At 68.7% G+C, this 55,157-nt stretch carries 56 protein-coding genes (1 of these 56 running past the window's edge); 34 read left to right on the top strand and 22 right to left on the bottom strand.

Annotated features, from left to right (window positions below):
* On the bottom strand, positions 1-382 hold a 382-nt coding region (locus KIT86_RS07095; protein ID WP_297396630.1), incomplete at its 3' end, for a gamma-glutamyl-gamma-aminobutyrate hydrolase family protein.
* Between the two features lie 215 nt (positions 383-597).
* Here KIT86_RS07095 and KIT86_RS07100 point away from each other — a divergent pair.
* Both KIT86_RS07100 and KIT86_RS07105 read left to right on the top strand, forming a co-directional pair.
* On the top strand, positions 598-2,103 hold the full coding sequence (locus KIT86_RS07100; RefSeq protein ID WP_297396633.1) for a PLP-dependent aminotransferase family protein: 1,506 nt from the start codon (positions 598-600) through the stop codon (positions 2,101-2,103).
* Positions 2,100-2,597 carry a thioesterase family protein gene (locus KIT86_RS07105; RefSeq protein WP_297396636.1) on the top strand — a complete coding sequence of 166 codons (498 nt, stop codon included), beginning with the start codon at positions 2,100-2,102 and terminating at the stop codon, positions 2,595-2,597. The genes KIT86_RS07100 and KIT86_RS07105 overlap by 4 nt, the downstream gene beginning before the upstream one ends.
* A 1-nt stretch (position 2,598) precedes the next feature.
* Here KIT86_RS07105 and KIT86_RS07110 read toward each other — a convergent pair whose 3' ends face one another.
* Positions 2,599-3,900 (bottom strand): FAD-binding oxidoreductase, encoded by a 1,302-nt coding sequence (locus KIT86_RS07110; protein WP_297396639.1) that lies wholly within the window; start codon positions 3,898-3,900, stop codon positions 2,599-2,601.
* 127 nt (positions 3,901-4,027) lie between these two features.
* Positions 4,028-4,948, bottom strand: coding sequence for an agmatinase (speB, locus tag KIT86_RS07115; RefSeq protein ID WP_297396642.1), 921 nt, complete (start codon positions 4,946-4,948; stop codon positions 4,028-4,030).
* A 169-nt stretch (positions 4,949-5,117) separates the two neighbouring features.
* Here speB and gstA point away from each other — a divergent pair, with 169 nt between their 5' ends.
* Positions 5,118-5,723: a glutathione transferase GstA gene (gene gstA, locus KIT86_RS07120; protein WP_297396644.1), complete on the top strand. Its 606-nt coding sequence runs from the start codon at positions 5,118-5,120 to the stop codon at positions 5,721-5,723.
* A gap of 7 nt (positions 5,724-5,730) precedes the next feature.
* Here the strand turns inward: gstA and KIT86_RS07125 are convergent, their stop codons facing one another.
* Entirely contained in the window at positions 5,731-6,951 is a 1,221-nt protein-coding gene (locus KIT86_RS07125; RefSeq protein WP_297396647.1) for a YbfB/YjiJ family MFS transporter, read from the bottom strand.
* Positions 6,952-7,068: 117 nt separating this feature from the next.
* On the opposite strand from KIT86_RS07125, the gene KIT86_RS07130 reads away from it, so the two are divergent.
* Positions 7,069-8,421, top strand: a complete 1,353-nt coding sequence (locus tag KIT86_RS07130) for a transaminase (protein WP_297396650.1) — start codon at positions 7,069-7,071, stop codon at positions 8,419-8,421.
* 3 nt (positions 8,422-8,424) lie between these two features.
* Here KIT86_RS07130 and KIT86_RS07135 read toward each other — a convergent pair whose 3' ends face one another.
* Both KIT86_RS07135 and KIT86_RS07140 read right to left on the bottom strand, forming a co-directional pair.
* The gene (locus KIT86_RS07135) at positions 8,425-9,033 is read right to left on the bottom strand and encodes a hemerythrin domain-containing protein (RefSeq protein ID WP_297396652.1); all 609 of its coding nucleotides are present in this window, start codon (positions 9,031-9,033) and stop codon (positions 8,425-8,427) included.
* Positions 9,034-9,105: 72 nt separating this feature from the next.
* Positions 9,106-11,448: a cation-translocating P-type ATPase gene (locus KIT86_RS07140; RefSeq protein ID WP_297396655.1), complete on the bottom strand. Its 2,343-nt coding sequence runs from the start codon at positions 11,446-11,448 to the stop codon at positions 9,106-9,108.
* 140 nt (positions 11,449-11,588) lie between these two features.
* On the opposite strand from KIT86_RS07140, the gene KIT86_RS07145 reads away from it, so the two are divergent.
* The 6 genes from KIT86_RS07145 (at position 11,589) to minE (ending at position 15,299) form a co-directional block, all read left to right on the top strand.
* Positions 11,589-11,786 carry a cation transporter gene (locus KIT86_RS07145; protein ID WP_297396657.1) on the top strand — a complete coding sequence of 66 codons (198 nt, stop codon included), beginning with the start codon at positions 11,589-11,591 and terminating at the stop codon, positions 11,784-11,786.
* 70 nt (positions 11,787-11,856) lie between these two features.
* Entirely contained in the window at positions 11,857-12,345 is a 489-nt protein-coding gene (gene cueR / locus KIT86_RS07150; protein ID WP_297396814.1) for a Cu(I)-responsive transcriptional regulator, read from the top strand.
* A 64-nt stretch (positions 12,346-12,409) separates the two neighbouring features.
* Complete coding sequence (locus KIT86_RS07155; protein WP_297396660.1) at positions 12,410-13,006, top strand: Spy/CpxP family protein refolding chaperone; 597 nt, start codon at positions 12,410-12,412, stop codon at positions 13,004-13,006.
* Between the two features lie 410 nt (positions 13,007-13,416).
* Positions 13,417-14,184: a septum site-determining protein MinC gene (gene minC, locus KIT86_RS07160; RefSeq protein ID WP_297396663.1), complete on the top strand. Its 768-nt coding sequence runs from the start codon at positions 13,417-13,419 to the stop codon at positions 14,182-14,184.
* Between the two features lie 35 nt (positions 14,185-14,219).
* Positions 14,220-15,035, top strand: a complete 816-nt coding sequence (gene minD / locus KIT86_RS07165; RefSeq protein ID WP_297396666.1) for a septum site-determining protein MinD — start codon at positions 14,220-14,222, stop codon at positions 15,033-15,035.
* Positions 15,036-15,038: 3 nt separating this feature from the next.
* On the top strand, positions 15,039-15,299 hold the full coding sequence (minE, locus tag KIT86_RS07170; RefSeq protein WP_297396670.1) for a cell division topological specificity factor MinE: 261 nt from the start codon (positions 15,039-15,041) through the stop codon (positions 15,297-15,299).
* Positions 15,300-15,689: 390 nt separating this feature from the next.
* Here minE and KIT86_RS07175 read toward each other — a convergent pair whose 3' ends face one another.
* The 5 genes from KIT86_RS07175 to KIT86_RS07195 form a co-directional block, all read right to left on the bottom strand.
* Positions 15,690-16,316: a hypothetical protein gene (locus KIT86_RS07175; protein WP_297396673.1), complete on the bottom strand. Its 627-nt coding sequence runs from the start codon at positions 16,314-16,316 to the stop codon at positions 15,690-15,692.
* A gap of 124 nt (positions 16,317-16,440) precedes the next feature.
* Entirely contained in the window at positions 16,441-16,749 is a 309-nt protein-coding gene (locus KIT86_RS07180; RefSeq protein WP_297396675.1) for a hypothetical protein, read from the bottom strand.
* 108 nt (positions 16,750-16,857) lie between these two features.
* The gene (locus KIT86_RS07185; protein WP_297396677.1) at positions 16,858-18,585 is read right to left on the bottom strand and encodes a hybrid sensor histidine kinase/response regulator; all 1,728 of its coding nucleotides are present in this window, start codon (positions 18,583-18,585) and stop codon (positions 16,858-16,860) included.
* Positions 18,586-18,657: 72 nt separating this feature from the next.
* On the bottom strand, positions 18,658-19,290 hold the full coding sequence (locus tag KIT86_RS07190; protein ID WP_297396681.1) for a response regulator transcription factor: 633 nt from the start codon (positions 19,288-19,290) through the stop codon (positions 18,658-18,660).
* 181 nt (positions 19,291-19,471) lie between these two features.
* Positions 19,472-19,864: a hypothetical protein gene (locus KIT86_RS07195; RefSeq protein ID WP_297396683.1), complete on the bottom strand. Its 393-nt coding sequence runs from the start codon at positions 19,862-19,864 to the stop codon at positions 19,472-19,474.
* 84 nt (positions 19,865-19,948) lie between these two features.
* Between KIT86_RS07195 and KIT86_RS07200 the strand changes: the two genes are divergently transcribed.
* The 3 genes from KIT86_RS07200 to infA all read left to right on the top strand — a co-directional run bounded on the left by KIT86_RS07200 (position 19,949) and on the right by infA (position 22,020).
* The gene (locus KIT86_RS07200) at positions 19,949-21,115 is read left to right on the top strand and encodes a hybrid sensor histidine kinase/response regulator (protein WP_297396686.1); all 1,167 of its coding nucleotides are present in this window, start codon (positions 19,949-19,951) and stop codon (positions 21,113-21,115) included.
* 403 nt (positions 21,116-21,518) lie between these two features.
* On the top strand, positions 21,519-21,737 hold the full coding sequence (locus KIT86_RS07205; protein ID WP_297396688.1) for a hypothetical protein: 219 nt from the start codon (positions 21,519-21,521) through the stop codon (positions 21,735-21,737).
* A gap of 28 nt (positions 21,738-21,765) precedes the next feature.
* The gene (infA, locus tag KIT86_RS07210; RefSeq protein ID WP_056265133.1) at positions 21,766-22,020 is read left to right on the top strand and encodes a translation initiation factor IF-1; all 255 of its coding nucleotides are present in this window, start codon (positions 21,766-21,768) and stop codon (positions 22,018-22,020) included.
* Positions 22,021-22,033: 13 nt separating this feature from the next.
* Here infA and KIT86_RS07215 read toward each other — a convergent pair whose 3' ends face one another.
* Both KIT86_RS07215 and KIT86_RS07220 read right to left on the bottom strand, forming a co-directional pair.
* Positions 22,034-23,062 carry a patatin-like phospholipase family protein gene (locus KIT86_RS07215; RefSeq protein ID WP_297396697.1) on the bottom strand — a complete coding sequence of 343 codons (1,029 nt, stop codon included), beginning with the start codon at positions 23,060-23,062 and terminating at the stop codon, positions 22,034-22,036.
* Positions 23,063-23,066: 4 nt separating this feature from the next.
* Positions 23,067-24,164 (bottom strand): 3-deoxy-7-phosphoheptulonate synthase, encoded by a 1,098-nt coding sequence (locus tag KIT86_RS07220; protein WP_297396700.1) that lies wholly within the window; start codon positions 24,162-24,164, stop codon positions 23,067-23,069.
* Between the two features lie 204 nt (positions 24,165-24,368).
* Between KIT86_RS07220 and KIT86_RS07225 the strand changes: the two genes are divergently transcribed.
* Positions 24,369-24,842 (top strand): hypothetical protein, encoded by a 474-nt coding sequence (locus tag KIT86_RS07225; protein ID WP_297396704.1) that lies wholly within the window; start codon positions 24,369-24,371, stop codon positions 24,840-24,842.
* On the opposite strand, the gene KIT86_RS07230 is transcribed toward KIT86_RS07225, so the two are convergent.
* The 6 genes from KIT86_RS07230 to KIT86_RS07255 form a co-directional block, all read right to left on the bottom strand.
* Entirely contained in the window at positions 24,823-25,467 is a 645-nt protein-coding gene (locus tag KIT86_RS07230) for a PolC-type DNA polymerase III (protein WP_297396707.1), read from the bottom strand. The genes KIT86_RS07225 and KIT86_RS07230 overlap by 20 nt on opposite strands.
* 85 nt (positions 25,468-25,552) lie before the next feature.
* Positions 25,553-25,918 carry a DUF4148 domain-containing protein gene (locus KIT86_RS07235; RefSeq protein WP_297396709.1) on the bottom strand — a complete coding sequence of 122 codons (366 nt, stop codon included), beginning with the start codon at positions 25,916-25,918 and terminating at the stop codon, positions 25,553-25,555.
* 120 nt (positions 25,919-26,038) lie between these two features.
* On the bottom strand, positions 26,039-26,458 hold the full coding sequence (locus KIT86_RS07240; RefSeq protein WP_297396711.1) for a PaaI family thioesterase: 420 nt from the start codon (positions 26,456-26,458) through the stop codon (positions 26,039-26,041).
* Positions 26,459-26,484: 26 nt separating this feature from the next.
* Complete coding sequence (locus tag KIT86_RS07245) at positions 26,485-27,870, bottom strand: MATE family efflux transporter (protein WP_297396714.1); 1,386 nt, start codon at positions 27,868-27,870, stop codon at positions 26,485-26,487.
* A gap of 13 nt (positions 27,871-27,883) precedes the next feature.
* Positions 27,884-28,591, bottom strand: a complete 708-nt coding sequence (locus KIT86_RS07250) for an SDR family oxidoreductase (RefSeq protein ID WP_297396717.1) — start codon at positions 28,589-28,591, stop codon at positions 27,884-27,886.
* A 104-nt stretch (positions 28,592-28,695) separates the two neighbouring features.
* Positions 28,696-29,292: a TetR/AcrR family transcriptional regulator gene (locus tag KIT86_RS07255; RefSeq protein WP_297396720.1), complete on the bottom strand. Its 597-nt coding sequence runs from the start codon at positions 29,290-29,292 to the stop codon at positions 28,696-28,698.
* 136 nt (positions 29,293-29,428) lie between these two features.
* Here KIT86_RS07255 and KIT86_RS07260 point away from each other — a divergent pair, with 136 nt between their 5' ends.
* The 4 genes from KIT86_RS07260 (at position 29,429) to KIT86_RS07275 (ending at position 34,068) form a co-directional block, all read left to right on the top strand.
* Positions 29,429-30,388: a LysR substrate-binding domain-containing protein gene (locus KIT86_RS07260; protein WP_297396722.1), complete on the top strand. Its 960-nt coding sequence runs from the start codon at positions 29,429-29,431 to the stop codon at positions 30,386-30,388.
* Positions 30,389-30,484: 96 nt separating this feature from the next.
* Entirely contained in the window at positions 30,485-31,903 is a 1,419-nt protein-coding gene (gene tcuA, locus KIT86_RS07265) for an FAD-dependent tricarballylate dehydrogenase TcuA (protein ID WP_297396725.1), read from the top strand.
* Positions 31,890-33,062 carry a tricarballylate utilization 4Fe-4S protein TcuB gene (gene tcuB, locus KIT86_RS07270; RefSeq protein WP_297396729.1) on the top strand — a complete coding sequence of 391 codons (1,173 nt, stop codon included), beginning with the start codon at positions 31,890-31,892 and terminating at the stop codon, positions 33,060-33,062. The genes tcuA and tcuB overlap by 14 nt, the downstream gene beginning before the upstream one ends.
* Before the next feature lie 31 nt (positions 33,063-33,093).
* Positions 33,094-34,068 carry a tripartite tricarboxylate transporter substrate binding protein gene (locus KIT86_RS07275; protein WP_297396731.1) on the top strand — a complete coding sequence of 325 codons (975 nt, stop codon included), beginning with the start codon at positions 33,094-33,096 and terminating at the stop codon, positions 34,066-34,068.
* Positions 34,069-34,086: 18 nt separating this feature from the next.
* Here KIT86_RS07275 and KIT86_RS07280 read toward each other — a convergent pair whose 3' ends face one another.
* A complete protein-coding gene (locus KIT86_RS07280; RefSeq protein WP_297396734.1) occupies positions 34,087-35,022 on the bottom strand; it encodes a LysR substrate-binding domain-containing protein in 936 nt (311 codons plus the stop codon).
* A 153-nt stretch (positions 35,023-35,175) separates the two neighbouring features.
* Here KIT86_RS07280 and KIT86_RS07285 point away from each other — a divergent pair, with 153 nt between their 5' ends.
* The 11 genes from KIT86_RS07285 (at position 35,176) to KIT86_RS07335 (ending at position 48,773) form a co-directional block, all read left to right on the top strand.
* Positions 35,176-36,438: an ABC transporter substrate-binding protein gene (locus KIT86_RS07285; RefSeq protein WP_297396737.1), complete on the top strand. Its 1,263-nt coding sequence runs from the start codon at positions 35,176-35,178 to the stop codon at positions 36,436-36,438.
* 69 nt (positions 36,439-36,507) lie between these two features.
* Positions 36,508-37,383, top strand: coding sequence for a branched-chain amino acid ABC transporter permease (locus tag KIT86_RS07290; protein WP_297396741.1), 876 nt, complete (start codon positions 36,508-36,510; stop codon positions 37,381-37,383).
* An 11-nt stretch (positions 37,384-37,394) separates the two neighbouring features.
* On the top strand, positions 37,395-39,929 hold the full coding sequence (locus KIT86_RS07295) for a branched-chain amino acid ABC transporter ATP-binding protein/permease (RefSeq protein ID WP_297396744.1): 2,535 nt from the start codon (positions 37,395-37,397) through the stop codon (positions 39,927-39,929).
* Positions 39,930-39,951: 22 nt separating this feature from the next.
* Positions 39,952-40,341 carry a cupin domain-containing protein gene (locus KIT86_RS07300; RefSeq protein ID WP_297396747.1) on the top strand — a complete coding sequence of 130 codons (390 nt, stop codon included), beginning with the start codon at positions 39,952-39,954 and terminating at the stop codon, positions 40,339-40,341.
* Positions 40,341-41,801 (top strand): aldehyde dehydrogenase family protein, encoded by a 1,461-nt coding sequence (locus tag KIT86_RS07305; RefSeq protein ID WP_297396750.1) that lies wholly within the window; start codon positions 40,341-40,343, stop codon positions 41,799-41,801. Before KIT86_RS07300 ends, KIT86_RS07305 begins: the two co-directional genes overlap by 1 nt.
* 28 nt (positions 41,802-41,829) lie before the next feature.
* Positions 41,830-43,608 carry a thiamine pyrophosphate-binding protein gene (locus tag KIT86_RS07310; RefSeq protein ID WP_297396752.1) on the top strand — a complete coding sequence of 593 codons (1,779 nt, stop codon included), beginning with the start codon at positions 41,830-41,832 and terminating at the stop codon, positions 43,606-43,608.
* Positions 43,609-43,696: 88 nt separating this feature from the next.
* Complete coding sequence (locus KIT86_RS07315) at positions 43,697-44,419, top strand: SDR family oxidoreductase (protein WP_297396755.1); 723 nt, start codon at positions 43,697-43,699, stop codon at positions 44,417-44,419.
* Positions 44,420-44,435: 16 nt separating this feature from the next.
* The gene (locus KIT86_RS07320; RefSeq protein WP_297396757.1) at positions 44,436-45,338 is read left to right on the top strand and encodes a sugar ABC transporter substrate-binding protein; all 903 of its coding nucleotides are present in this window, start codon (positions 44,436-44,438) and stop codon (positions 45,336-45,338) included.
* Positions 45,335-46,309 (top strand): tripartite tricarboxylate transporter substrate binding protein, encoded by a 975-nt coding sequence (locus KIT86_RS07325; RefSeq protein ID WP_297396760.1) that lies wholly within the window; start codon positions 45,335-45,337, stop codon positions 46,307-46,309. The genes KIT86_RS07320 and KIT86_RS07325 overlap by 4 nt, the downstream gene beginning before the upstream one ends.
* Before the next feature lie 32 nt (positions 46,310-46,341).
* A complete protein-coding gene (locus KIT86_RS07330; RefSeq protein WP_297396763.1) occupies positions 46,342-47,316 on the top strand; it encodes a tripartite tricarboxylate transporter substrate binding protein in 975 nt (324 codons plus the stop codon).
* A 2-nt stretch (positions 47,317-47,318) separates the two neighbouring features.
* The gene (locus KIT86_RS07335; protein ID WP_297396766.1) at positions 47,319-48,773 is read left to right on the top strand and encodes an FAD-dependent oxidoreductase; all 1,455 of its coding nucleotides are present in this window, start codon (positions 47,319-47,321) and stop codon (positions 48,771-48,773) included.
* On the opposite strand, the gene KIT86_RS07340 is transcribed toward KIT86_RS07335, so the two are convergent.
* Positions 48,774-49,679, bottom strand: coding sequence for a LysR family transcriptional regulator (locus KIT86_RS07340; RefSeq protein ID WP_297396768.1), 906 nt, complete (start codon positions 49,677-49,679; stop codon positions 48,774-48,776).
* 104 nt (positions 49,680-49,783) lie between these two features.
* On the opposite strand from KIT86_RS07340, the gene KIT86_RS07345 reads away from it, so the two are divergent.
* On the top strand, positions 49,784-50,902 hold the full coding sequence (locus tag KIT86_RS07345) for an alkene reductase (RefSeq protein WP_297396771.1): 1,119 nt from the start codon (positions 49,784-49,786) through the stop codon (positions 50,900-50,902).
* A gap of 10 nt (positions 50,903-50,912) precedes the next feature.
* Positions 50,913-51,932 carry a zinc-binding alcohol dehydrogenase family protein gene (locus KIT86_RS07350; protein ID WP_297396773.1) on the top strand — a complete coding sequence of 340 codons (1,020 nt, stop codon included), beginning with the start codon at positions 50,913-50,915 and terminating at the stop codon, positions 51,930-51,932.
* Positions 51,933-51,939: 7 nt separating this feature from the next.
* Here KIT86_RS07350 and KIT86_RS07355 read toward each other — a convergent pair whose 3' ends face one another.
* A complete protein-coding gene (locus KIT86_RS07355; protein ID WP_297396776.1) occupies positions 51,940-52,848 on the bottom strand; it encodes a LysR substrate-binding domain-containing protein in 909 nt (302 codons plus the stop codon).
* A gap of 227 nt (positions 52,849-53,075) precedes the next feature.
* Between KIT86_RS07355 and phnD the strand changes: the two genes are divergently transcribed.
* The 3 genes in view from phnD to phnE are tightly spaced (each overlapping or abutting the next) and all read left to right on the top strand, a layout consistent with a single transcriptional unit that may run on beyond the window.
* Positions 53,076-53,945, top strand: coding sequence for a phosphonate ABC transporter substrate-binding protein (phnD, locus tag KIT86_RS07360; RefSeq protein WP_297396779.1), 870 nt, complete (start codon positions 53,076-53,078; stop codon positions 53,943-53,945).
* The gene (gene phnC / locus KIT86_RS07365) at positions 53,942-54,772 is read left to right on the top strand and encodes a phosphonate ABC transporter ATP-binding protein (RefSeq protein ID WP_297396781.1); all 831 of its coding nucleotides are present in this window, start codon (positions 53,942-53,944) and stop codon (positions 54,770-54,772) included. Before phnD ends, phnC begins: the two co-directional genes overlap by 4 nt.
* Positions 54,769-55,157 carry the beginning of a phosphonate ABC transporter, permease protein PhnE gene (gene phnE, locus KIT86_RS07370; protein ID WP_297396784.1) on the top strand. It continues 430 nt past the right edge of the window, so the window shows 389 of its 819 coding nt (coding positions 1-389); its start codon is at positions 54,769-54,771; the stop codon falls past the right edge of the window. The genes phnC and phnE overlap by 4 nt, the downstream gene beginning before the upstream one ends.

The raw sequence follows: 55,157 nt of genomic DNA on the forward strand, positions 1-55,157 counted from the left end.
CCAGGGCGACGTTGATCTCCTGGAAACCCCGGCAGATGCCCAGCAGCGGCACGCCCTCATGCACGCAGGCCTTCACCAGCGCCAGGGTGAGCAGGTCGCGGTCGGCGTCCAGCGGCAGGCTCGGGTCGGCCACGTCCTCGTCGAAATGGGAGGGGTGCACGTTGGAGGGAGAGCCGGTCAGCATCACCCCGTCCACCAGGCCCAGCAGTTCGCTGATCTGGCCGGTGTCGGCCAGGGGGAACATCACGGGCTGGGCGTCCGCCCCGACCTTGACGGCCCGGGCGTATTTGTCACCCAGCAACAGAAAGGGCATCTGATGCCCGTGATCGCCCATCAGGCGGTGGTCGGCAGGCAGCCAGACCATGCAAGGTGGCTTGTTCATGAAGACTCCAGACAATGGCATTCATTGTGAGGGGCCAATTGGATCAGAATAAGGGCCATTTGGCGCCACCTGGTGGTGCCAAATGGTGCCCCCCCTGCGCCGCTGACGCGGCTTCCCCCCGTTGGGGGGACCGCACCTGTGGCCCGGCGAAGCCGGTTCCACGGTGCGTCTGGATGGGGCCATTTCGCGCCGGATTGCGCCCTGGAAAGAAGCACATGCTGTCTGAATTTCTTCTCGCCGAGATGAGCCGCCTGGGCTCGCAGGACGCGCTGCCCCTGCACCGGCAGCTCTACGAGGCGCTGCGCCGCGCCATGCTCGACGGCAAGCTCGGTGCGGGCGAGCGCCTGCCTTCCAGCCGCGACCTGGCCCAGGACCTGCGCCTCTCGCGCAACACGGTGGTGGCCGCGATCAACCAGCTCAGCGTGGAGGGCTACCTTGCCAGCCGGGTGGGCAGTGGCACCTTCGTCAACGACAACGTGCCCCGCGCCACGCCGGGCCGCTCGGCGCGAGCGGGCGCGGGCCGGGCCGCCACCAACGGCACGCAGGCGGCCCGCCTGTCCACGCGCGGCCAGGCGCTGGCCAGCACCTTCTGCGCCACCGAGCTGGAGGTGCAGCCGTTCACGCCGGGCATCGCCGATTTCAGCGCCTTTCCGCTCACCCTCTGGCAACGGTTGCAGAACAAGCACTGGCGCATGACCTACCCGGACATGCTGGACTACAACGACTCGGGCGGCTACGCGCCGCTGCGCCGCGCGGTGGCCGATTACCTGCGCGTGTTCCGCAGCGTGCACCTGGAGGCCGACCAGGTCGTCATCACCAGCGGCACCCAGCAGTCGCTCGAGCTGTGTGCGCGGCTGCTGGCCGACCACGGCGACACCGTGTGGGTGGAGGACCCGGCCTACTGGGGTGCGGTCAAGGCCTTCATGGCCACCGGCCTGAGCCTGCACCCGGTGGCGGTGGACGAGCAAGGGATCAACCCCGGCATCGGCGACAACGCCCGCCCACCGCGCCTCATTTACGTCACACCCTCGCACCAGTACCCCACCGGCGCGGTGATGTCGCTTCCCCGGCGCCACCAGTTGCTGGCCACCGCGCGCGCGCACGACGCCTGGGTGCTGGAAGACGACTACGACAGCGAGTACCGCTTCAGCGGCCCGCCCATCTCCAGCCTGGAAGGCCTGGACACCGATGGCCGCGTGTTCTACATGGGCACGTTTTCCAAGGTGCTCTATCCGGGCCTGAAGATCGGCTACCTGGTGGTGCCCAAGCCGCTGGTGGCGGCTTTCAAGCAGGCCCACTACGACCTCAACCGCCCGGGCCAGATGCCGGTGCAGGCCGCGCTGGCCGAGTTCATCGAGATGGGCCATTTCGCCAGCGCGCTGCGCCGCGCGCGCCAGAACTACGGCGAGCGCCGCCAATGCCTGCTCGAAGCCCTCAGGCCGGTGCTGCGCGACGAACGGCCCGAGGGCCCCAGCATCAGCGGCGCCGAACAGGGCCTGCACCTGTGCCTGCGCCTGCCCCTTGAGGTGGACGACCGGGCGCTGGCACAGCGCATCGCACAGCACGGCCTCACGGTGCGGCCGCTCTCGGCCTATTGCCTGCAGCGCACGGACCTGCGCGGCCTGGTGATCGGCTACGGCTACGCGCCGCTGGCCGAGATCGCGCGCTGCGGGCCGCTGCTGGCCACGGCGGTGCGGCAGGTCCTGGGCGCCACGCCATGATCGGCCTCGCCCGCAACCTCGGCACGCTGGTGCGCGCCGCGTTCACCCGGGGCGAGTGCACGCCGCAGTCGCGCCTGAGCTGCCGTTTCCGCGTGACGCCTTTCGACGTCGGCCTGCGCGTGCTCAAGAGCGACCGCTACCTGCAGCTGGCCGAGGCCGCGCAGCTCGATTTCATGGTGCGCACGCGCCTGGCCGTGCCGCTGGTGCGCGCGGGCATCGGCTTCGTCAACGCCTCGCAGCTCATCCGCTTCGCGCGCCCCATCGGCCTGTTCCAGCGCGTGGACGTGCAGACCGCCATCGTGTTCGCCGACGACAGGTGCGCCTACTTCGCCCACACCCTGCTGGTGCGCGGCGTGCTGCACGCCGAGGTGCTGGTCAAGATGAAGTTCAAGCAGGGCCGCCTGACGGTGCCACCCCGCGACGTGCTCGGCGACTGTCCTGCCGAGAAGCCCGCGCACCTCGTGGCCTGGGACCAGTCGCTGGCGGGCCGCTGAGTCAGATCACGTCGCGCAGGCGATGCCACAGCATGCCCAGCGCCAGGCTGGGCGTGCGCAGCAGCGCGCCGCCGGGGAAACGACGGTGCCTGAGCCGCGCGTAGACGTCGAAGCGCGCCGCCTGACCGGCCACGGCCTCGGCCACCAGCCGGCCGGCCAGACCGGTGAGCGCCACGCCATGGCCGCTGAAGCCCTGCAGGTAATACAGGTTGTCGCCCAGGCGGCCAAAGTCGGGGGCGCGGTTCATGCTGATGTCCACGAAGCCGCCCCACACATGCTCGACCGGCACCTCGCGCAGCGCCGGAAACACCTCGCCCATGCGCTGGCGCATCAGGGCTTGCAGGTTCACCGGTGTGCGGGTGGTGTAGCTCACGCGCCCGCCGAACAGCATGCGGTGGTCGGCACTGAAGCGGAAATAGTCGAGCACGAAGTTGTTGTCGCACACCGCCGCGTTGCGCGGAATCAGGCGCGCGCACAGCTCGGGGTCGAGCGGCGCCGTGCCCACGATGTAGGTGCCCACGGGCATGATGCGCGGCGCGATCTCGGGCGCCACGCGCGGGCCGTACTCGGGCAGCATGCAGTTGCCCGCGAGCACGCCGAAACGCGCCTTCACCTGGCCGCGCGCGGTGCTGGCCACCAGGGTGGCGCCGCGCTGCAGGCCGGTCACGGGCGAGTGCTCGAAGATGCGGGCGCCGGCGGCCTGCGCAGCGCGCGCCAGGCCGAGCGCGTACTTCAGCGGGTGCAGGTGGCCCGAGCGCTGCTCGCGAGCGGCCGCCACGTAGCGCGGGCTGTTGATCAGGCGCGGCAGGTCGGCGCCTTCGGCCCAGTCCACCGCGAGACCGCGCCGCTTGAGGCCTTCCATCTCCTCGTGCAGCTCCTGCGCCTTGCGCGCCGAATCGGCGACGTACACGTAGCCGTTCACGCGGTCGCACGCGATGCCGTGCTCGGCGATGCGCGCGTCGATCAGGTCCAGCGCCTCCAGCGACATGTCCCAGGCGCGTTGCGCGTCCTCGGCGCCGAGCTGCTGCTCGAAGGGGCCCTGCCCGCTCGCGTAGCCCACGATGGCCTGGCCACCGTTGCGCCCGCTCGCGCCGCTGCCGATGCGGTCGGCCTCCAGCACCACCACCGAAAACCCCCGCTGCGCCAGTTCCAGCGCCGCGCTCAGGCCGGAGAATCCGGCACCGACCACCACCACGTCGGCCTCGATGGCTTCTTGCAGCGGCGGCAGCGCCTCGGGCCGCTGCACGCTGGCCTCGTAGTAGCTCTTTTGGTTGAGCTGGGTGTCCGAACCGATGAGCGACATCAGATACCCCCCTGCCGCGCTGCGCGCGATCGCCCCTGAGGGGGGACGGCACCCCAGGCCCGGCAAAGCCGGTTCCTCGGTGCCCCTGGAACAAGACACTTCATGCCAACAGCGCGGTGCAAAAGGTTCATCGCTTGGCCACCTGGCCGCTGAGGTAGGTCCACACAAACGTGGCCGCCGCATTGGTCGTGAGCTCGGCGTGGTCGTAGGCCGGGGCCACTTCCACGCAGTCCATGCCGATCCAGTTGAGGTCGGCCAGCGATTCCAGGAAAGTGAGCACCTGCGAGCTCGTCATGCCGCCCGGCTCGGGCGTGCCGGTGCCGGGCGCGAAGGCCGGGTCCAGGCAGTCGATGTCGAGCGTGAGGTAACAGGGGCGCTGGCCGATGCGCGCGCGGATCGCGTCGATGGCCGGTTGCAGGCCCGCACCGTCCAGCCCGCGCAGCGCGCGCGCCGTGAAGATCTGGCCACCCTGGTCGGCCACGTACTCGCGCGCCGCTCGCTCGCCGCTGGAGCGGATGCCGATCTGCACCGTGTGCGCCGGGCTCGCCAGCCCCTCCTGCAGGGCCTCGTAAGTCCAGGTGCCGTGGCCGGACGGTTCACCGAAGTGGTCCCCCCAGGTGTCGCAGTGGGCATCGAAATGCACCAGTGCCAGCGGCTCGCCGCCGTGCCGGGCCTTGGCCGCGCGCAGCAGCGAAAGCGTCACGGAGTGGTCGCCGCCCAGGAACACGCAATGGTGTTTCGCCATCAGCGCGGCGGCCTGTGCCTCGATGTGGCGGCGCACTTCGGGCAAGGGCGAGGCGTTGGGCAGGCGCATGTCCAGCGCGTCGCCCAGGTGCGCCAGGGGCGACACGTCGAACACCGGGTGGATGCCGTCGCACAGCATCAGGCTGGCAGCGCGGATCGCCTGCGGGCCAAAGCGCGCGCCCGGCCGGTTGGTCACCACGCCGTCGAAGGGCACGCCCACGATGGCAAAGGGCTGCTCGCCCAGCGGTGCGCAGGCCAGGAAGCGGTTGGTGTTGTTGGCGTAGGCGAACTGACCCATGGCCATGAAAGCATCCTTGGTGAACAGGGTGCCAGAAGATACCCCCCGCCAGTACCGCCCATGAGTCCAATTGGCCGGCGGCGCCAGCGTCCACCTGGGGCAGGAGGCACCGGGCACCGGGTAGCATCTGGCCCGGTGCCGCCATCCGGTGGCTCCTTTCTGAGGACGATCACACATGAAGCTCTACTACTCACCGGGCGCTTGCTCGCTCTCCCCGCACATCGCCCTGCACGAGGCCGGTCTGGCCTTCGAGGCCATTCCCGCGCCGACCAAGACCCACCAGTTGCCCGACGGCACCGACTACTACACCATCAACCCGCTGGGCTACGTGCCCCTGCTCGAACTCGACAGCGGCGAGCGCCTGCGCGAAGGCCCGGCCATTGTTCAGTACATCGCCGACCAGGTGCCCCAGAAGAACCTGGCACCGGCCAACGGCACGATGGCGCGCTACCACCTGCAGGAATGGCTGAACTTCATCGGCACCGAGGTGCACAAGGGCTTCTCGCCGCTCTTCAACCCAGCCACGCCCGATGAGGTGAAGGCCACCACCAAGGAGCGGCTGGGCCAGCGCCTGAAGTGGGTGGACAGCCAGCTCGCCGGCAAACAGTACCTGCTCGGCAACGACTACAGCGTGGCCGACGGTTACCTCTTCACCGTGACCAACTGGGCCCCGCGCGTGGGCGTGGACATCACCGGCCTGGCCAACCTCGCGGCCTACCGCGCCCGCGTCGGCGCACGCCCGGCGGTGCAGGCGGCCATGAAGGCCGAAGGCCTGATCTAAGGCCGGCTCAGAGCGCGCGCTGGCGCCACGCCAGCGCCGCCCCCAGCCACAGCGCGACGGCCGAGAACACCAGGCCGCGCGCCAGCCCCCCGGGGCCGTCGGCGATGAAGCCCACCACCGTGGGGCCGACGATCTGTCCGGCGGCGAAGACGATCGTGAAGGCGCTGATGCCCGCGGCCCACTGCGCGGGTGGCAGGTTGTGCCGCACCAGTGCGGTGGTCGACGCCACCACCGACAGGAACACCCCTCCGAAGAGCAGCCCCGAAGCCAACACCAGTGGCCAGCTGCTGGTCAACGCCGGCACGATGGCCGCCACGCCCAGCAGCGCATTGAGCCGCGCCAGCGCCTGGCCGTCGCGGTGCCGGTCCAGCAAGCCGGCCCAGATGCGCGACGACGCCAGCACCGCCAGCCCGAGCAAGGCATAGAACGCGGTCACGGCGCCGGGTGAGGTGCCCTGCTCGCGCAGCAGCGCGATCACGAACGTCATGTAGCCGATGTAGCCCACGCCAAAGCCGGCGTAGCCCAGCAGCGAGAACACCCAGTCGCGCACGCGAAACACCGGCCCGCCGCCCGCCTGCGCGCTGCCCGCCGGCGCGGCGTGGGCGGCCAGTACCCGCGCCGGCCAGGCCATGAGCCCCGTGGCCAGCAGGCAGATCAGCGCCAAGCCCCACCAAGCCCACGCCCACGCGTGCGGCTGTGACGCCGCCGCCGCCAGCACCGGGGGCACGCCCAGCGCCGAGACCACGATGCCCATGCCCGTGCCGCCGTAGTACAAGCCCAGCAGGAACCCGCTGCGCTGGGGCTGGCGCGCACCCAGCCGCGCCGCCAGCAGACCGCCCGCGATGAACACCAGGGCGCTGGCCACGCCGGCGAGCAGGCGCTGCACGAGCAAGGGCGTGGCCGCCGTGAAGAAACCGCTCAGGCCCATGAACAGCGAGGCCAGCAGCGAGCCCACCAGCAGCAGGCCGGTGGGCGGGAAACGCCGCATCAGCCAGGGCGTGGCCAGCGCGCCGATGAGGTAGCCCAACGCGTTGAAGGTGTTCATCGCGCCGGCCAGCGTGTAGCTCCAGCCCAGGTCCTCCCGCATCGGCGGCAGCAGCAGCCCGTAGGCGAAGCGGGTGATGCCCAGCGAGACCGCCGCTCCCAGTGAGAGGGCCAGCGCCAGCCGCACATAGGGCGTCGTGTCGGGGCTTTCAGCCGGGGGAGTGGGATGCGTGCGTCGGTCCATGGCGGGCCATTGTGGTGGATGGAGGGCCCGGCCGCACCAGTGCCAATTCGGCGCGCAACGAAATGTCCACTGCGCGGCAGTGGCCGCGCGCGGCGCCACCGCGCTTAAGCTGGCGCCATGTCCGATCTCCAAGCCCTTGCCGCGCTCCAGCAGGCCGAGCGCGAACGCTTCATCGCCACGCACCCGCAATCGCTGGCCCTGGCCCGGGCCGCGCAGGCCCATTACCTCTTCGGCGTGCCGTTGCACTGGATGCGCGACTGGCCCAGCCCCGCCACCCTGTTCGTGCAGCAGGCCCAGGGGGTGTCGCTCACCTGCGTGGACGGCCTGCGGCACACCGACTTCTGTCTCGGCGACACCGGCGCCATGTTCGGGCACAGCCCGGCGCCGCTGGCCCAGGCCATCGCGCAACAGGCCGCGCAGGGCCTCACCTGCATGCTGCCTTCGGCCAACGCGGTGGCGGTGGGCGAAGGCCTGGCGCGGGTATTCGGCCTGCCGATGTGGCAACTCGCGCTGACCGCGAGCGACGCCAACCGCTTTGTCCTGCGCTGGGCGCGCGCCATCACCCAGAGGCCCCAGCTGCTCGTGTTCGACGGCTGCTACCACGGGGCGGTGGACGACACCCTCGTGGACCTCGACCCCGCCACCGGCCGCACCCTGCCGCGGCCCTCCGTGCTCGGCCAGGTGCACAACCACGCTGACTTCACCCGCGTCGTGCCCTTCAACGACCTGCCCGCGCTCGAGGCGGCGCTGGCCCGGGGCGACGTGGCCTGCCTGCTGGCCGAACCCGCGCTCACCAACTTCGGCCTGGTGCCACCCGCGCCGGGCTTCTGGGACGAGGCGCGCGCGCTGTGCCGCCGGCACGGCACCCTGTTCGTCTGCGACGAGACGCACACCATCTCCACCGCACTGGGCGGCTACGCGCGCGCTCACGCACTGCAACCGGACTTCCTGGTGGTCGGCAAGGCGGTGGCCGGTGGCCTGCCCTGCGCGGTGTACGGCTTCACCGACGACGTGGCCCAACGCATGGCCCGGGCCAAGGACGCCGCGCCCGAGGGCCACAGCGGTATCGGCACCACGCTCTCAGGCAATGCGCTCACACTCGCCGCGCTGCAGGCCGCGCTCACGCACCTGCACACCGACGCCAGCTACACCCCCATGCTGGCCCTGGCCGAGCGGCTCGAAGCCGGCCTGCGCGAGCGCATCGCCCGCGCCGCAAAGCCCTGGACGGTGACACGCCTGGGCGCGCGCATGGAACTCCAGTTCATGCCGCACACCCCCCGCCACGCGCAGGACGTGCGCGACCACGCACAGGCCGAGCTCGAGGCCCTCACCCACCTCTTCATGCTCAACCGGGGCGTTCTGCTCACGCCCTTTCACAGCATGATGCTGGTCTCTCCCGCCACGTCCGCGCAGGACGTGGACCAACTGCTGCAGGTCTTCGACGCCTTGCTGGCCGCCCTGGCGACCTAGCCTTCAGGCCTCGGCCTCGCCCAGTCCCAGCGGCGCGGGCGCGCGCAACACGATGCGGGTGAACAAGCGGTCGAACTGCGGGTCCCGCGGCTTGCGCGGGTTCAGCGGATCGGTGTGCCGGGTGAACGCCTCATCCAGCACAGCCCAGTCCGAATCGGCCAGCACCTCTTGCGCCACCGGCAGCAAAGCGGTTTCTTCCAGGCGCATGTGATCCAGGTAGAAGCTCACGTAGCGCTGCGCCTCGGACTCGAATGCGGGGCGATGCAGCTCGCCCATGTACTCCCAGGCCATGAGCAGGTGCATCAGCTCGCGCACCCGCATCTCGCCGCTCATGTGGTCGCGCTCGAGCTGTTCGATGGTCGCCATGAGTTGCGGTGCCGCCCGCGCCAGGCGCGGGAACAGCAGGTTCGATTCCTTCGGGTGGTGGTTCTTCTCCGGGAAGGCATCGATGTAGAACAGCATCGCGCGCAGCACGTCGAAATAGCGCTCAGGACTGCCCGCACCAGACGCATCGGGGCCCAGCCGCACCATCTGCGAAAACGTGGTCAGCATCGCGCTCAGGCTGGCGTGCTCGTCAAGAATCACGCGAACCGCGTCGTGTGTGGTCGTCATGGGATGTCTCCTCCTGCGGGAGTTCCGAGCATCGCGCAGCGGCCGTGCGCGCGCATTGACGTGCGTCAAAGCTCAGCGCTGCGGCGGCTTCCAGCGCTTGAGCAGCAGGGCGTTGCTCACCACACTCACCGAACTCAGGGCCATGGCCGCACCCGCCACCACCGGGCTGAGAAAGCCCAGCGCCGCCAGCGGGATGCCCGCCACGTTGTAGGCAAAGGCCCAGAACAGGTTCTGCCGGATCTTGCGCACCGTGCGGCGCGAGATGTCCAGTGCGGCCGCCACCAGCAGCGGGTCGCCGCGCATGAGCGTGATGCCAGCGGCGTGCATGGCCACGTCCGCACTGGCGCCCTGGCTGTGGCTCATGGCCATGCCCACATCGGCGGCCGCCAGTGCGGGCGCGTCGTTCACGCCATCGCCCACCATGGCCACGGTGTGCAGCCGGTCACCCACCACGGCCGCGCGCAGCTTGCGCACGATGGTGGCCTTGTCTCCCGGCAGCACCTCGGCGATCACCTCGTCGTGGTCGGCGCGCAGCCCCAGCCGCGTGGCCATCGCCAGCGCCGCGCCGCGGTTGTCGCCAGAGACCATGAACAGCCGCATGCCCTGCGCGCGCAGGCCGGCGATGGCCTCGGCCGCACCGGCCTTGGGCTCATCCCCAAACGCCAGCAGGGCCAGGGGCGACCAGGCAGCGGCCGAAGCGGCATCGCCCGGCGTCTGGCTGGCCAGCACCGACACCGTCGCGCCCTCGGCCTGCAAGGCCTTGGCACGCTCATCCAGCGGACCCAGCTTCGCGCCCAGCTCGCCCATCCAGCGCAGGCTGCCCAGGGCAAACAAGGCGCCATTCACGCGGCCCTGGCTGCCCCGGCCCGAGACCGCCTGCACGTCTTGCGCGGCGTTGGCTGCCACCTCGATGGCGCGCGAGGCCGCGGCCTCCAGCACCGCGCGCGCCAACGGATGCGCGCTCTGCGCCTGCAGCGCCGCGGCCACCTGCAGCACGGCGATCTCGTCCACACCCGGTGCCGCCTCGATCACCGTCAGGCGCGGATGGCCTTCGGTCAGCGTGCCTGTCTTGTCGAAGGCCACCGTGTCCACCTTGTGCGCGATCTCCAGCGCCTGCGCATCCTTGATCAGAATGCCGTGCTGCGCAGCCACGCCGGTGCCCGCCATGATGGCCGCCGGTGTGGCCAGTCCCAAGGCGCAAGGGCAGGCGATCACCAGCACGGCCACCGCATGCAGCAAGGCCTCCTCCAGCGGCGCGCCCGTCCCCAGCCAGCCCAGCAGCGTGACCAGCGCGATCGCCAACACCACCGGCACGAACACGGCCGCGACCTGGTCCACCATCCGCTGCACCGGCGCCTTGCCGGCCTGTGCGTCCTGCACCAGGCTGATGATCCGGGCCAGCACGCTTTGCGCACCCACTGCGCGCACCCGGACGTCGACCGCGCCGTCGCCGTTGAGCGAGCCGCCGGTCACGCCGTCGCCCACGTCCTTGGACACGGGAAGCGACTCGCCGGTGAGCATGGATTCATCGGCCTGCGTGTGGCCCTGCACCACGGTGCCATCGGCCGCGAAGCGCTCGCCAGGCAGCACGCGGATCACGTCGCCCGGCAGCAGTTCGTCCACGGCCACGTCGGTGGTTTCGGTCCGGCGGACGCCATCGGGCAACAAATGGGCCCGATCGGGCCGCAGCGCGTGCAAGGCACGGATCGCGGCGGTCGTCTGGCGCTTGGCCCGCGCTTCCAACCATTTGCCCAGCAACACCAGCGTGATCACCACCGCCGAGGCCTCGTAATACAGGTGGGGCATCTCGCCCGCCTCGGCACGCCACCACAGCCAGGTCGACAGCGCCCACCCAGCCGTGGTGCCGATCGCCACCAGCAATTCCATGTTGCCGGTGCGGGCCTTGAGCGCGTGCCAGCCGGCGCGGTAGAAGCGCGCGCCGAGCACGAACTGCACCGGCGTGGCCAACAGAAACTGGATCCAGGCGGGCAGCATCCAGTGCCGGCCGAACAGGTCACCCACCATGGGCACCACCAGCGGTGCCGAAAGCACGGCACCGATGAGCACCGGCAGCAGGTCGCGCGGCACGCCCATCACACGCTCGACAGCCACCTCGTCCATGGCCTCCAGCGTGCGAGGCTCGTAGCCCGCATCGCGCACCGCGCGCTTGATGCGCGCCAGCGACTCGGCCTCGTCCACCCCGCTCAGGGTCACGCGCGCCGACTCCGTCGCCAGGTTGACCGTGGCATCGCTGACCCCCGGTTGCTTGCGCAGCGCTTTCTCCACCCGCGTCACGCACGAAGCGCAGGTCATGCCGCCCACGCCCAGATCGATCTGGGTCAGCGGGTAGGTCGAGAAAGTGGCACCGGCGTCAGAGGGACCAGGGGCAGAGGCAGGAGCAGCAATCGTGTTCATGAGGTCAGCATAAGCTTTACCACCATGGGAAGGTCAAGTGCGCTTGTAGCGAACTGTGACGGCGCGGGTGGCACTTGACCTTGACACGATGTCAAGGATCACAATGGGTGCATGTTCCATCCATCCTCAAGGAAGACACCATGAAACAAGTCCTCGACGTCCAGGGCATGACCTGTGGTCACTGCGAAAAATCCGTCACCACCGCCATCAAGCTGCTCGATCCCCAGGCCGAAGTCCACATCGATCGCGGCCAGAACCGCGTCGAAGTGGACAGCACGCAAACCCGTGAGGCCCTGGTCGAAGCGATCCGCGAAGAGGGCTACCAGGTGGCCTCCTGACACCATGGCTGCCGACCGCCTTCTTCAAGCGCTGGAGCCCCAGGCAGAACACGACCCGGCCGACGCGCTGATCCGCTGGCCGGTCAGCATCGGCAAGGCGGCCCAGCTCAGTGGCATCTCGCCCAAGATGCTGCGCCACTACGAAAGCCTGGGCCTGCTCGCGGCGGTGCCGCGCACCGACAGCAACTACCGCCAGTACGGCCTGGCCGACGTGCACACGCTGCGTTTCATCCGCCGCGCGCGCGACATGGGCTTCGGGCTGGACGCCATCACCGAGCTCGTGAGCCTCTGGCACAACCGCCGGCGAAGCAGCGCCAGTGTCAAGCGCATCACGCAGAAGCACCTGGACGAACTGGCCCAGCGCATCGAAGCGCTGCAGGCCATGCGGCGCACCCTGGACCAGCTGCTCAACCTGTGCCCCGGCGACGATCGCCCGGACTGCCCCATCCTGGACGACCTGAGCCATCCCGCTTGCACAGTTGCTGCAAAAAGCAGCACAAAACTTTACAAACCCGCCACATCGGCGGCACGGGGTGGACACACGCGCGCCAGACACTGAAACCACTCCGCAGCCCGACACCTGTCCTGTGGAGATCCATCCTCAACAGTCACCAGGAGTCCTCATGAAATCGCTTCCGAAACGCGCGCTGATCGCCACCACCCTGGCCACCGCCCTGGTGGGCACCTTCGCCACCGCCCTGGTGCAGGCTTCTGCCTTGCACCCCACCGCCATGGCCGTGGCCCAGGCTGACACCGCCGCCAAGCCGGCGGTCAAGCCCGCCGCCCCCTCCGCCGAGCAGCGCGACCAGAAACGCGCCGAACACCAGGCCCAGATGCAAAAGCGCATGGCCGAACGCCAGGCGGCCCTCAAGGCTGAACTCAAGCTCACCCCCGAGCAGGAACCGGCCTGGAACGCGTTCATCGCCCGCACCCAGCCCCTGCCCGGCGCCATGCCACGCCCAGGCACCCGGGAAGACTGGTCCAAGCTGACCACCCCGCAACGCCTGGACAAGATGCAGGCCCTGAAGGCCGAGCGCGATGCCGCGATGGCCAAACGTGTCGACGCCATCAAGAGCTTCTACGCGGTATTGAACGCCGATCAACAAAAAATCTTTGATTCAAAGCACTTGGGCGGCTTCCAGCGCGCCGGCATGCACCACGGCCACCGGGGTGAACACCGCCACCACGGCGAGCAACCCGGCGTGAAAAAGCCGGCCTGATCGGCCGCCCAGGGGGCGTCGGGTTCCCGTCTCACTATTCTTCTAAATCTTTAAATACAAAATAGCAGTAGTAGTAGAGGGCGCTGTCCGATGTGGACAAGCGCCCTTTTTCTTGCTGGATCAAGGACTTGGCTCACGCAGAAGCCTGTGTGAAGCACACGGTTCCCTGACGCTCTAAACGGGGATAACCAGGCCTGCACCCACTTTTCTGTGGATAACTACTGCTTTGTTAAAAAGTTATACACAGGTTTGTGCAAAACCCGCTCGTCGGCGGCTGAAACATGCCCTGACACCTGCGCACGGTCCTGAGGCTTGACCGGCCAACCCGGCTGGTAAGATGCGCCGCTTCACAGCCAGACCTGCCGACCCGGCGTTCCTGCGGCTGGCCCGTTTTTGGATCTGTTTCGCCCATGTCTGTCGCCCTCGCAGGAAACGCGCCCGCCACCTTCGAAATCAAGAGCGCCCACCTGCCTCTGGTCGCTCTGATGCTCAAGTCGTCCAACCTGGAACTGCTGGCGCAGGAATTCGCCCAGCGTTTTGGCGACATGCCCGATTTTTTCGACCACGATCCGGTGGTCATCGACCTGCATCCGCTGAACGTGGCCGAAGCACACGCCCTGCCCGACTTCGGCGCCCTGCAGACCTTGCTGCGCCAGCACCGCCTCACGCCCCTGGCCGTGCGCGGCGGCACCATCGAACAGACCGCGCTGGCTGTGGCCGCGGGTCTGACCCCTGCGCCCGATGCCACTGTGCAACGGGCCGCGCCGTCGGCGGCACCGACCGAAATCGCCGCGCCCGAACCCGTGGCGGTCCCCCAGCCGATGCCCATGCCCGGTGCGCTGGTGATCGACAAGCCGCTGCGCTCGGGCCAGCAGGTCTATGCGCGCGGCCGCGACCTGGTGGTCATGGCCATGGTCAACCCGGGTGCCGAAGTGATCGCTGACGGCAACATCCACGTGTACGCGCCGCTGCGCGGCAAGGCCATTGCCGGGGCACGCGGCTATGGGGAGGCGCGCATCTTCGCGCTGTCCATGGCACCCGAACTCATTTCCATTGCCGGCATCTACCGCACCAGCGAAGTGGCCCTGCCCGAATCGGTCCAGGGCAAGACCGCGCAGGTGCGCCTGGTGCCCGGCCCCGACGGCGACAAACTCGTGATCGACGCCATTGGCGTCTGAGTGTCGCCCCCTATTTGAATCGAAGGACTTTCACCATGACCAAGATTGTTGTCGTCACCTCCGGCAAGGGCGGCGTGGGCAAGACCACCACCAGCGCCAGCTTCGCTTCGGGCCTGGCTCTGCGCGGGCACAAGACCGCCGTCATCGATTTCGACGTCGGTCTTCGCAACCTGGACCTGATCATGGGCTGCGAACGCCGTGTGGTGTACGACCTGATCAACGTCATCCAGGGCGAGGCCAACCTCAATCAGGCCCTCATCAAGGACAAGCAGTGCGAGAACCTGTTCGTGCTTGCCGCCAGCCAGACCCGCGACAAGGACGCCCTGAGCCAGGAAGGCGTGCACAAGGTGCTGACCGACCTGTCGGCCATGGGCTTCGAGTACATCATCTGCGACTCTCCCGCCGGCATCGAGACCGGTGCGCTCATGGCCATGCACTACGCCGATGAAGCCCTGGTCGTGACCAACCCCGAGGTTTCCAGCGTGCGCGACTCCGACCGCATCCTGGGCATGCTGGGCAGCAAGACGCAGCGTGCCATCGAGGGCAAGGAACCGATCAAGGAACACCTGCTCATCACGCGTTACAACCCGGGCCGGGTGGCCGATGGCCAGATGCTCTCGCTCGGAGACATCCAGGACATCCTGCGCATCAAGCTCATCGGTGTGATCCCGGAAAGCGAGAGCGTGCTCACCGCTTCCAACCAGGGCATGCCCGCCATTCACCTCAAGGGGACGGACGTGGCGGAGGCCTACAGCGACGTGATCGACCGCTTCCTGGGGGCCGACAAGCCGCTGCGCTTCATCGAGGCCGAAAAAGTGGGCTTCTTCAAGCGCTTGTTCGGGGGGAAGTAAGGCATGTCGATCCTGTCCTTCCTGCTGGGTGAAAAGAAGAAAACCGCCAGCGTCGCCAAGGAGCGCCTGCAGATCATCCTGGCGCACGAACGCAACGGGCGCAGCGCCTCCGAGCCCGACTACCTTCCCGCACTGCAGCGCGAACTGGTGGCCGTGATTGGCAAGTACATCAAGATCAACCCGGACGACATCAAGGTCCAGCTCGACCGCCAGGACAATCTGGACGTGCTCGAGGTCAAGATCGAGCTGCCCGACCGCAAGTGATGCGTGTGGATTCGGGCGCGATGCGGCGGCTCGCGTCCTCGATGGCTCATCCTGTGCCGCTTTTATCCCACTTCATGCTGCCAGTGCACGGAACATCCACCGGTTCCTAGACTCCAACCTCTCGGGGTGGCAGCAGCTTTGCCGGTTGCAGGCGGTGGAAAAACCGCACCCACCCCAGGTTTCGCGGCGCTGCTGGGTTTCTGCACGAATGGCGCAGGGACACGACTCCCCGTCTGTCTGGCTTTTCCTCTGGGCCGGTTGTGGGGCAAATCGGGGTCGAGCAACGCCGCCTTTTCTTTCGCCGGAGACGGCTTGCCATCGCGGCATGCACCATCGAGCAAAGCTGGAAGGTGGTGCCGATGATCCGAAGACCCGGCGCGGCCGGTGGCGCTAGGGGGTGGTGGCCGGTGCGGCCGGCACGGCAGGCGACGGGGTCACCGCTGGAGGGTCTACGGGGTCCAGCAGGCTCCTCGGCGGATTGCGCTTCATTTCGCCCGCGAGCGTCAGCTGCTCCGGACTCATGCACTCGTCGGCCAGGCGCTTGCCCAGCTGCTGGCTCATGAGCATGGACTTGTTGCCCAACTGCAACCACATGGCACCGCGCCTGGGGTCTTCCAGGCGAATGGCGCCGGTGCGGCTTTCCACCGGGTGCATGTAATAGCGCGCGTTGCGCACGTTCTTGACCTGCACGATGAAGAACCCTTGCCGCTTGGCGGGCGTGATCTCCACGGCCGAACCCAGCTCGCAAGGGATGCTGCCGAGGTAGACGCGTTGCGCCACCGCGAGATCGGCGTCGGTCAATGTGACGCTGACGTCTTCTTCGATCGGCGTCACCTCTTCCACCGCCTTGGCCGCAGAGCGGGCCAGCGGGGCGCGTTGGGTGGCGGCGGCGGGTTTGGCCGCCGGCTTCGCGGCGGGCTTGGCAGCGGGCTTCGCTGGCGTCTGCTGCTGGGCCATCACCGCGGCGGGTCCGAACGCCAGAGCGCTCAGGGCGAACACAAGAGGAGGAATTTTCATGGACCGTAGTCTGCACGCAAGGCCGCCGAAATGCTGTTCGCAGATGTTTCGGTCATCGCCACCAGGGAGAGGACAGAAGCGCTGCGCAGGCTGAGAAATCGCCGGCGGCCGGCGCTGGCGACCCTCAGCGGCACTGGTCGTCAAAGGTGCTTGTCATGGTGGAGACCACCTCGGGGCGCACGCCGAGCCATGTCTCGACCTTCATGCCCGTGGCCTTGGCTTCGCAATGGAGGCGCGCCGCTTCAGGGGCTTTGGCCGGCATCAGCTTGATCAAGCCGGACAGGGCATCGCAATACTGTTTGAAGTTCTTCGCACGCAATGCGTTGTCTCTCTGCGAGCGCAGCTTGTCGTATTCGCCGCATTGCGGGTCGGGTGCTGCGATGGATGCCGAAGCGAGAAGGGACAGGGTCAGGCCAAGAAGGAGGGTGCGCATGAGAAAGGGTCCCGGGCGGGCATGGTGGGGTCGGTGGATCGGCGTTCAACGGGCGATCGCGAGTATTCACCGAGGCCCCTGCGCTCGGGAAGTGACCCGGGTCACTTGTCAGCCCGCCAGTGCTTCCAGCAGTTGTTGCGCGCGCACGGGCTTGTGCAGGAAAGGGACCCCGCTGGCCCGGATGTCGGTGATGCGCTGCGCGGAGGTCTCGCCTGTCACCAGCAGGGTGCGCACTTGCGGTGAGCTCAGGCGCAGCGCCAGGAGGAAGTCCAGGCCGTTGTGTGTTCCCGGGAGCCGGAAATCGGCAACGACGGCCTCGATCGGGTGCTGTGCCAGCAGGAGATGCGCCCGCTCCAGGTCACCGGCGGCATGGACCCTGCAGCCGCAGGCCGAGAGCAGCGATCCCATGGCCTCGCGGCTGACCGGTTCGTCATCAACGACAAGCACATGGCGCGGCAGCGCCTTCTCAGCCGTCGGGGACGGCGCAACGCCGCTGTCCACCGGGGCCGCCAGTGGGCCCGCCTGCCCATCTGCCTCACCCACCCACACCCGGAATCGCGTGCCGCGCAGCGGCGTGGATGAAAGCGCGATCGGGTGCTCCAGCAAGTCCGACAGCCGCTTGACAATGGACAGGCCGATGCCCAGTCCGAAAGCGCGGTCGCGTTGCGGATTGGCCAACTGGTAGAACTCGTCGAAGACCCGCTGTTGGTGCTCGGTGGCGATGCCGATCCCCGTGTCGATGACCTCGAAACAGACAGAGCCGGCCCGCCCCGATGGCAGCCCCGATCTGGCCGCCACAAGCACCCCGCCGCTTTGCGTGTACTTGATGGCGTTGTCAATCAGGTTCCCCAGCAGGCGGGTGAGCAGTTGCTCGTCGCTCAACACAAGCCGTTCTCCTGGCGCCCGGAACCGCAGCTGCAGGCCTCTCTCCTGGGCGGGGCCAGAGAACGTGTGATGGAGCGAGAGGAACAGCTCATGCACCCGCAGCGGTTCCTTGCGCGCCGGCACGGCCCCGGCATCGAGCCGCGAGATGTCGAGCATCGTATCGAGCGACTGGTTGAGCATGCGCACCGATTGGCCCAATCGCGTGACGGTCTGGGTGCTGTCGGGGTCGAGCCGGGATCGCTCGAGCACCGATGTGAACAGCGAGATGGCGTGCAGCGGCTGGCGCAGATCGTGGCTGGCGGATGCGAGGAACCGGCTCTTCTCCCGGTTCGCGTTTTCGACCAGCTCCACCTGTTGTGCCAGACGGCGGGCGAGATCTTCCTTTTCATAGCGCACGGTCAACGATTGCGCCAGCAGATCCGCTTGCTGGAATGTCCACTTGAGCGTCATCACCAGGAAGAGCGTCATGCACACGCCCAGCACCAGACCGACTGCGCTGCCCTGCCAGAGGCACGCGGAGATCATGCCGACCGCAGCCGGGATGCTGAACGCCGCGATGGTCTGGCGGTGGGTGGACACGATGGCGGAACCGAGCGAGATCGCGCCCATGATGAACACGGAAATCAAAATCAGCGGCTCGGTGCCCTGGTGCGCGTTGAGCAGCCAGGGTGCGGCCCCCCACAGGGTGCCCAGCAGAAAGATGTCCCTGACCCGGCCCCGGAGAATGGCAGGCAGCTCATGGTCGTGCATCGGGCCATGGGCTTGCAGCTTTCTGCGCTGCACATAGCTGCTGAAGATGGCGATGTAGAACAGGCCAAGCCAGACCAGGGCAAGGAAGGAGGCGCCCTTCAGGTAGAAAAGGATCGCCAGGGGGGTTGCAAAGGGGATCGGCGAGAGGATGCGAAGCGGTCCGGTCTTCTCCAGCAAGAGCTCGAGCTGGGTGCGTTGCACGGCCAGGGGCGCATGGGTCTGGAATGCCAGCGCCTGTCGGATGTTCGCCAGCAGCGCAGAGACCACGGTGCCTCAGGCAAACAGCCGGATCAATTCGGCGCGGGATCGAACGTTGAAAACGAGAAAAATCGTCGACACGCAGTTCTTCACCGAGCCCAGCGCCAACCCGGTTTCGGCGGCGATCGCCTGGTTGTCGAGGCCGCTGAGCAAGAGTTCCAGAATTTGGACCTGGCGGCCGGTCAGGCCGATGCCGGAGCCTGGACCCTGGCCGCTGGCCGGCACAGCGCCATTCCCCGGGCCTTGGCCTGCCGCGCGGGCGCTTTCAATCGTTGCCAGTACGCCCTTCAGATCGCCGGCATCGCCCGTCTTGCAGAAGTAGCCCCATGCACCGTGAGCCAACGCTTCTTCGCGGACGCGAGGATCGTGGGTGCCCGACACGACGACGATCGGCAGGCTCGGATGGAGCTTGCGCAGGAGTTTGAGCCCGGTCAGGCCACGGGTGTCGCCCAGGTTCAGGTCGAGCAACAGCACCAACACATCTTCGGCGCGTTGCTGCATCCACCGCAGGGCCTGCTCCAGGTTGGGAGCCTCCGCCACGTGAAAACGGTCGGCGAAGTGCTGAACGATCACCTGGCGCAAGCCCAGCCTCACCAGTTCGTGGTCATCCACCACCAGAACCGTTCTGCGTCGCTGGTCTTCAGCCATCGCGAGATTCCGCTTGCTCGCGCTCAGACCACCGGTCGAGCGGCATGGGCGGCAGTCCATGCGCGCCGCGAACGGGCCAGGGCTTGGAGGGGGGCACGAAGGGGTCGGGCATCGACCGGTATTTTGGCTCCTCTCCCCCCGTTATCGGAAATGGAGGTTTTGAACGCGGGCCGGCGGCGGCTCAGTAGGTGATGAACACGGTGTGGGCCTGGGTGCCAGCGCAGGTCAACCCGGTGCAGGTGCCCGCCTGGCCGGCCTGCATGCTGCCGGTGAGCGTGACCGCCTGGCCCGTGTTGCCGTTGCCGCTGCCGGAGGCGGGCGAGGGTGTGATGGTGTAGCGAAGACCTTGAAGCACCGCGGGATTCGGGCTCACCGAGATGGTCCAAGGCAGGCCCGAACTGCAGCGCAGCATGAAGCTGGTGGTCGAGGTCTGCGTTGTGGCGCTGAACGCGGTGTAGTTGAACGAGAGATTGCCGGGGTAGGTGTTGAACACGCACTGGTTGCTCACACCCACGGTCAGCGCACCCGTGACACCCACTTCCGTCAGCGCGCCCAGTTCCTTCGACGGTCGCACACCGTGCGTCCGCGAGTGGCTCCAGCTCAGGTCGTAGTTGAAGAACGCGGCGGTCTGCGTGTGGGACAGGTCTTCGAAGTGGCCGTGTCCTTTAACGAAACGATGTGCGTGTGGGGTGCTCCGCAGGTCGAGCTTCGGCTCGGTTGGCTTGCGCGGGTGGCCCATTACAGAGGCCGCAGCGGCGGGGAAACCTTGCGCTTCACGTACGTCGTGACGGAGGACGATGTGCTGGAAGCCTCGCTGAGGGCGGCGGAGGTGGAGGTTGAAGCGGTGAACGAGGTGGTCAATTCACTTTCGAAGTCCCTCACCATGTTGATGGCGGTCACCCGGCTGAACTCCGGACAGGTCACCACGTTGTCGGAGGCCGTCTCGCTGGAGAAGATGTTCAGCTCCCTGGCCAACGAGTTTGAAGAGACTGCGACCACCAGCGGCCTGAGCATCGTTTTCGAAGCGCATGAACTGAACGTGCTGACCGATCCTCACCATCTGAGAACGATCCTGACGAACCTGCTGTCCAATGCGATCAAGTACTCTTCGCGGGGCCTGGTGCGGATCGCCGCGACCTCTCCAATGCCACAGTCGGTGGTGATCAGTGTGGCCGACGACGGGATCGGCATACCGATGGACGACCTGAACAAGATATTTGAACCCTTTGTCCGGCTGCCCTACCGAAAAGACACCGTTGATGGAATTGGACTGGGTCTGGCCATCGTCAAACAGACGGCCGATCTCATCAAGGCGCCCATCCAGGTGGAATCGGTGGTGGGACAGGGAACGACGTTCTTCCTGACCTTGCCGCGCAGCCGGGATCTGCAAGCGGTCGTCGCACCTGCCAAGGACTCCTACCTTCGTGGTGTGCGCATTGTCGTCGTGGACAACGATGAAATCGTGCTGGAAAGCATGGCCCGCACGTTGGAGGAGTGGGGCTGCCGCGTCATTGCCGCATGCGACTGGGTGGGCCTGGAGGCCAAGCTGGAGATGACGTCCAGCCCGATCGACCTGATTCTGACGGACTTCCATCTCGATGCTGGCCTGTCCGGCTATGAGCTGATCAAACGGGTCCGCAAGCGGGCCGGGGCGCAGATCCCGTCCATTCTGCTGACCGGCGATGTGGAGATCCGCCATGGCCCGGAAAGCACCGCGACGGCCGTCGTCATTGCCTACAAACCCCTGCCCTACGAAAAGCTGTCGAACATCATCCTGGAGACGTTGTCTTCGTTTGGGCACCAGGCACCGAGCAGCACTTATTGAGCACCGCTGGCGCGGCTGTGGCTTTTGTGTTACATTGCGCAGTCGCCTTGAGCGACCAGCCGCACCCGAGCTTCACAGCAAGGGTGCAACCGCCCCCGGCAGAGGGGCTGCTGGTCCAGCCCCTCCAAGGTGTTGCCACACCGCTTTCTCGCAGCGCCGTGGCCTCTTCCTCCCTGCTGTTGCCGATGCCTCTGCCGTGGCTCGTGCGCTGATTCTGGCTTGACGCATCTGCGCCTTGTCGGCATCGGATCAACCGGTGGGGCACCCCGGCGCTTGGGGCTGCCACCTGTCATTTGCTTCGGGCTTCCGCGACGCCATGGTACCCACCGCGCGTCCCTGCCCACCGATTTTTTTGATGATTCACACGAACACTACAACGATCACGAGACTGTCTCCTGTCACCATGGGCAAGTACCGCATCGCGGCTTTGCCCCGTCTTCTGCCGGATGGCTTTTTTGCGGCGCAGGTCTCCATTGCCAGCGGCCATGGCAGCGCGTCCACCGACCGGGTGATCCGGTTCGACAGCGCCTTCTCCACACACGATGCGGCGGCCGATTACGCCCTTGCGCAAGGCATTGACTGGGTGCACGACTCGGTCCGCCTTTCCGCCCGCCCCAACTGACCGATACACTTCAAGCAAAGGAAACACCATGGCCAAAGAAGAACTGATCGACATGATGGGCATCGTCAACGAGGTGCTGCCCGACACGCGCTTTCGCGTCACGCTGGACAACGGTCACCAACTGATCGCTTATTCGGCCGGCAAGATGAAAAAGAACCACATCCGCATCCTGGCGGGTGATCGGGTGTCGCTGGAACTCTCGCCCTACGATTTGACCAAGGGCCGAATCAACTTCCGCCACATCGAAGGCCGCGGCCCGATGGTGCCGCGCAAGCCGCGCTGATCGCGCCTTTTTCTCAGTAGAACAAGGCCTGCAGGTCCGCGCTGCTGCGCAGGCCCACGTCGGTGGCATGCGCCGCCAGCCAGGCGCTGCCGTGCTCGCGGCCGAGCGCGAAAAGCATTTCAAAAAAGCGCATGTTCGCCGCGGCCTTGCTCTCGGTGCTCAGTTCGCGCATGACTTCGCTGGCCTCGATCACATGGAAGTGGGTGCCGGCCAGGCGCCGGTCGAGTTCCCCTCGGCGCCACCAAGCGCTGTGGGCCGCGCGCTCGCGCAGGTGGGCAAACATGCGCATTTCGCGCAGGAAGGTGGCGTTGAACGCCAGTTCCATCATGCGGCTCTTGATGTCCGCCGCCGATTGCGGCGCGGCGCTGTGTTTGAGCGGCGCCAGCATCACCAGAAGGATGTCGCGCGAGCGGCACTCGTGGAACAGCGGGAACACCGCGGGGTTGGCGGCGTAGCCTCCATCCCAATACGGCTCGCCGTCGATCACCACGCTGCGGTGCATCGTGGGCAGGCAGGCCGAGGCCAGCACCGCATCGGCCGTCAGTTCTCCCGAGCGAAACAGCCGCAGCTTGCCGGTGTTGACGTTGGTGGCCGCCACGAACAGCTTGACCGGGCTGCGCGCGCGCAGGCTTTCGAAGTCCACCTGGCTTGACAGGATCTTGCGCAGGGGGTTGAGGTCGAACGGGTTGAGCTGCTCGGGCGAGAAGTAGTGCGTCCACTGCAGCATCAGCTGCATGGCCGGCGCCAGCCGCATGTCCTTGCCGTCGGCGGTGGGCCGGGCCACCTCGAACGGCAGGCTGGCGGCCACGGCGCTCCAGAACCCGCGCAGCGCGGCACGCGCGCCCTCGGGTCCGCCGACCATCAGGCCCTGCGCCAGCAGCACGGCGTTCATGGCGCCTGCGCTGGTGCCGCTCACACCGTCGAAACGCAGCCGCCCATCCTCCAGCAAGGCATCGAGCACGCCCCAGGTGAACGCACCGTGTGCGCCACCGCCTTGGAGGGCCAGGTTGACGGTCGGCGGGCCGCGCCAGCGAAAGGCCATGGGCCTACCCGCGCGCGCGCCGCGCCCGCACCGCGGCCGCCAGGCCGTCGAGCACCGGGACGGTCTGCTCGAACGAGATGCAGGCGTCGGTCACGCTCACGCCGTGCTGCAGGGGCTGGCCGGGCACGATGTCCTGTCGGCCCTCGAGCAGGTGGCTCTCGATCATCACACCCACGATGCGGCGTTCGCCCGCGCCGATCTGTGCGGCCACGTCGGCCGCCACATCGATCTGCCGGCGGTGCTGCTTGCTGCTGTTGGCGTGCGAGACGTCGACCATCACCTGTTCGCGCAGGCCGGCCTTCTGCAGCAGGCCGCAGGCGGCGGCGACGTCTGCGGCGCTGTAGTTGGGCTGCGCGCCGCCGCGCAGGATCACGTGGCAGTCGTCGTTGCCACGCGTCTCGAAGATCGCGGCCTGCCCCATCTTGGTCATGCCCATGAAGGCGTGCGAGGCGCGCGCGGCCTGGATCGCGTCGGAGGCGACCTTGACGCCGCCGTCCGTGCCGTTCTTGAAGCCCACCGGGCAACTCAGGCCGCTGGCCAACTGCCGGTGGCTCTGGCTCTCCGTGGTGCGCGCGCCGATCGCGCCCCAGCTCACCAGGTCGCTGATGAACTGCGGGCTGAGCAGGTCCAGGAATTCGGTGCCCACCGGCAGACCCAGTGCCAGCACTTCCAGCAACAGCGCGCGCGCCATCTCCAGCCCTTCGTTGATCGCGAAGCTGCCGTCGAGGTGCGGGTCGTTGATGTAGCCCTTCCAGCCCACGGTGGTGCGCGGCTTCTCGAAGTAGACGCGCATGACCACCAGCAGATCGGCCTGCAGTGCATCGGCCTGTGCCTTGAGACGCTTGGCGTATTCGATGGCCTGCGCATGGTCGTGGATGGAGCAGGGACCCACCACGACCACGAGCCGGTCGTCCTGACCATGCAGCACGCGCGAGATGGCCGCGCGGCTGCTCTCCACCAGGGCTTGCGCGGGATCGGGCGCGGGCAGCCATTCCTGCAGCAGGGCCGGAGTGATGAGCGGGCGCACCGCGCCGATGCGCAGGTCGTCGATGCGGGTGGTGTCGTGGGTGGACAGAACGGCGTGTGGGGTGTGGGTTTTCATGGCAGATCGAAATGTCGGGCTGATGACAAAAGGGCGGCCCGAGGTCCGCGGGCGCGCGAAAAAGTCACGTTCGGTGGATTCTGGGGCATGGGCGGTTTCAGAGGACGAAGCGCGCGGTCGACATAGACAGAGACAGGCCCACTGTTTGGGCGATGAAAGATGGGCAAGACGATGAAGACGATGCGGACTTTTTACCTTGGACTCGTGGCAGTGTGCCTGGGCAGCGGCCCGGCGCTGGCGCAGACGACAGCGCCCGATGCGCCAACCGCGATGGTGCTGGAGCCCTTTCAGCACGAGGTCTGGATCAACGTGGGCGGCTTCTCGCGCCACTTTTCCCGCCACAGCGGCTACAACGAGAACAACCTTGGCCTGGGCGCCGAGTACCGCACCAGCGCTGAGGTGTCGTTCATGGCCGGTGCCTACGACAACAGCGTGAACAAGACCACCTCGTACGTGGCGATGAACTGGCAGCCCTGGTCCCTGGGACCGATCAAGCTCGGGGGCACGCTGGGGGTCATGAACGGCTACCCCTCGCTCGCCAGGGGAGGCACCTTCTTTGCCGCCCTGCCCATGGCCACCTGGGAAGGCCGGCGTTACGGCGTCAACGTCGGCATCATTCCCTCGATGGGGAAGATCGACGGCGCGGTGATCGTCCAGTTCAAGCTGCGTGTGGTTTGAAGGCCTGCGTGTCCGGTCGCTGGGTGTGCGTCTGGATGAAGCGGGGCACGGCGGTGCGGGCGCAGCGTTGCAGGGCCATCAGGAAGCCGTGATCGGGTTCGCTCACCCCATGGCGCTCGCGCAGGTCGTGCTGGATGCGGCCCAGCAGCTCGGCCGCCATTTCGGCGTCGGCCAAGGCCCGGTGCGCCTGGCCCGTGCGCGGCAGCCGGAAAAAGTCCACCAGTGAACCCAGCTTGTGGCTCGGCGCCTGCGGGTAGAGCCGGCGCGAGAGCAGCACCGTGCACGCAAAAGGCTGCGCCGCCTGGGCACCCGCGCGCTCGAGTTCGGCCATCCAGAAGCGGCGGTCGAAGGCCGCGTTGTGCGCCACCATGGGCACATCGCCCACGAAGCGCGCGGCGTCGCGCATCACGCTGTCGGCCGGCGGAGCGGTCTCGATCATGGCGTTGGTGATGCCGGTCAGCTGCGTGATGAAAGACGGGATGCGCACCCCTGCGTTCATCAGGCTCTGGTAGCGGTCCACCACACGCCCCTGTTCGGTGATGACGATGGCCACCTCGGTGGCGCGGTCGCCCATCGTGGGCGAGATACCAGTGGTTTCGAAGTCGATGACGGCGATGCGGGACATGGGACGAACTGTATCGCGGCGCGAGCACCACGCACCGAAGCCCCGGCCGCCCAGAAGGACGCCGGGGCCTCGGTGCGTGGGCCGTTCAGCGCTGAACCACCACCAGCGTCTGCGGCGCGTAGCGATGCGGCGCCTGTTCGCGGTAGGTGAGGCCGGTCTGGCCGTCGGCCACCAGTTCACCGCGTGACCAGGCCGTGCGCAGTTCGGCCTGCACGTCGGCGCGGGTCTTCATCGACACCATGGGCATGGTGGCGTAGCGGCCCGGGTTCAGATCGCGGTAGGTGGCGCCGGTCTGGCCATCGGCGATCAGGGTGCCGTCGCGCTGCGCCTGGGCGAGTTCGGCGCGCACCTGGTCGCGCGTCTTGGGCGAAGCGGCGTCTGCGGCCAGCGCCATGCCGGCGGAAGCGGTGGACAGGGCCAGGGCGATGAGGGAGAGGCGGGTGAACTTCATGAGGGACTCCTTGGGGTTGTGCCGGCGATCCGGCGTTGACTTGCCCACTGGATACGCGCCCAAGTCCCCACTGGATTCAACCCATTTTTCATGGGCCCTTGCGCTGCAAGCCCTGAGCCTTCAACCCGCCTTGGGGTACAGCACCATCTGCGTGCAGCGGAACAAGGCAATCGTCTTGCCCGTTTCGCGGTGCGTGACCACCGCGTCCCACACCTGCGTGGTGCGGCCCAGGTGGGCGGGCCTGGCCACGCAGTCGATGGTGCCCTCCAGCGCCGTGCCCAGGTGGTTGCTCTTGAGTTCGATGGTGGTGAAGCCCTGGGCCTCCTTGGGCAGGTTGGCCACGCAGCCATAGCCGCAGGCCGTGTCGGCCAGCGTGACCACGCTGCCCGCGTGCAGGAAGCCGTTGGGCGCCATGGTGTGGGGCTGCACGGCGAGCTCGGCGCGCACCTCCTGCGGGCTCACCTGCGTGAAAACCAGGCCGAGATGGCCCGGCAGTTTGCCCACGCCGCGCTGGTTGAATTGTTGGGTGAGATCGGTCATGCGGGGGTCTCCTGTGAAGATGGGGTTCAGCGCGTCCAGCTGCCCAGCCGGATCGCGATGGCGAGCGTGGAACCATAAACGACCAGGCTGAGCGCGACCACCGCGAACAGGCCGCTGGCCGAGGTCTGGAACACCTGCACGCAGAGCCAGCCGCCCACGATCAGGATGAGCAGGCGCCCCATGCTGCCCGCGAGCGGCCAGAACATGCGACCCGCACCCTGCGAGGCGAAGAACAGCGCCAGGCCCAGGCCGAAGAAGCCGTAGCAACCGCCCACGATGTTCAGGTAGCTCGCGCCGAAGGCCCGCACCGTGGCGTCCTGCGTGAAGAGGTTCATCCACAGCCCGGGCGCGATCGCGGTCGCCGCGCCGATGGCGCCCGTGATGGCCGCCACCACCGCGCCACCGGCCCAGGCCACGCGCACCGCGCGCGGGGCCTGCCCTGCGCCCATGTTGGTTGCCACCATCGCCGTCAGCGCGGTGCCAAAGCCGAACGCGATGGGCACCAGGATGTACTCCAGCCGCGCCGCCACGCCGTAGCCGGCAAGCGCCGCCGTGCCGTAGTGGCCCACGAATGCCGTGGCCACGGCGATGGAGGCGTTGCTGATCACCGGGCTGAGCGAAGCCGGCAGGCCCACGCGAAGGACCTCGCGCCACAGCGACCACCGGGGCCACCAGGGCGTGCGCCCCAGGTGCACCGCGCCGTCGCGGCGCAACAGCCAGGCCACCATCACCAGCGCCGACAGCGCGTTCACCGTGAGGGTGCTCAGGGCCGCACCGGCCACGCCGATGCCCGGCACCGGGCCCCAGCCGAACACCAGCAACGGGCTCAGGCCCAGGTGCAGCAGCGCGGTGGCCACCAGCAACAGCGAGGGCAGCAGCATGTTGCCCGCGCCGCGCACCACGGCGGCCAGCACATTGGTGAACCAGATCACCGCCGCGCCCGCGAACAGCGCGTTCGAATACGCCAGCGCCGCCTCCAGCGCCGCACCACGGCCGCCCATGGCGGCGAAGATGCCGCGCCCGGCACCGAGCATGCCCACCATGAACAGCGCGGCCAGCAGCGATGCGATCAGCAAGCTCTGCTGCGCCAGCCGGCCCGCCTCCTCCTGCCGGCCCGCGCCCAGCGCGCGCGCCACGGCCGCGGTGGTCGCGCCACCGATCCCGCCGGCCGACATCTGCAGCATCAGCATCGACAACGGGAACACCAGCGCGATGCCGGCGAGCGCGTCCGCACCCACCAGGCCGAGGATGTAGCCGTCGTAGCCGATCACGATGGTCATGGCGAACAGGCCCATCACATTGGGCGTGGCCAGCCGCAACAGCGTGGGCAGCAGCGGCGCGTGCAGCATCTGCTGCACACGGGTCTGGGCGGGGTCGGCGCGCGGCGCTTCGACGGGCAGGACGGCGCTCATGGCGGGGCTCCGGTCACGCGCGCGCGTCGCGCAGGTAGACGCCCGGCTCGGCCGAGAGGCCACGCTTGACCTGTTGCGTCAGCTCGTCGGCCAACACTTCCTCCGCGCCCGCTTCCAGCGCCTCGAAGGCGCGGCGCACGATCGCCTCGGGCGTGGACTTGGGCATCTCGATGCCGCGCGTGAGGTCGGTGTCCACGAAACCCATGTGCAGGCCCAGCACCTGCGTGCCCTGCCCGCGCAGGTCGTGGCGCAACCCGTTCGTGAGCGCCCAGGCGGCGGACTTGCTCGCGCCGTACACCGACAGCATGGGCGAGTTGATCCAGCTCGCCACCGACAGCACATTGAGCAGCGCGCCGCCGCCGTTGGCGGCCAGCACCGGCGCAAAGGCCTGGCTCACGCGCAGCAGGCCGAAGAAGTTCGTCTCCATGTGGGCGCGCGCCGAGGCTTCGCTGCCGTCGGCGAGGAAGCCCCCGAACGACGCGATGCCCGCGTTGTTGATCACCAGCGTCACGTCGCTGGCCAGGCGCGCCGCGGCGGACACCGCCGCCGGGTCGGTCACGTCCAGCGCGATCGGCTCCACGCCAGGCAGCGTCACGCTGGCCGGGTTGCGCGCCCCGGCGTACACCTTGCGCGCGCCGCGCGCCAGCGCCTCGCGCGCGAAGGCCAGGCCGATGCCCCGGTTGGCACCGGTGATGAGAACGGAAGCGTTGTGAAGCTGCATGGTCAAGGTCCAGTCAATGAAAGAAGGGAGAAAGGTTGGATATGACGATCGTCATATTGGTGGGCGAAGAAAAACGGATCGCATGAACAACGAGGGGCAGCGCTTCAGGCCGAAGAGGAGGAAGACCTGTCGTGCTGCGCCAGCAGGAGGCGGCGGTTGTCGGCCAGCAGGGCCTGGCCCTCGGCGTTGTCGCCCAGGGTGCGCGCCAGCTGCAGCGCGCCCACCATCTGGCTGGCGATGGCGGCGGCCAGACCCGGGGCCGCGCCCTCGGGCAGCGCCTTCTCCACCACCGCCACCAGCCCGCGCACGCGGGCGGCCGCCGCCGCCCGCACGTCGGGCGACTGGCGCGGCATTTCCGACACCAGGGCCGCGACCGCGCAGCCGTTCTCGGTGCCGCTGAGGTGGCGCTCCGACAGGTAGCCTTCCACCAGCGCGCGAAACGGGCTCGCGCCCTCGGCCTCGCGCGCTGCATTGCCCTTGGCCATGCGCGCCGCGCTCTGCTGCCCGGCGTGCGCCAGCGCCTCGGCCAGCAGCGCGTCGCGCGAGGCGAAGTGGGCGTAGAAGCCGCCGTGGGTGAGGCCCGCTTCTTTCATGATGTCGGCCACGCCCACACCCTGGAAGCCGGCGCGCCGGATCGCCCGCGCTGCGGTCTCGACGATGCGCTCGTGGGTGAGGGCCTTGCGGTTGGGGGCGATTTCCATGGTGGCGCGATTCTAGCCAGAAATATGATGATCATCATATTGCTCCCGATCAACGGCACCGCCGCGCCCGGCCCCGGCGCCCATGCGATCATCCGGGCCATCACGATGTGTGATGGCAAACAACCTCGGAGGCGCTGTGGAACTGCGACAACTGCGCTACTTCGTGCGGGTGGTGGAACTGGGCTCCATGGGCCGGGCCGCGATCGACCTGGACCTCGTGCAGTCCGCCCTGAGCCAGCAGATCAGCCGCCTGGAGAGCGAGCTCAGCACCCGCCTGCTGCAGCGCACGCCGCGCGGCGTGGTGCCCACCGACGCCGGTGCCGCCTTCTTCCGCGAAGCCCAGCTCACCTTGCGCCATGCCGCCCAGGCCGTGCGCGCTGCGCAACAGGCGCGCCTTTCGGGCACCGTCAGCGTGGGCCTGGCGCCCACGACCGCCGCCATGCTCGGCCTGCCGTTGATCCAGGCCATGCAGGCACGCTATCCGGACGTGCGCCTGCACATGGTGGAGAGCATGTCCGGCCACCTCGCGGCCATGCTCAACGCGCGCGAACTCGACCTGGCCGTGCTGTTCGACGCCCGCCTGCAGGCCCAGCCCGACGGCCGCGGTAGCCGCCTCTGGCAGGTGCTGCCCCTGCTGTCGGAGGATTTGTTCCTGATCTCGCCGCGGCGCGATCACGAGCCGCGCCCGTCCCACATGCGCCTGGCCGACCTCGCCGACGAGCCGCTCATCCTGCCCACCGGCCCGCATGGCCTGCGCAGCGCGCTGGACACCGCCTTTGCCCAGGCCGGCGTCGTCCCGCGCGTGGTGCTGGAAGTGGATTCGCTCTCGCTGGTGATGCGGGCGGTGGACGCAGGGCTGGGCGCCACCCTGCAGCCGCGCGCCGCCGTGGGCCCCGGGCCGCAGGCCGCCGGGCGCTACACGCTCGTGCGCATCGACGATCCGCAGGCCAGCCGCGTCAACCTGCTGTGCAGCCTGTCCGAGGACGAGCTCTCGCCCGCCGCCCTGGCCACCCGGATCGTGATCCGCGACACCCTTCAGGCCCTGGTGCAGGAAGGCCACTGGCCGGGTACCCAGCTCTGGCATCACGATCCGTGATGCCCCCATGCCGCCGATGAGCTTCACCGGCGACCCTTTGCTCCCTACAGTGCGCACCATGGCCGGGCGTTCCCGGCAAGCCGTGAGGAGCGATCTTTGTTGGAACAACCCGATGTCCTGGTGATCGGCGGCGGCAACGCCGCCTTGTGCGCCGCCCTGATGGCGCGCGAAGCCGGCGCCAGCGTGCTGCTGCTGGAAGCCGCGCCGCGCGAATGGCGGGGCGGCAACTCCGGCCACACCCGCAACCTGCGCTGCATGCACGACGCGCCGCAGGACGTGCTGGTCGAGGCCTACCCCGAAGAAGAGTTCTGGCAAGACCTGCTCAAGGTCACCGGCGGCCAGACCAACGAACACCTGGCGCGCCTGACCATCCGCGCCTCCTCCACCTGCCGCGACTGGATGCGAAAGCACGGCGTGCACTTCCAGCCGCCGCTCTCGGGCGCGCTGCACGTCGCGCGCACCAACGCCTTCTTCATGGGCGGCGGCAAGGCCCTGGTCAACGCCTACTACCGCAGCGCCGAAAAGCTCGGCGTGCGCGTGCGCTACGAAACGCCGGTGGAGCGCATCGAGCTCGACAACGGCCGCTTCGTCGCCGCGCTCACGCGCAGCGGCGAACGCATCACCGCCCGCAGCTGCGTGCTCGCCGCCGGCGGCTTCGAGTCCGACCGCGCCTGGCTGCGCGAAGCCTGGGGCCAGAACGAGCGGGGCGAATGGCCGGCCGACAACTTCCTCATCCGCGGCACGGCCTACAACCAGGGCGTGCTGCTCAAGCACCTGCTCGACGACCACGGCGCCGACCGCATTGGCGACCCCACGCAGGCCCACATGGTCGCCATCGACGCGCGCGCGCCTTTGTACGACGGTGGCATCTGCACCCGCATCGACTGCGTCTCGCTCGGCGTGGTGGTCAACAGCGAAGCGCGCCGCTTCTACGACGAAGGCGAAGACTTCTGGCCCAAACGCTACGCCATCTGGGGCCGGCTGGTTGCCCAGCAGCCGCAGCAAATCGGCTACTCCATCATCGACAGCAAGGCCATCGGCCGCTTCATGCCCCCCGTCTTCCCCGGTGTGAAAGCCGACACCCTGCCCGAGCTCGCGCGCCAGCTCGGCCTGAACGAATCCACCTTCATGCAGACCCTGAACGACTACAACGCCGCCTGCCGCGTCGGCAGCTTCGACCACACCGCGCTCGACGACTGCCACACCGAAGGCGTGGTGCCGGCCAAGACCCACTGGGCCCGCCCCATCGACACCGCGCCCTTCTACGGGTACGCGCTGCGCCCCGGCATCACCTTCACCTACCTCGGCCTGCGCACCGACGACACCGCCGCCGTGCGCTTTCACGACCAGCCCAGCCCCAACCTCTTCGTGGCCGGCGAGATGATGGCCGGCAACGTGCTCGGCAAGGGCTACACCGCCGGGGTGGGCATGTCCATCGGCACCGCCTTCGGCCGCATCGCCGGCACGAACGCCGCCAAGGCCGCCGTGAAGGGAGCGCAGCATGCAAGCGCTTGAAGCCCTCGCCCGCGACGCGCGCGCGCTCGCCCAGGGCGACATCGTGCTCTCGGCACCTGAAACCGAAGCGGCGCGCCAGATGCAGATCTGCAACGCCTGCCGCTACTGCGAAGGCTTCTGCGCCGTCTTCCCCGCCATGACGCGCCGGCTCGAATTCGGCAAGGCCGACATCCACTTCCTCGCCAACCTCTGCCACAACTGCGGTGCCTGCCTGCACGCCTGCCAGTACGCACCGCCGCACGAATTCGCCGTCAACGTGCCCAAGGCCATGGCCGAGGTGCGTGGGCAGACCTACGCCGACTACGCCTGGCCACCCGCGCTGGGCCGGCTCTACCAGCGCAACGGTCTCACGCTCAGCGTCGCGCTCGCCGCAGGCCTGGCGCTCTTCCTGCTGCTCGCCGTCGCCCTCAAAGGCAGCCTGTGGCCCAGCGACCTGGGCGGCAACTTCTACAACCTCTTCCCGCACAACCTGCTCGTCGGCCTGTTTGCGCCGGTGTTCCTGTTCGTGGTGTTCGCGCTCGGCATGGGCGTCACCCGCTTCTGGCGCGACGTGACCCCCGCCACCAGCGGCGCACCGCTGAGCCTGCCCGCCACCACCGAAGCCACGCACGACGCATTGCGCCTCAAGTACCTCGATGGCGGCCACGGCGACGGTTGCCACAACGAAGACGACGCCTACACGCTCTCACGCCGCCGCTACCACCACCTCACCTTCTACGGCTTCCTGCTCTGCTTCGCCGCCACCAGCGTGGCCACGCTCTACCACTACGTGTTCGGCTGGGTCGCGCCCTACGAGCTGCCCAGCCTGCCCAAGCTGCTCGGCGTCGTCGGTGGCGTGAGCCTGCTCATGGGCACCGCCGGCCTGTGGCGCCTGAACCGGCGCCGCCACCCGCTGCACGGCGACCTGGCGCAAAAGCCCATGGACCTGGGCTTCATCGCCCTGCTCTTCCTCACCAGCGCCACCGGCCTGGCGCTGTGGCTCGCGCGCGGCACACCGGCCCTGGCGGTCATGCTCTGCCTGCACCTGGGCGCGGTCATGGCCCTGTTCGCCACCCTGCCCTACGGCAAGTTCGCGCACGGCGTGTTCCGCACGGCCTCGCTGCTGCGGTTTGCGGTGGAGAAGCGGCAACCCAATCCCGTGGGCTTGAGCGCGGACTGAATTTCCCCCACCCCAGAAAGAAGACCCCACGATGAACAAACGACAACTGCTGTGGGCCACCGTGCTCGCGACCGCCACCCTGGCGCTCGGTCATGCGCAGGCCCAGGACTTTCCACCCAAGAAACCGGTCACGCTGGTGGTGGGTTTTGCGGCCGGCGGAGCCGCCGATGCGGCCGCCCGCCTGATCGCGAAAAAGCTGGCGACCAACATCGGCCAGTCGGTGGTGGTCGACAACAAGGGCGGCGCGGGGGGCAACATCGCCCACCAGTTCGTCGCCAACGCGGCGCCCGACGGAACAGTGCTGCTGTTCGGGTCGATCGGACCGCTGACCATCGCACCGCACCTGATGAAGCTGCCCTACGACCCGTTCAAAGACCTGGCCCCCGTCTCCGGCGGCGTGAACTTTCCGAACGTCCTGGTGGCGCGCAAAGGCTTGGGGGTGAGGACCCTGGCCGAATTCGTGGCGCTCGAAAAGAAAAAGCCAGGCAGTCTGGACTTCGCCTCCACGGGCGCCGGCTCCGCCTCGCACCTCGCCGGTGAACTCTTCAACCAGCGCGCTGGCATCAACATGGTCCACGTTCCCTACAAGGGCGGCGCGCCCGCGCTGCAGGACCTGCTCGGCGAGCGCGTCGCTTCCTACTTCTCGGCCCCACCGACGGCCTTGCCGCACATCGAAACCGGCAAACTTGTGCCGCTGGCCACCACGGGGCCGACCCGGCCGGCCTATCTGCCTAACATCCCCACCGTCGCCGAAGTCGGTTACCCTGGCTTCGAAGCGCTGAACTGGTATGCCTTCGTGGCCCCGGGCAAGACCCCCGTGGCCCTGCTCGACCGCTGGAACCAGGAGATCGTCAAGGCCCTCAACGACGCCGAGGTGAAGGCCGCCCTCAACGAACACGGCCTCACGCCCCAACCCACCAGCCGTGCCGAGCTCACTGAGTTCATGAAGAAAGAAGACGCGAAGTGGGGTGCGATCGTGCGCGAGCGCAAGATCACGGCGAACTGAGGCGCAGAGCCGCGGCGCTCAGATCAGGTTCACGCCGCGCCAGGCCCCGCTCGCCACCAGGTCCTTCACCGTCTCCCGCAACTCCGCGCGCACCGCCGCCGCCGCGGGCGTGAGCCGGTCGGCCACCACCGAAAACAGGTAGTTCGGCCGCTTCATGTCGGCGTCGGAAAACGCCAGCGTGCGCCAGTCCTTGCGCATCTGGCCTTCGAGCAGCGCGGCCGACATGGGCTTGATGGTCGCCCCCATGCCGTCGCGCACGCAGGTCATCAGCAGCGAGAGCGAATCGATCTCGGCCACGATGCGCGTGGTCAGGTTGCGCCGTTCGAACTCGGCGGAGATCAGGCGGCGCAGGCCGTGGATGCCGGTGGGCAGGATCAGCGGCAGCTCGGCCGTCTCCGCGAAGCTGAGCTTGATGCGCCGGGGCGCCACCAGATCGCTGTCACCGGGCAGCATCACGAACAGTTCCTCCTCCACCAGCGGTTCGGCGGGCAGGTCGGGCACGGCATCGCGGCTGAAGAGGATGGCCAGGTCCAGCTGGCCCAGCCGCATCATCTGCGCCAGGTGACCGCTCATGCCCTCCACCACGTTGAGCACGATGCCCGGGTACTTCTCGCGGATGCGGCGCATGAAGGGCACGCCCACCGCGCACACCGTGGTCGCCGCCAGGCCCACCGACACCATGCCGTGCACCGTGCCAGGCTCCTGCCGCGCGATGGACAGCGCCTGGTCGAGCTGGCGCAGCATGAAGCGCGCGTGGTGGTGCAGGGCCGCGCCGTTCTCGGTCGGCGTCACACCCTTGGCGGTGCGGATCAGCAGCGGCTTGCCCACCTCGGCTTCGAGCTTGGCCACGTGCTGGCTCAGCGCCGGCTGCGCGATGTAGAGCTGGCGCGAGGCCTTGGCCAGGCTGCCGCTTTCCACGATCTGCACGAAGTACTTGAGTTGTCGCAGGTCCATGCCGTTGTCTCCGTTGGGGAGCGCCAAGCATAGTGGAAACGCCTATAAGCAAAAGCGATAGCCCATCTCGGAAAACAGTATTTTCCCTCTGAGAAGCTCCTTCTTATGATCCCTCCTGCCTACCGTCAGACCCCAACAACAGGAGACAAGCGCATGGAACTCAAAACGCAATCAGAGGTGGCTTCGGCGCATCGCCGCACGATGCTCAAGACCGGCGCCGTGGTGGCCGGGGCGGCGGCGCTGGGCCTGCCCACGCTGGCCGTGGCGCAGGCCGAGAAGATCAAGGTGGGCCACCTCACGCCGCTCACCGGTTTCCTCGGCGCGCTGGGCGACTACGCGGTGCAGGGCATCAAGATGGCGGTGGAAGAGGTCAACGCCGCCGGTGGCGTGCTGGGCCGCCAGATCGAGCTGATCAGCGAGGACTCGGTCAACCCGCAGACCGCTTCCACCAAGGCGCAGCGCATGATCGAGCGCGACAAGGTGCAGTTCCTCATGGGCGAGATCAACTCCGCCTCGGCGCTCACCATCTCGCAGGTCGCCGCGCGCAACAAGACCCTGTTCATGAGCATCGGCGCGCGCTCGGACGCGCTGCGCGGCAAGGACTGCAACCGCTACACCTTCCACGTCGACATCCCCGTCACGGTGATGGTCAACGCCGCGGGCGAGGCGCTGCTGCGCGAGGGCCTGGTCAAGGGCAAGAAGATCTACGCGCTGACCTCCGACTACCTCTTCGGCCACGACCTCTCGCGCCAGGCCAAGCGCTTCTTCGCCGCCAACGGCGGCACCGTCATCGGCGACGAACTGGTGCCCACCGACCTGACCGACTTCAGCTCGCAGATGATCAAGATCCGCCAGGCGCGGCCCGACCTCATCGCCACCAACCTGGGCGGCAACCAGGTCACCAACTTCGTCAAGCAATACGCCGAGTTCGGCCTGCAGATCCCGGTGGCAGGCTTCAACCTCAACACGGCCGACGCCTGGGCCGCTGGCGAAGGCAACCTGGGCGGCATCTGGCCCACCGTGTGGCACCACGAGCTCAAGACCCCGGGCTCGCAAGCCTTCGTCGAGAAGTTCACCAGGAAGTACGGCCGCATCCCCGAGAACCATGCGTGGATCGAGTACGTCTCCCTGATGATCCTGGCGCAGGCGATCCGCGAGACCAAGTCCACCGACACCGACAAGGTCATCGCCTACTTCGAGTCCGAGGCCCAGTTCGACGTGCTCAAGGCGCGCAAGGCCTACTTCCGCAGCTGGGACCACCAGCTCATGCAGGAGGCCTATCCCTTCACCGTCAAGCCCAAGGGCCAGGCCAGGAACAAGCAGGACTTCCTGCAGTTCGGCGAAGCCGTGCCCGCCGCCAACGAGCCGCTGGAAAAGCTCGCGCCGCCCAAGTCGGAGAGCGCTTGCAAGATGTGAGCGCGCCCTGAGCGGCCGCACCGGCCGGCGCCTCTTGGGCGCCGGCGCCTTCCCCTTGTCCGGAATCCCATGCAAATCGTCTTCTTGCTCGAGCAGGTCGTCAACGGCCTCGTGCTCGGCGGCTACTACCTGCTGCTGGCGCTGGGGCTGTCGCTGATCTTCAGCGTCGGCGGCATCGTCAACCTGGCGCACGGCGCCTTCTACGCGCTGGGCGCCTACCTGTCGCTGGAGGTGATCCAGCACATCGGCTTCGGCCCCAGCATCGTCATCACCCCGCTGCTGGTCGGCCTGCTGGGCATCGTGTTCGAGCGCTACCTGCTGCGCCGCTTCTACTCGGCCGATCCCATCCTCAGCCTGCTGGTCACCTTCGGCCTGGCCCTGGTCGCCGAACAGGCACTGCGCATGATCTGGGGCTCGGCCCCGCTGGCCTCCAACATGCCGCCGGAGTTCAAGGGCAACGTCATGCTGGGCGAGTTCATGCTCTCCAAGTACCGGCTCTTCATCCTGGGCGTGGTGATCGTGGTCATGACCGGCATCTGGCTGCTGATGCACAAGACCGCCTTCGGCCGCGTGGTGCGCGCCGGCGTGCAGAAGCCCGACATGGTCGCGGCCCTGGGCATCCGCCTGCAGCCCTACATGACGGCCATCGTGGTGCTCGGCGTGGCCACGGCCGCGCTGGGCGGCGTGCTGTTCGGCCCCATCGCCATCGTCCACCCGGCCATGGGCATGGAGATCATGACCGTCGCCTTCGTGGTGGTGGTCATCGGCGGCCTGGGCAGCTTCTGGGGCGTGGTCGCGGCGGCGCTGCTGGTGGGCGTGGTGCGCGGCATCACCACCCACTTCATGCCCGCGGCCAGCGAGGCCTCCATGTACGTGCTGATGTTCCTCGTCCTCATGTTCCGTCCGCGCGGCCTGCTGGGTGAGCGCATCGAGCGCTTCGAATGAGAACCCCCACCATGCCTGCTTTCCTGAAAAACAAACACCGCGCCCTGTGGATCGGCGCGCTCGGCCTGGTGCTGCTGCCCCTCGTGTTCCAGGCCATCGGCCTCACGCTGGACTCGGCCACCGTGGTCGTCATCCTCGCGATGGCCGCCATGGGCCTGAACCTGCTGGTGGGCTACACCGGCCTGGTCTCCTTCGGCCACGCGGCCTGGTTCGGCATCGGCGGCTACGCCGCGGGCCTGGCGCAGCTGCACTGGTTCAAGAACCAGATGCTGATGCCCATGCTCTTCTCGGTGTTGTTCACAGCCGCGCTCTCGCTCATCGTCGGCTTCCTGATCCTGCGCCGGCGCGGCGTCTACTTCTCGCTGCTCACGCTGGCCCTGTGCGCGCTGACCTTCGCGATCTCGTTTCGCTGGACGAGCCTGACCGGTGGCGAGGGCGGGCTGGGCGGCATCGAGCGGGCCACGCTCGGCCCGATCGACCTCAACAGCCACCTGAGCTACTACGTGTTTGCCGCGCTGATCGGCTTTGCCGTGCTGGTGCTGCTGCACCGCATCGTGCGCTCGCCCTTCGGCCACGTGCTGGTGGCGATCCGCGAGAACCAGCAGCGCGCCACCTTCCAGGGCTACGACGTCGAGCGCTACAAGCTGCTGGCCTTCGTGCTCTCGGCCACCGTCACCGGCCTGGCGGGCTCGCTCATGGTCTTCCTGCACCGCCTGGCGGCGGCCGAGTCCACGGCCGTGCACTTCTCGGGCGAGTTGCTGGCCATGGTCGTCATCGGCGGCATGCACAGCTTCCTCGGCCCGGCACTGGGCGCCGTGTTCTTCCTGCTGTTTCGCGAGCTGTTCTCGATGTGGACCGACAACTGGCTGCTCTGGTTCGGCCTGATCTTCGTCGGCTTCATCGTCTTTTCGCCCTCGGGCCTGACCGGCATCTGGGGCCAGATCCAGCGCCGCCTGCGCCCGCCGCCCGAAGACGGCGCGGCCATGAGCAAGCGCAAGATCTACGAAGGCCTGCCCCTGCCCGAATTCCTGCGGCCCAAGCGCCGCGAGGGCGCGGTGCTCGAAGCCAGCGAGGTCGGCATGCGCTTTGGCGGCATCCAGGCCGTGCGCGGCGCCAACCTGCGCGTCGAGGCCGGGCAGATCCACGCGCTGATCGGCCCCAACGGCGCGGGCAAGACGACGACCTTCAACCTGATCTCGGGCATGTTCCCGCCCAGCGCCGGCACCGTGCGCCTGCACGGCCAGCCCATCCACCAGCTCGCACCCGACCGCATCTGCCAGCAGGGCCTGGCGCGCTCGTTCCAGATCACCAACCTGTTCAAGGGCCTCACGATCGAGGAAAACCTGCGCCTGTCCCTGCAGGCGCGGCATGCGGCCCGGTTCAACTTCTGGCGCGACATCGACAGCTACCCCGAGATCCACGCCGAAACCGCCGAACTCATGAAGTTCCTCGGCCTGCAGGGCATGGAAGCGGTGGGCGGCGGCGACCTCTCCTACGGCGGCCAGCGCCTGGTCGACCTGGGCATCGCCCTGGGCTCCAAGCCGCAGGTGCTGCTCATGGACGAACCCCTGGCCGGCCTGGCCGCCGCCGAGCGCGAGCGCGTCTCGCGGCTGGTGAAGACCATCGCCAGCAACATCCCGGTGCTGATCGTGGAGCACGACATCGACCGCGTGCTGGAACTCTCGCACCGCGTCACCGTGATGAACCAGGGCGAGGTGCTCATGAGCGGCACGCCCGACCAGGTGCGCGATGACCGGCGCGTGCAGGAAATCTACACCGGCACCGGCACGCCGCCGGTCACAGGCCGCACCGGCGTGGCCACGGCCGACCGCCCGGTGGTGCTCGACTTCGCCCAGGTCAACGCCTTCTACGGCAAGAGCCACATCCTCAACGACGCCAGCCTGCAGGTGCGCGAGGGCGAGATCGTGGCGCTGCTGGGCCGCAACGGCGCGGGCAAGTCCACCCTGCTCAAGACCCTGATGGGCCTGGTGCCGCCGGCCAGCGGCCGCGTGCACTTCAACGGCCAGGAACTCGCCGGCCTGCCCGCACCCGACATCGCGCGCCGCGGCGTGGGCTACGTGCCGCAAGGGCGTGGCCTGTTCGCCGGCATGACGGTGGCGGAAAACCTCTCGCTCGGCCGCCTGGCCCGGCCCACCGACGGCAGCACCGGCGTGGTGTGGGACGAGGCGCGCATCTTCGAGTACTTCCCCCGCCTGAAAGAGCGCATGCACATCGCTGCGGACTACCTCTCGGGCGGCGAGCAGCAGATGGTGGCCGTGGCGCGCGCGCTCTCGGGCAACGTCAAGCTGCTGCTGCTCGACGAGCCCTTCGAGGGCCTGGCACCCACCGTGGTGCAGGAACTCTTCACCGTGTTCGACCGGCTGCGCCAGCACATCTCCATCGTCATCGTCGAGCACAACCTCGACCTGGTGCTGGCCCTGGCCGACCGCGTCTACGCGCTGGAGCGCGGCGCCGTCTTCCACGAAGGCCCGGCGCAACCGCTGCTCACCGATCTCGACTACCGCAAGCAGATCTTGTGGCTCTGATTCCCAAGGAAGGACCTCATTCATGACCACCCCCCAACCCGGACTCCGGCTGCTGCTGGAGAAGATGGCGCACATGCCCTGGAAGGAATACCCCGGCCACTTCGGCGGCGCGCTCTCCAAGGAGCTCGCCGGCCCCGAGACCACCGGCAGTTCTCGCGTGGACTTCCGCATCTCGCGCTACGCGCCCATGGCCTACGTGCAGGAACACGTTCACCGGGTGCAGGAGCAGGTGTACTACGTGCTCGAAGGCGAAGGCATCCTCACGCTGGACGACACGAAAAACCTCATGCGGCCGCACGACTACGTCTACGTGCCGCCCGGCGTGCGCCACAGCTTCACCAACACCGGCACGCAAGGCCTGGTGTTCCTGGTGATCACCACCCCCGCCAGCGACGACGAGGAGGTGCGCTGATGGACCGACCTGCCACCGCCGCCAACGGCGCGGCCTCGCTGGCCATCCACCACCTGTTGCTCGACGGCGAATGGGTCGAGGGCGCGGGAGCGCGCGTCACCGTGCACGACAAGTACCGCCTGCAACCGGTGGCCACCCTCACCACCGCCGACGCCGCGCAGGTGCGCCGCGCGGTGGATGTGGCGCACGCCGCGTTCCGCCGCGGCGCGCCCGTGGCCTACGAGCGCGGTGTGGTGCTCGAACGCGCCGCCGCGCTGATGGAAGAGCGGCTTGGCGAGTTCGTGCGCAGCATGCAGATCGAGGCCGGCTTCACCCAGGCCGACGCCACCGGCGAAGTGCGCCGCTGCATCCAGACCCTGAAGCTCTCGTCGGAAGAAGCGCGCCGCCTCGCGGGCGACGTGATCCCGCTGGCCGGTGCCCCCGGCCAGGCCGGGCGCCTGGGCTTCACGCTGCGCGTGCCGCTGGGTGTGGTGGTGGCCATCACGCCATTCAACTCGCCGCTCAACACCGTCACGCACAAGGTCGCCCCGGCGCTCGCGGCGGGCAACGCCGTCATCCTCAAGCCCTCCACGCACACGCCGCTGACCGCCGTGCTGCTGGCCCGGGTGCTGCTGGACGCGGGCGTGCCACCCGGCTTCCTCTCGGTGCTGCACGGCAGCGCCGAGGTGGTGCAACACCTGCAGGCCGACGATAGGGTGCGCTTCTTCGCCTTCACCGGCAGCACCGAGGTGGGCCGCCAGATCCAGCAGGCCGCCGGCCTGCGCCGCACGCAGATGGAGCTGGGCTCCATCGCCTGCACCATCGTCTGCGAAGACGCCGACCTGGACATGGCCCTGCCCAAGATCGTCAACGCCGGTTACCGCAAGGCGGGCCAGGTCTGCACCTCCGTGCAGCTGCTGCTGGTGCACGAGTCGCTGCAGGCCGAAGTGGAGCAGCGCCTGGCCCGGCTGGTGCAGGCCCTGCGCTACGGCGACCCGATGGACCCCGACACCTTCGTCGGCCCGGTCATCAGCGAAGACGCGGCGCGGCGCATCGAGGCCTGGATCGGCGAAGCCGTGGCCTCGGGCGCGCGTTGCCTGGCCGGCGGCACGCGCGAAGGCGCGGTCGTCGCGCCCACGCTGCTCACGCGCATCCACGACGGCATGCGCGTGGGCTGCAGCGAGATCTTCGGCCCGGTGGTCTGCATCGTGCCGTTCCAGACGCTCGCGCAGGCCGTGGACCGCGTCAACGCCACCCCCTTCGGCCTGGCCACCGGCCTCTTCACCAACCGCCTGGGCGACGCCCTGGCCGCCGCGCAGAAACTGGAAGTGGGCGGCGTGCACGTGAACGAGACCTCCAGCTCGCGCGTGGACCTCATGCCTTACGGCGGCTCCAAGGACAGCGGCTTTGGCCGCGAGGGCCCGCGCTACGCTGTGCACGAAATGACCGAAGAGCGGGTTGTGACCTTCACGACCGCGTGAGACTTTTTGATTTGACGGAAGACAAGACATGCCCAACATGAAAGGCGGCGAGCTGATCGCCCAATACCTGGTCCAGGAGAAAGTGCCGTACATCTTCGGCATCTGCGGTCACGGCAACGTGGGCATCCTCGACGCTCTGTACGACGTGAAGGACGAGCTCAAGCTCGTCTCGCCGCGCCACGAGCAATGCGCCGGCCACATGGCCGACGCCTACTACCGCGTCAAGCACCAGCCGGTGGCCACGCTCACCAGCACCGGCCCCGGCTCGGCCAACATGGTCATGTCCTGCGCCACCGCGCTGGCCGACTCCTCGGCCTTCCTGTGCATCACCTCCAACGTGCCCACCTCGCAGCACAACCGCGGGCCGTTCCAGGAACTCTACAAACACAACCAGGCCGACTTCGCCCAGGTCATGCGCCCGGTGGTCAAGCGCGCCTTCCAGCCCTCGCGCGTGGACATGCTGCCGCTGGCGCTGCGCCAGGCCATGGACACCATGGTCACCGGCCGCCCCGGCCCGGTGAACCTGGACATCCCCTACAACGTCTACCAGGAAGAGGCCGACGTCGAACTGCCGCCGCCCTCGCACGTGCACCGCCCGCACCGCCCCGGCGCGAGCGACCTCGACGTGGCCGCCACGCTGGACCTGCTGGCCGCCGCGCACAAGCCCGTGCTGTTCATCGGCCACGGCGCCACGCTCTCCGAGGCCGGCGCCGATATCACCGAACTCGCCGAGAAGCTCGGCATCCCCGTCATCACCTCGCCCAACGGCATGGGCTGCATCGCCGGCGACCACCCGCTCGCGCTGGGCTTCATCGGCCGCAACGGCGCCTACCCGGCCAACGAAGCCGGCCGCCGCGCCGACCTCGTCATCACCCTGGGCACGCGCTTTGACGACCGCAGCTCGTCGAGCTGGCACGACGGCTACTCGTGGAACTTCCCCAAGACCCGGCTGGTGCACGTGGACATCGACCCGCAGGAACTGGGCCGCAACTACGCGCCCACACTGGGCGTGATCGCCGACGTCCAGGTCTTCACGCGCCAGCTGCTCAACGCGCTGCCCGCGCGCACCGGCATCACGGCCGACCGCTATGCACCCTGGCTGGCCGAGGTGCAGGGCTGGCAGGCGCAGTGGGAAGCCTTCGTGCGCCCGCACTTCGGCGACTCCACCAGCCCGCTGCGGCCCGAGTTCGTGGTCGGCACGCTGCAGAAGGTGCTGCCCGACGACGTGATCCTCGCGCTCGACTCCGGCGTGCACCACAACTGGTTCATGCAGTTCTGGCAGGCCAAACGCCCGCAGAGCATGCTCAACAGCTGGGGTTACTCCAGCATGGGCTTTGGCGTGTGCGGCGTGATGGGCGCGGCCCTGGCTGCACCTGATCGGCCTTGCGTGGCCGTCGTCGGCGACGGCGGCTTCACCATGGCGCCCTATGTGCTGTGCACCGCGGTGGAACACAACCTGCCCGTGGTCTGGATCGTCTGGAACAACTTCGCCTGGGGCGCGATCCGCGACCTGCAGTACGGCCTGTTCGACGGCCGCGAAATCGGCACCGCCTTCTACAACGGCGCCACCGGCGAACGCTACAACCCCGACTTCGCCGCCTGGGCCCGCGCCTGCGGCGCCGACGGCTACACCGTCACCCGCCCGCAGGACTTCGGCACCACGGTGCAGCAGGCGCTGAAGAACAAGCGCCCCTGCGTGATCGACGTGCACGTGGACGCCGAAGTGCGACCGCCGTCCACCGGCACCTGGCAGCTGCCGCCCATTCCGTTCAAAGAACCGATCTACGGCAAGCCGTGGAAGGCATGACACCCCCCTGCGCCGCCAGAGGCCCGGCAAAGCCGGTGCCTCGGTGGCCCTGGATACGACATCTCGACTCGACCGCATTGGAGACCTCATGAGCAAGAAGACAGCACTGGTATTCGGCGGCACGCGCGGCATCGGCGCGGCCTGTGTGCAGAAACTGGCCGAAAGCGGCTACGACGTGGCCTACACCTCTGTGAGCAGCGCACCCGGCCTGCCCAAGCAGATCGGGGGCTCGCGCACGCAGGGCTACCAGGTCGATATCTGCGACGCCGCCCAGGTCGAGCAGGTGTTTGCCGACGTGGCGCGCGACTTCGGCGGGGCCGTGCACTGCGTGCTGGCCAACGCCGGCATCAACGTGCCGCCCGGGCCGCTGGCCCAGTTCGACCCGGCCAGCTTTCGCAAGCTGGTCGAGGTCAACATCGTCGGCGCCTTCCACGTGCTCAGCGCCGCCGCGCGCCACGTGGCCGACGGCGGCAACATCCTCGCCTTGACCACCTCGATGGTGCGCGTGGGCGTGCCGGGTGGCGGCCCGTACACGGCCAGCAAGGCGGCCGTGGAAAGCCTGCTGCGCTCGCTGGCCAAGGAGCTCGCGGGCCGCAAGGTGCGCGTCAACGGCGTGGCGCCCGGGCCGGTGGACACCGACCTGTTCCGTGCCGGCAAGGACGAGGCGGCCCTCGCGCGCTCGGCGGGCCTGAGCCCGTTCAACCGCGTGGGCCAGCCCGACGAGGTGGCCGAGGTCGTGGCCTTCCTGGCCTCGGACAAGGCGTCTTGGGTGCACGGCCAGATCGTGCAACCCAACGGCGGCATGGTCTGAGGCCCGACCCCACGCCATGAAGCTCGCCGTTTTCACCAAGAACTTCACCAACCCCGCCTATGGCGCGGCCCGGCTGGGTGCCGAGCGCGCCGCCGCCGCGCTGGGCGGCGTGGAGGTGCTGCATTTCGTGCCGCAGACGCCCGACGACCCCACGCAGCAGCGCGAGCTCATCGCCCAGGCGCTCGCGCTGCGGCCCTTGCCCGATGCCTTCGTGTTCTCGCCGGTGCACGCCACCGAGGTGGACCCGGCCATCCGGCGCGTGGTCGAGGCCGGCATTCCCATGGTCGGCTTCGTCAACCCGATCGAGGCCGCGCCCAGCGTGTCCTACGTGAGCTCGGACGACCACGCGCTCGCGCTGGCCATCGCGCGCCACCTGTTGCGCCACCTGCAGGGCCAGGGCCGCGTGCTGATCGTGAGCGGGCCCACCGCGTCCTACACCAGCAACGAGCGCCTGCGCGGCTTCCACGAAGCCGTGGCCGAGTTCCCCGGCATCACCGTGGTGGACACCCTCGCGGGCGACTACGCGCGCGACGTGGCGCGCGAGCGCACCGCAGCCTGGTTGCAAAGCCACGCCGGCCCCGACGCCTGCCTGGTGGCCAACGACATCATGGCCGTGGGCGTGCTCGACGCGCTCGACGCCGCGGGCCGCACGGCCACCGTGGTCGGCGTGAACGCCATCCCGCAGGCCATCGACGCCATCGCCGCCGGCCGCATGCTGGCCACGGCCGACTTCAACGCCATGCAGATGGCCTACCTCGCCACCGAATGCGCCGTGCGCCACCTGCGCGGCGAGCCCGTGCCCGCGCGCATCGAGCTGCCGGTGCAGATCGTGGACGCCCGCAACTGCCAGCAGTGGAATCTGCCCTACGAGCAGCGCCCCGTGATCACCCTCGAACAACTCCGGAGACCGACCCCATGAAACGACGTTCCCTCGCCCGCCTGGCCCTGGCCGGCCTGCTCGCGCTGGGTGGCGCGAACGCCATCGCACAGCAGGACTACCCCAGCCGGACGGTGCGCATCGTGGCGCCACTGGCGCCCGGTGGTGCGGTCGACATCCTCGCGCGCATCCTGGCCGAACGCCTCTCGGCGCAGTACGGCCAGCCGGTGATCGTGGAGAACAAGCCCGGCGCCAGCGGCCACCTGGGCGCGCAGTTCGTGGCCAAGGCGCCCGGCGATGGCCACACGCTCATGGTCGGCACCATCGGCATCCACGCCGCCTACGCCAGCTACAAGAAGCTCACCTACAACCCGGCCACCGAGCTGCAGCCCATCCTGATCCTGGGCGAAGCACCCAACATCGTGGTGGTGCCGGCGAACTCGCCCTACAAGACCTTCGCCGACTTCCTCGCCGATGTGAAAGCGCACCCCGGCAAGATCAACTACGCCTCGGCCGGCGCGGGCACCTCCATCCACATGGTCACGGCCCTGTTCGAACTCGCCAGCGGCACCCGCATGGGCCACGTGCCCTACAAGGGCAGCGGCCCGGCGCTGGTGGACCTCATGGCCGGCCAGGTGCAGGTGATGTTCGACAACATGTCCTCCAGCCTGCCGCACGTGCAGGGCGGCAAGCTGCGCGTGCTCGCCGTCACCGGCGCCAAGCGCGACCCGCGCTTCCCCGACGTGCCCACCATCGCCGAGTCCGGCGTGCCCGGCTACAGCGGCACCTCGTGGTTCACCTTCGCCGCGCCGGCCAGCATGCCGCCTGCCCTGGTGGACAAGCTCAACAAGGACGTGCAGCGCGTGCTCGCCTCGCCCGAGGTGGTGGCCCGCTACCACCAGCTGGGCCTGAACTTCGCGCCCAACACGCCGGCCGAAGCCGCCGCCTTCTTCAAGAGCGAGACCGTCAAGTGGAACCGCGTGATCGAAGCGGCCAACCTGCAGCTCGACTGAACCCAGAACCAGAACAACCGGAGACAAGCCCCATGACCCACAACCCCCTTCGACGAACGCTGCTGGCCCTGGGCCTGTGTGCGCTGGCCCTGCCTGCGCTGGCGCAGGACGCCTACCCCACGCGGCCCATCAAGCTCGTGGTGCCCTACGCCGCCGGCGGCCCGGCCGACATGCTCGCGCGCATGGTGGCCGAGCGCCTGCAGCCGCGCCTGGGCCAGCCGGTGGTGATCGAGAACAAACCCGGCACCGGCGGCCACACCGGCGCCGAGGGCGTGGCCAAAGGCCCGGCCGACGGCTACACCCTGGTGCTCGCCACCATCGCGCACAACGGCGCCGTCAAGCTCTACAACAACCTGCGCTACGACCCCGCCAAGGACCTGCAGCCCATCGTCCTGGTGGCCGAGAGCCCCAGCGTGCTGCTGGTCAACCAGAGCCTGCCGGTGAACTCGGTGAAAGAACTGCTCGCGCTGGCCCAGAGCAAGCCCGGCCAGCTCAGCTACGGCTCCGCCGGCAACGGCTCGGCCATGCACATGGCGGCCGAGCTGTTCCGCTACATGACCAAGGTGGACTACGTGCACGTGCCCTACCGGGGCGGCGCGCCGGCCATGGCCGACCTGCTGGGCGGCCAGATCCAGCTGCTGTTCGAGAGCCTGGGCACGGCCCACCCGCACCTCAAGACCGGCAAGGTGCGCGCTATCGCCGTCACCGGCACGAAACGCGACCCCAGCCTGCCCGACGTGCCCACCGTGGCCGAGGCCGGCGTGGCGGGCTATTCCTCCGTGCCCTGGTACACCATCTCCGCGCCCAGCGGCGTGCCCGCGCCCATCGTCAACAAGCTCAATGCCGAGATCAACGCCGTGCTCAAGGCGCCCGACCTGATCGAGCGCTGGCAGTCGCAAGGCGTGGTGGCGCTGGGCGGCACCCAGGCCGACGCCATCAAGCGCAACCAGGTCGAGACGGTGAAGTGGAACGCCGTGATCACGGCCGCCAACATCAAAGTCGACTGAACGTGGCGCGGCAGGAAGAAACCTTCGACGTGGTGGTGGTCGGCGGCGGCGGCGCGGGCCTGGCCGCGGCCATCGAGGCGCGCGAGAGCGGGTGCAGCGTGGTGCTGCTCGAAAAGAACCCGCAGCCCGGCGGCTCCACCGCGTGGTCCATCGGCTCCGTGAGCTCCAGCGGCACGCCGCACCAGCGCAAGCGCGGCATCGTGGACTCGCCCGCCGACCATTGGGCCGACATGCCGGGTTTCGCCGGCGACCTCGCCGGGCGCGACAACGCCGCCTTGCGCCGCGTGCTCTGCGACGAGATCCCCGCCACCTTCCAGTGGCTGCTCGATTCGGGCGTGCGCTTCATGGGCCCCATGCCCGAGCCGCCGCACCGCCAGCCGCGCATGCACAACGTGCTGCCCAACTCGCGCTCCTTCATCTACCACCTCACGCGGCGGGCCAGGCGCGCGGGCGTGCAGTTGCGCACCGGCACGCGCGTGGACGCCCTCGTGCAGGACAACGGCCGCGTGACCGGTGTCGATGCGGGCCCGCTGCGCTTTCTCGCGCGCGGCGGCGTGGTGCTGGCCGCGGGCGACTTCACCAACGGCCCCGAGTTCAAAGCCCGCTTCATGGGGCCGCAGGAAGCCAAGGTCGAAGGCGTGAACCTCACCGCCACCGGCGACGGCCAGCGCCTGGGCGAAGCCCTGGGCGCGCGCATCGTCAACGGCGACCTCGCGCTCGGTCCCGAGATCCGCTTCATCGCACCCGCCAGCGAAACCTTCGTGCGCCGCCTGCCGCCCTGGCGCTGGCTGGCCGTCACGATGGAGTGGGCCATGGAGCGCGTGCCGCCGGCGATCCTGCGGCCGATCCTGATGAAGTTCCTCACCACCGCCCTGGCACCCTCCACCAGCCTGTTCGATGCCGGCGCGGTGCTGGTGAACCGGCGCGGCGAGCGCTTTGGCGACGAACGCGACCGCCCCGCCTGGCGCCTGCCCGACCAGCCCGACAAGGTGGGCTACATCCTGATCGACGCCGCGCTCGCGCAGCGCTTCTCGGCCTGGCCCGACTTCGTGTCCACCGCGCCCGGCGTGGCCTACGCCTACGTGCCCGACTACCGCCGCAACCGGCCCGACGTGTTCACCGAAGCACCCACGCTCCAAGCCCTGGCGCAGCGCCTGGGCATGGACGCGGCCGCGCTCGCACGCAGCGCCGCCGAAGGCGGGGTGCGGGCTTTGGGCGCAGGCCCTTATGTGGCGCTGGGCCCGGTGCGCTCGGTCTTCGTGCACAGCGAAGGCGGGCTCATGGTGGACGCGCAGCACCGCGTGCTCGGCACCGGCGATCAGCCCCTGCCCGGCCTGTACGCGGCCGGCTCCACGGGGCAGGGCGGCCTGCTGCTCAAGGGCCACGGCCACCACCTGGCCTGGGCCTTCGTGTCGGGGCGGCGCGCGGGGCGCTTCGCGGCCGAGGCGGCGCGCTGACTAAGGCGCCAGGGCCGCCGTGCGCTCGGCGATGAAATCGCGCAGGCAGCGCATCAGGGGCGTGAGCTGGCGCCGGCTGGGCAGCACGAGGAACAGGGGCACCGCCTCGGTGATCCAGTCGGTGCACAGCGCCTGCAGGCGGCCTTGCGCCAGGTCCTCGGCCACGTCGAAGAACGATTTGTAGGCGATGCCCTTGCCCAGCAGGGCCCAGCGCCGCACCGCGTCGCCGTCGTTGGACACGTTCACGCTCTTGACGTGCACCGTGACCTCCGGCTCGCCATCCCCGCGTGCAAAGCGCCAGCGGTCGTGCACCTCGCCATGCAGCATGAAGCACAGGCAGTCGTGCCCGCTGAGTTCGTGCGGCGTCGCGGGCGCGCCGTGGCGCGCCAGGTAGGCCGGCGAGGCGCACAGCACGCGCCGGTGCGACGCCGCCAGCGGCAGGGCCACCAGGTTGGAATCGCGCGGCTTGCCGTAGCGAAAGGCCGCGTCCACCGGGTTGCTGTAGACGTTGGTGACGCTGTCCGAGAGCAGCAGGCGCACATCCACCCGCGGGTGCAGGTCCTGGAACTCGTTGAGCCAGGGCAGGATCAGGTTGCGGCCCAGGTCGGACGGCGCGGCCAGCTGCAGCACCCCTTGCAAGGCCTGCTCGCCCGCGCCGATCTGCTGGCTCGCCTGCTGCAGCGCCTCCAGCGCCGGGCGGCACTGCGCCAGGAAGCGCTCGCCCTGCTGCGTGAGCCGCAGGCTGCGCGTGGAGCGCACGAACAGCGGCACGCCCAGCTCCGCCTCCAGCCGCTTGAGCGCCGCGCTGGTGGCCGCCGGCGTGAGGTCGAGCGCGCGCGCCGTGGCCGAGAGGCTGCCGCTGTCCACGGTGCGCACGAAGATGTCCAGGTCCTGCAGGGCTTTCATGATTTTCAAATTTTGCTTGAAGATGCATTCAAGGAAAAGGTGGTTTTTCAAATGGGGGGATCTCGCGACCATCCTGTTCCTGCCCACTCCACCGAAAGCCCGCCATGACCTCCCCCCTGTTTCGCCCCCTTGAACTCGGCCCGCTGCAGCTGCCCAACCGCATCGTGATGGCGCCCCTGACGCGCAGCCGCAGCAGCCAGCCCGGCAACGTGCCCAACGAGCTGATGGCCACCTACTACGCGCAGCGCGCCAGCGCCGGCCTGATCGTGTCCGAGGCCACCCAGATCTCGCCGCAGGGGCAGGGCTACAGCTTCACGCCCGGCATCCACAGCGAGGCCCAGGTGGACGGCTGGCGCCGCGTGAGCGACGCGGTGCACGCCGCCGGCGGGCGCATGGTGCTGCAGCTGTGGCACGTGGGCCGCATGTCGCACGCCAGCTTCCACGCCGACGGCCTGCCGGTGGCGCCCTCGGCCCTCTCGCCCGACGCCCAGGTCTGGGTGATGGGCAAGGACGGCGTGGGCCGCATGCAGGAGGCCCCGGTGCCGCGTGCGATGACGCTGCAGGACATCCACGCGGTGATCGGCGACTACCGCCGCGCCGCCGCCAACGCCATGCGCGCCGGCTTCGACGGCGTGGAAATCCACGGCGCCAACGGCTACCTCATCGACCAGTTCCTGCGCACCACCTCCAACCACCGCCGCGATGCCTACGGCGGCGGCGTGGCGCAGCGCACGCGCTTTGCCGCCGAAGTGGCCGCCGCCGTGGCCAGCGAAGCCGGTGCCGAGCGCACCGGCATGCGGCTGGCGCCCTACATCACCCAGCGCAACATGGACTGCCCCGAGATCGTTCCCACCATCCTGCACCTGGCCCGGCAGCTCGACGAGATCGGCCTGGCCTACATCCACCTGGCCGAGGCCGACTGGGACGATGCGCGCCACGTGCCCGAGACGTTCCGCCGCGAGCTGCGCCGCGCCTACCAGGGCCGCGTGATCGTCGCGGGCAGGTACGACGCCCGGCGCGCCGATGCCATCCTCCAGGCCGGGCTGGCCGATCTGGTGGCTTTCGGCCGCCCCTTCATCGCCAACCCCGACCTGCCGGCGCGCCTGGCGGCCGACCTGCCCCTGGCCGAGCTCGACCCGACCACGCTGTTTGGCGGCGGCGCGCGCGGCTACACCGACTACGCGAGCGCCTCCGTGGCCCACGCCCTTCTTCCCACCCCTTGAAAGCACCACCATGAAAGCCGTTGGCTACCAGACACCCCAGGCCATCAGCGCCGCCGATTCGCTGATCGACATCACCCTGCCCGACCCCGTGGCCGAGGGCCGCGACCTGCTGGTCGAGGTCAAGGCCGTCTCGGTCAACCCCGTGGACACCAAGGTGCGCAAGAGCGCCGCGCCGGCCGAAGGCGAGGCCTACAAGGTGCTGGGCTGGGACGCCAGCGGCATCGTGCGGGCCGTGGGCCCGGAGGTCACGCTGTTCCAGCCGGGCGACCGCGTCTGGTACGCCGGCTCCATCGCGCGCCCGGGCACCAACAGCGAGCTGCACCGGGTCGACGAGCGCATCGTCGGCCACATGCCCAGGTCGCTCGATTTCGCGCAGGCCGCGGCCCTGCCGCTGACCGCCATCACCGCCTGGGAGATGCTGTTCGACCGCCTGGGCATCGCCCCGGGCAAGGCGCCCGGCGCGGGCACGCTGCTCATCATCGGCGCCTCCGGCGGCGTGGGCTCCATCCTCACGCAGCTGGCCGCGCGCCTGACCGGCCTCACCGTCATCGGCACCGCCTCGCGGCCGCAGACGCAGGCCTGGGTCAAGGAACTCGGTGCGCACCACGTGATCGACCACAGCCAGCCGATCGCCGCAGAGCTCAGGCGCATCGGCTTCCCCCAGGTGGACCACATCGTGAGCCTCACGCAGACCGACGCGCACTTCGACCAGATCGTCGAGGCCATTGCGCCGCAGGGGAAGTTCGGCCTGATCGACGACCCCGCCTCGCTGGACGTGACGAAGTTCAAGCGCAAGTCGGTCTCGGTGCACTGGGAGCTGATGTTCACCCGCGCCCTGTTCGGCACCGCCGACATGATCGGCCAGCACCGCCTGCTCAACGAGGTGGCCGCGCTGGTCGATGCCGGCCTGATCCGCACCACGCTGGCCGAGCGCTTCGGCCCCATCAACGCCGCCAACCTCCAGCGCGCCCACGCCCTCATCGAATCGGGCAAGGCGCGCGGCAAGGTGGTGCTCGAAGGCTGGGCCTGAGGCGCTGCTAGCGCCGCGCCGTCTTCTTCTTGCGCACCCCGCGCAGCGGGGTGTCGTCGGGCGGTGACACGGTCTCGAAGAACGCGTTGACCATGCGCATGCTGCGCCGCTCGGCCAGGCACAGCACGTGCGCGTAGGTGAAGATGTCCGCGTCGCTGATGCTCACCAGGTGCAGGCCGGGGCCCGGCACGAACTCCACCGTGGACACGGCGGCGATCCCGATGCCCTGCGACACCGCCTCGCGGATCACCTCGCGGCTGCTGATCTCCATCACCACCTCGGGCACCACCCCGGCCTTGTGCAGGGCCAGCTCCAGCGCCTTGCGCGTGGTCGAGCCCTGCTCGCGCAGGATCATGCGCTCGCCCTGCAGCTCGGCCAGGCGGATGCTGCGCCGCCGTGCGAAGCGGTGCTCGCTGGACGTGAAGATGCCCACCGGGTGGCGGCTGAACGGCACGGAGAGAAAGCGGTCGTCCTTCACCAGCTGCGCGAGCACGCCCACGTCGGCGCGGTAGTCCAGCAGGCGGTCCAGCACGTCCTGCGAGTTGCCGGTGCTCACGCTCACCTTGATGTCGGGGTAGTGCTGGCTGAAGTCCGCCAGCATCTTGGTCACGTGGTACGGGCCCACGGCCGCCACGCGCAGGTGGCCGGTGCGCAGCTCGCCCGCATCGCGCAGCAGGCTCACCGCATCGGCCTCCAGGCTGAAGACGTGCTGCGCCAGCTGCATCAGCTGCTCGCCCAGCTGCGTGAGCTGCACGCGCCGGCCGCTGCGGTGGAACAGCTCCACCTTGTAGCTCTCTTCCAGAAAGCGCACCTGCGTGGTGATGGTGGGCTGGCTCACGTGCAAGTGCTCCGCGGCCTTGGTGAAACTGCCCATGCGGGCCACCGCATAGAAGGATCGGAGCTGTGTGAGTCGCATAGAAAAATTGTATAGAAGTCCGGAAATCTTTGAATTGGTCGAAGTCGCGGCGGGGTGGTTTACTGCGTCCAGAGCGGTGCAGGAGTCGACAGAACCACCGGACGCTCGTGATTTTTCATCGTTGTCACAGGCGCGTCACACCCGGCTGAAAAACTCCAAGCCGGGCCATTTCGCCCTGCCAAAGATGGAGAATTTTCATGACCCTACAAACCCCCGGAGACAAGCTCATGATGAATCGCAGAAAGGTGCTGATCGGCACCGCCGCCGCCACCGTGGCCGGCACGCTCGCCTTCCCCGCCCGCTCGCAACAGGTGCTCACCGTCGGCCTGATTCCGTCGGAAGACTCCCGCGCCATGATCGCCAACAGCCAGAAGATGATGGACATGCTCTCGGCCGCGCTGGGCATGCCCGTCAAGCCCTTCGTGGCGGCCGACTACAACGGCGTCATCGAAGCCCTGCGCTCCAAGCGGCTGGACGTGGCCTACCTCGGCCCCTTCTCCTACGTGCTGGGCGCGACCATCGCCCCCATCGAGGCCTTCGCCGTGGCCGAGACCAAGAAGGCCGGGCGCACGTTCTATTACAGCCAGGTGATCGCGCACAAGGACAGCGGCATCAAGACCGTGGCCGACCTCAAGGGCAAGACCTTCGCCTTCGTCGATCCCAGCTCCACCTCGGGCCACCTGTTCCCCAAAGCCGGCCTCATGAAAGCCGGCTTCGACACCGACAAGGACTTCGGCCGCGTCATCTTCTCGGGCTCGCACGACTCCAGCGCGATCGCCGTGCAGAACAAGAAGGTGGATGCCGCGGCCATCGCCGACCGCATCCTGGACGCCGCCATCGCCAAGGGCCTGGCCAAGCGCGAGGACCTGGTCGAGGTCTGGAAATCCGACCCCATCCCCGAATCGCCCACCGTGTGGCGCACCGACCTGCCGGCCGACCTCAAGAAGCGCGTGCAGGCCGCCTTCCTGCAGGTCAAGGACATCCCGTGGTCCGACCAGGGCCAGCTCAACGGTTTCCACCCCACCAACGACGCCGCCTACAACGTCATCCGCGACACCGCCAAGCTGCTCAACCTCGATCTGAGGAAGATGAAATGATCGAGATCCGCAACCTCACCAAGCGCTACGGCGACTTCGTGGCCCTGCACGATGTCAGCCTGAGCGTGGCCAAGGGCGAGTTCGTGGTGATCCTGGGCGCCTCGGGCGCGGGCAAGTCCACGCTGCTGCGTTGCATCAACCACCTGGCCGAGCCCTCGGCCGGGGAGATCCGGGTCGACGGCGAGCTCTCGCGCGGCGACCGCGCCGGCCTGCGCAAGGTGCGCCGCGACGTGGCCATGATCTTCCAGCACTACAACGTGGTGCCGCGCCTGTCGGTGCTCAAGAACGTGCTCACCGGCCGCCTGGGCTCCATGCCCGCGCTGATGTCCTGGTTCCAGCTGTTCCCGCGCGAAGACATCGACGCCGCGCGCGAGTGCCTGCGCCGCGTCGAGCTCGAGCACAAGGCCGACGTGCGCACCGACACCCTCTCGGGCGGGCAGAAGCAGCGCGTGGGCATCGCGCGGGCCCTGGCGCAGCACCCCAAGGTGATCCTGGCCGACGAGCCCGTGGCCAGCCTGGACCCCAAGACCTCGCGCAAGGTGCTGCGCTACCTGCAGCAAGCCAGCCGCGACTCCGGCATCACCGTGATCTGCAACTTGCACCAGGTGGACTACGCGCGCGAATTCGGCCAGCGCGTGATCGGCGTGGCGGCGGGCCGCATCGTGTTCGAGGGCCGTCCCGACGAACTCACCGACGAGGTGCTGCAGCGCATCTACCCCGGCGGCCTCGAAGGCCCCGCCACGCCCGAGGCCCCGGCGGCCGCGGTGGCCGTGCCCACTCCCACCGCGGCGCATGCCGCACCGCAACTGGCCCTGGAGCAATCATGATCGGCATCGGACGCTACAACCTCCTCGTCGCCAAGAGCGGCGGCAACGACGGCTGGTGGAAATACGCCGTCGCTGGTTCGGCCCTGCTGGCCGTCATCTGGTGGGCCGCCATCGGCAGCCAGGTCAGCGTGAGCGAACTCGTCAAGGGCGCGCCGTGGATCGGCGACTTCCTCTCGCGCATGTTCCCGCCCAACTGGGAATTCGCCGCCAAGCTGGTCACGCCCGCCATCGAGACCGTGCAGATCGCCATCTGGGGCACGCTGCTGGCCTTCGTGCTCGCGGTGCCGGTGTGCTTCCTGGCCGCGCGCAACCTCTCGCCCCACCCGGCAGTGTTCCACTTCATGCGCCAGGTGCTCAACATCATGCGCGGCATCAACGAAATCAT

This window comes from Hydrogenophaga sp., assembly GCF_026125825.1.
GTDB lineage: Bacteria > Pseudomonadota > Gammaproteobacteria > Burkholderiales > Burkholderiaceae_C > Hydrogenophaga.

Bases quoted from the DNA above. Each gene is read 5' to 3' on its own strand.
- KIT86_RS07100 (WP_297396633.1), top strand. From the start codon at position 598: ATGCTGTCTGAATTTCTTCTCGCCGAGATGAGCCGCCTGGGCTCGCAG.
- KIT86_RS07105 (WP_297396636.1), top strand. From the start codon at position 2,100: ATGATCGGCCTCGCCCGCAACCTCGGCACGCTGGTGCGCGCCGCGTTC.
- KIT86_RS07110 (WP_297396639.1), bottom strand. From the start codon at position 3,900: ATGTCGCTCATCGGTTCGGACACCCAGCTCAACCAAAAGAGCTACTAC.
- speB (WP_297396642.1), bottom strand. From the start codon at position 4,948: ATGGCCATGGGTCAGTTCGCCTACGCCAACAACACCAACCGCTTCCTG.
- gstA (WP_297396644.1), top strand. From the start codon at position 5,118: ATGAAGCTCTACTACTCACCGGGCGCTTGCTCGCTCTCCCCGCACATC.
- KIT86_RS07125 (WP_297396647.1), bottom strand. From the start codon at position 6,951: ATGGACCGACGCACGCATCCCACTCCCCCGGCTGAAAGCCCCGACACG.
- KIT86_RS07130 (WP_297396650.1), top strand. From the start codon at position 7,069: ATGTCCGATCTCCAAGCCCTTGCCGCGCTCCAGCAGGCCGAGCGCGAA.
- KIT86_RS07135 (WP_297396652.1), bottom strand. From the start codon at position 9,033: ATGACGACCACACACGACGCGGTTCGCGTGATTCTTGACGAGCACGCC.
- KIT86_RS07140 (WP_297396655.1), bottom strand. From the start codon at position 11,448: ATGAACACGATTGCTGCTCCTGCCTCTGCCCCTGGTCCCTCTGACGCC.
- KIT86_RS07145 (WP_297396657.1), top strand. From the start codon at position 11,589: ATGAAACAAGTCCTCGACGTCCAGGGCATGACCTGTGGTCACTGCGAA.
- KIT86_RS07155 (WP_297396660.1), top strand. From the start codon at position 12,410: ATGAAATCGCTTCCGAAACGCGCGCTGATCGCCACCACCCTGGCCACC.
- minC (WP_297396663.1), top strand. From the start codon at position 13,417: ATGTCTGTCGCCCTCGCAGGAAACGCGCCCGCCACCTTCGAAATCAAG.
- minD (WP_297396666.1), top strand. From the start codon at position 14,220: ATGACCAAGATTGTTGTCGTCACCTCCGGCAAGGGCGGCGTGGGCAAG.
- minE (WP_297396670.1), top strand. From the start codon at position 15,039: ATGTCGATCCTGTCCTTCCTGCTGGGTGAAAAGAAGAAAACCGCCAGC.
- KIT86_RS07175 (WP_297396673.1), bottom strand. From the start codon at position 16,316: ATGAAAATTCCTCCTCTTGTGTTCGCCCTGAGCGCTCTGGCGTTCGGA.
- KIT86_RS07180 (WP_297396675.1), bottom strand. From the start codon at position 16,749: ATGCGCACCCTCCTTCTTGGCCTGACCCTGTCCCTTCTCGCTTCGGCA.
- KIT86_RS07190 (WP_297396681.1), bottom strand. From the start codon at position 19,290: ATGGCTGAAGACCAGCGACGCAGAACGGTTCTGGTGGTGGATGACCAC.
- KIT86_RS07205 (WP_297396688.1), top strand. From the start codon at position 21,519: ATGGGCAAGTACCGCATCGCGGCTTTGCCCCGTCTTCTGCCGGATGGC.
- infA (WP_056265133.1), top strand. From the start codon at position 21,766: ATGGCCAAAGAAGAACTGATCGACATGATGGGCATCGTCAACGAGGTG.
- KIT86_RS07215 (WP_297396697.1), bottom strand. From the start codon at position 23,062: ATGGCCTTTCGCTGGCGCGGCCCGCCGACCGTCAACCTGGCCCTCCAA.
- KIT86_RS07220 (WP_297396700.1), bottom strand. From the start codon at position 24,164: ATGAAAACCCACACCCCACACGCCGTTCTGTCCACCCACGACACCACC.
- KIT86_RS07230 (WP_297396707.1), bottom strand. From the start codon at position 25,467: ATGTCCCGCATCGCCGTCATCGACTTCGAAACCACTGGTATCTCGCCC.
- KIT86_RS07235 (WP_297396709.1), bottom strand. From the start codon at position 25,918: ATGAAGTTCACCCGCCTCTCCCTCATCGCCCTGGCCCTGTCCACCGCT.
- KIT86_RS07240 (WP_297396711.1), bottom strand. From the start codon at position 26,458: ATGACCGATCTCACCCAACAATTCAACCAGCGCGGCGTGGGCAAACTG.
- KIT86_RS07245 (WP_297396714.1), bottom strand. From the start codon at position 27,870: ATGAGCGCCGTCCTGCCCGTCGAAGCGCCGCGCGCCGACCCCGCCCAG.
- KIT86_RS07250 (WP_297396717.1), bottom strand. From the start codon at position 28,591: ATGCAGCTTCACAACGCTTCCGTTCTCATCACCGGTGCCAACCGGGGC.
- KIT86_RS07255 (WP_297396720.1), bottom strand. From the start codon at position 29,292: ATGGAAATCGCCCCCAACCGCAAGGCCCTCACCCACGAGCGCATCGTC.
- tcuB (WP_297396729.1), top strand. From the start codon at position 31,890: ATGCAAGCGCTTGAAGCCCTCGCCCGCGACGCGCGCGCGCTCGCCCAG.
- KIT86_RS07275 (WP_297396731.1), top strand. From the start codon at position 33,094: ATGAACAAACGACAACTGCTGTGGGCCACCGTGCTCGCGACCGCCACC.
- KIT86_RS07280 (WP_297396734.1), bottom strand. From the start codon at position 35,022: ATGGACCTGCGACAACTCAAGTACTTCGTGCAGATCGTGGAAAGCGGC.
- KIT86_RS07285 (WP_297396737.1), top strand. From the start codon at position 35,176: ATGGAACTCAAAACGCAATCAGAGGTGGCTTCGGCGCATCGCCGCACG.
- KIT86_RS07290 (WP_297396741.1), top strand. From the start codon at position 36,508: ATGCAAATCGTCTTCTTGCTCGAGCAGGTCGTCAACGGCCTCGTGCTC.
- KIT86_RS07295 (WP_297396744.1), top strand. From the start codon at position 37,395: ATGCCTGCTTTCCTGAAAAACAAACACCGCGCCCTGTGGATCGGCGCG.
- KIT86_RS07300 (WP_297396747.1), top strand. From the start codon at position 39,952: ATGACCACCCCCCAACCCGGACTCCGGCTGCTGCTGGAGAAGATGGCG.
- KIT86_RS07305 (WP_297396750.1), top strand. From the start codon at position 40,341: ATGGACCGACCTGCCACCGCCGCCAACGGCGCGGCCTCGCTGGCCATC.
- KIT86_RS07310 (WP_297396752.1), top strand. From the start codon at position 41,830: ATGCCCAACATGAAAGGCGGCGAGCTGATCGCCCAATACCTGGTCCAG.
- KIT86_RS07315 (WP_297396755.1), top strand. From the start codon at position 43,697: ATGAGCAAGAAGACAGCACTGGTATTCGGCGGCACGCGCGGCATCGGC.
- KIT86_RS07320 (WP_297396757.1), top strand. From the start codon at position 44,436: ATGAAGCTCGCCGTTTTCACCAAGAACTTCACCAACCCCGCCTATGGC.
- KIT86_RS07325 (WP_297396760.1), top strand. From the start codon at position 45,335: ATGAAACGACGTTCCCTCGCCCGCCTGGCCCTGGCCGGCCTGCTCGCG.
- KIT86_RS07330 (WP_297396763.1), top strand. From the start codon at position 46,342: ATGACCCACAACCCCCTTCGACGAACGCTGCTGGCCCTGGGCCTGTGT.
- KIT86_RS07340 (WP_297396768.1), bottom strand. From the start codon at position 49,679: ATGAAAGCCCTGCAGGACCTGGACATCTTCGTGCGCACCGTGGACAGC.
- KIT86_RS07345 (WP_297396771.1), top strand. From the start codon at position 49,784: ATGACCTCCCCCCTGTTTCGCCCCCTTGAACTCGGCCCGCTGCAGCTG.
- KIT86_RS07350 (WP_297396773.1), top strand. From the start codon at position 50,913: ATGAAAGCCGTTGGCTACCAGACACCCCAGGCCATCAGCGCCGCCGAT.
- KIT86_RS07355 (WP_297396776.1), bottom strand. From the start codon at position 52,848: ATGCGACTCACACAGCTCCGATCCTTCTATGCGGTGGCCCGCATGGGC.
- phnD (WP_297396779.1), top strand. From the start codon at position 53,076: ATGATGAATCGCAGAAAGGTGCTGATCGGCACCGCCGCCGCCACCGTG.
- phnC (WP_297396781.1), top strand. From the start codon at position 53,942: ATGATCGAGATCCGCAACCTCACCAAGCGCTACGGCGACTTCGTGGCC.